General features: G+C 68.4%; 49 protein-coding genes and 1 tRNA gene (1 of these 50 only partly in view). 41 read left to right on the top strand and 9 right to left on the bottom strand.

The genetic code is table 11. From position 1 onward, the window contains the following. The first annotated feature begins 248 nt into the window (after nt 1–248). Nucleotides 249–1,304: a UDP-N-acetylmuramate dehydrogenase gene (locus ACZ56U_RS26255; protein ID WP_469086413.1), complete on the top strand. Its 1,056-nt coding sequence runs from the start codon at nt 249–251 to the stop codon at nt 1,302–1,304. An 18-nt stretch (nt 1,305–1,322) separates the two neighbouring features. Then, nucleotides 1,323–1,994 (top strand): hypothetical protein, encoded by a 672-nt coding sequence (locus tag ACZ56U_RS26250; RefSeq protein WP_469086412.1) that lies wholly within the window; start codon nt 1,323–1,325, stop codon nt 1,992–1,994. Here the strand turns inward: ACZ56U_RS26250 and ACZ56U_RS26245 are convergent. Further along, the gene (locus ACZ56U_RS26245) at nt 1,975–3,015 is read right to left on the bottom strand and encodes an adenosine deaminase (protein WP_469086411.1); all 1,041 of its coding nucleotides are present in this window, start codon (nt 3,013–3,015) and stop codon (nt 1,975–1,977) included. The genes ACZ56U_RS26250 and ACZ56U_RS26245 overlap by 20 nt on opposite strands. A 120-nt stretch (nt 3,016–3,135) precedes the next feature. Continuing rightward, complete coding sequence (locus ACZ56U_RS26240; protein WP_469086410.1) at nt 3,136–4,362, bottom strand: pyridoxal phosphate-dependent aminotransferase; 1,227 nt, start codon at nt 4,360–4,362, stop codon at nt 3,136–3,138. 273 nt (nt 4,363–4,635) lie between these two features. On the opposite strand from ACZ56U_RS26240, the gene ACZ56U_RS26235 reads away from it, so the two are divergent. From ACZ56U_RS26235 to ACZ56U_RS26180, 12 genes are all read left to right on the top strand, one after another. After that, nucleotides 4,636–4,708 (top strand) — tRNA-Trp (locus tag ACZ56U_RS26235). A gap of 106 nt (nt 4,709–4,814) precedes the next feature. Further along, a complete protein-coding gene (gene secE, locus ACZ56U_RS26230; RefSeq protein ID WP_391239701.1) occupies nt 4,815–5,093 on the top strand; it encodes a preprotein translocase subunit SecE in 279 nt (92 codons plus the stop codon). Between the two features lie 81 nt (nt 5,094–5,174). Continuing rightward, nucleotides 5,175–6,098, top strand: a complete 924-nt coding sequence (gene nusG, locus ACZ56U_RS26225) for a transcription termination/antitermination protein NusG (RefSeq protein WP_469086409.1) — start codon at nt 5,175–5,177, stop codon at nt 6,096–6,098. Between the two features lie 168 nt (nt 6,099–6,266). Beyond that, complete coding sequence (gene rplK / locus ACZ56U_RS26220) at nt 6,267–6,701, top strand: 50S ribosomal protein L11 (protein WP_079312374.1); 435 nt, start codon at nt 6,267–6,269, stop codon at nt 6,699–6,701. Between the two features lie 80 nt (nt 6,702–6,781). Then, on the top strand, nt 6,782–7,507 hold the full coding sequence (rplA, locus tag ACZ56U_RS26215) for a 50S ribosomal protein L1 (RefSeq protein WP_469086408.1): 726 nt from the start codon (nt 6,782–6,784) through the stop codon (nt 7,505–7,507). 123 nt (nt 7,508–7,630) lie between these two features. Continuing rightward, on the top strand, nt 7,631–8,488 hold the full coding sequence (locus tag ACZ56U_RS26210) for an SCO4651 family lipoprotein (protein WP_469086407.1): 858 nt from the start codon (nt 7,631–7,633) through the stop codon (nt 8,486–8,488). Between the two features lie 90 nt (nt 8,489–8,578). Beyond that, nucleotides 8,579–9,439, top strand: coding sequence for an SCO4651 family lipoprotein (locus ACZ56U_RS26205; protein ID WP_469086406.1), 861 nt, complete (start codon nt 8,579–8,581; stop codon nt 9,437–9,439). 285 nt (nt 9,440–9,724) lie between these two features. Next, a complete protein-coding gene (gene rplJ / locus ACZ56U_RS26200) occupies nt 9,725–10,255 on the top strand; it encodes a 50S ribosomal protein L10 (protein WP_469086405.1) in 531 nt (176 codons plus the stop codon). A gap of 115 nt (nt 10,256–10,370) precedes the next feature. Beyond that, nucleotides 10,371–10,754, top strand: coding sequence for a 50S ribosomal protein L7/L12 (gene rplL, locus ACZ56U_RS26195; RefSeq protein ID WP_391239683.1), 384 nt, complete (start codon nt 10,371–10,373; stop codon nt 10,752–10,754). A gap of 623 nt (nt 10,755–11,377) precedes the next feature. Next, the gene (rpoB, locus tag ACZ56U_RS26190; RefSeq protein ID WP_469086404.1) at nt 11,378–14,863 is read left to right on the top strand and encodes a DNA-directed RNA polymerase subunit beta; all 3,486 of its coding nucleotides are present in this window, start codon (nt 11,378–11,380) and stop codon (nt 14,861–14,863) included. Between the two features lie 94 nt (nt 14,864–14,957). Further along, nucleotides 14,958–18,857, top strand: a complete 3,900-nt coding sequence (locus tag ACZ56U_RS26185) for a DNA-directed RNA polymerase subunit beta' (protein WP_469086403.1) — start codon at nt 14,958–14,960, stop codon at nt 18,855–18,857. 149 nt (nt 18,858–19,006) lie between these two features. Further along, nucleotides 19,007–19,555 (top strand): DUF1707 and DUF4190 domain-containing protein, encoded by a 549-nt coding sequence (locus tag ACZ56U_RS26180; protein ID WP_469086402.1) that lies wholly within the window; start codon nt 19,007–19,009, stop codon nt 19,553–19,555. A 65-nt stretch (nt 19,556–19,620) separates the two neighbouring features. Here the strand turns inward: ACZ56U_RS26180 and ACZ56U_RS26175 are convergent, their stop codons facing one another. The 6 genes from ACZ56U_RS26175 to ACZ56U_RS26150 all read right to left on the bottom strand — a co-directional run bounded on the left by ACZ56U_RS26175 (nt 19,621) and on the right by ACZ56U_RS26150 (nt 26,913). Beyond that, a complete protein-coding gene (locus ACZ56U_RS26175) occupies nt 19,621–20,775 on the bottom strand; it encodes a M48 family metalloprotease (protein ID WP_469086401.1) in 1,155 nt (384 codons plus the stop codon). 42 nt (nt 20,776–20,817) lie between these two features. Then, nucleotides 20,818–21,357: a Pycsar system effector family protein gene (locus ACZ56U_RS26170; protein ID WP_469086400.1), complete on the bottom strand. Its 540-nt coding sequence runs from the start codon at nt 21,355–21,357 to the stop codon at nt 20,818–20,820. Next, nucleotides 21,354–22,844: a hypothetical protein gene (locus ACZ56U_RS26165; protein WP_469086399.1), complete on the bottom strand. Its 1,491-nt coding sequence runs from the start codon at nt 22,842–22,844 to the stop codon at nt 21,354–21,356. The genes ACZ56U_RS26170 and ACZ56U_RS26165 overlap by 4 nt, the downstream gene beginning before the upstream one ends. 38 nt (nt 22,845–22,882) lie before the next feature. Further along, nucleotides 22,883–25,066 carry a hypothetical protein gene (locus tag ACZ56U_RS26160; RefSeq protein ID WP_469086398.1) on the bottom strand — a complete coding sequence of 728 codons (2,184 nt, stop codon included), beginning with the start codon at nt 25,064–25,066 and terminating at the stop codon, nt 22,883–22,885. Next, nucleotides 25,063–25,917: a hypothetical protein gene (locus ACZ56U_RS26155; protein ID WP_469086397.1), complete on the bottom strand. Its 855-nt coding sequence runs from the start codon at nt 25,915–25,917 to the stop codon at nt 25,063–25,065. The genes ACZ56U_RS26160 and ACZ56U_RS26155 overlap by 4 nt, the downstream gene beginning before the upstream one ends. Before the next feature lie 240 nt (nt 25,918–26,157). Continuing rightward, a complete protein-coding gene (locus ACZ56U_RS26150; protein WP_469086396.1) occupies nt 26,158–26,913 on the bottom strand; it encodes a Crp/Fnr family transcriptional regulator in 756 nt (251 codons plus the stop codon). A 383-nt stretch (nt 26,914–27,296) separates the two neighbouring features. On the opposite strand from ACZ56U_RS26150, the gene rpsL reads away from it, so the two are divergent. From rpsL to ACZ56U_RS26125, 5 genes are all read left to right on the top strand, one after another. Beyond that, nucleotides 27,297–27,668: a 30S ribosomal protein S12 gene (gene rpsL / locus ACZ56U_RS26145; protein WP_003948652.1), complete on the top strand. Its 372-nt coding sequence runs from the start codon at nt 27,297–27,299 to the stop codon at nt 27,666–27,668. Between the two features lie 2 nt (nt 27,669–27,670). Next, a complete protein-coding gene (gene rpsG, locus ACZ56U_RS26140) occupies nt 27,671–28,141 on the top strand; it encodes a 30S ribosomal protein S7 (protein WP_003998848.1) in 471 nt (156 codons plus the stop codon). Between the two features lie 39 nt (nt 28,142–28,180). Next, complete coding sequence (fusA, locus tag ACZ56U_RS26135) at nt 28,181–30,307, top strand: elongation factor G (protein ID WP_109497757.1); 2,127 nt, start codon at nt 28,181–28,183, stop codon at nt 30,305–30,307. 170 nt (nt 30,308–30,477) lie between these two features. After that, nucleotides 30,478–31,671 (top strand): elongation factor Tu, encoded by a 1,194-nt coding sequence (gene tuf / locus ACZ56U_RS26130; protein ID WP_059192910.1) that lies wholly within the window; start codon nt 30,478–30,480, stop codon nt 31,669–31,671. A 193-nt stretch (nt 31,672–31,864) separates the two neighbouring features. Beyond that, nucleotides 31,865–32,080, top strand: coding sequence for a hypothetical protein (locus ACZ56U_RS26125; protein ID WP_469086395.1), 216 nt, complete (start codon nt 31,865–31,867; stop codon nt 32,078–32,080). Between the two features lie 22 nt (nt 32,081–32,102). Here the strand turns inward: ACZ56U_RS26125 and ACZ56U_RS26120 are convergent, their stop codons facing one another. Next, nucleotides 32,103–33,068, bottom strand: a complete 966-nt coding sequence (locus ACZ56U_RS26120) for a hypothetical protein (protein WP_469086394.1) — start codon at nt 33,066–33,068, stop codon at nt 32,103–32,105. Nucleotides 33,069–33,718: 650 nt separating this feature from the next. On the opposite strand from ACZ56U_RS26120, the gene rpsJ reads away from it, so the two are divergent. From rpsJ to secY, 22 genes are all read left to right on the top strand, one after another. Continuing rightward, nucleotides 33,719–34,027, top strand: coding sequence for a 30S ribosomal protein S10 (gene rpsJ / locus ACZ56U_RS26115; RefSeq protein WP_003948644.1), 309 nt, complete (start codon nt 33,719–33,721; stop codon nt 34,025–34,027). 17 nt (nt 34,028–34,044) lie between these two features. After that, nucleotides 34,045–34,689, top strand: coding sequence for a 50S ribosomal protein L3 (rplC, locus tag ACZ56U_RS26110; protein ID WP_005481233.1), 645 nt, complete (start codon nt 34,045–34,047; stop codon nt 34,687–34,689). Between the two features lie 7 nt (nt 34,690–34,696). Then, nucleotides 34,697–35,353, top strand: coding sequence for a 50S ribosomal protein L4 (gene rplD / locus ACZ56U_RS26105; protein WP_469086393.1), 657 nt, complete (start codon nt 34,697–34,699; stop codon nt 35,351–35,353). Then, nucleotides 35,353–35,772 carry a 50S ribosomal protein L23 gene (gene rplW, locus ACZ56U_RS26100; RefSeq protein WP_097267810.1) on the top strand — a complete coding sequence of 140 codons (420 nt, stop codon included), beginning with the start codon at nt 35,353–35,355 and terminating at the stop codon, nt 35,770–35,772. The genes rplD and rplW overlap by 1 nt, the downstream gene beginning before the upstream one ends. Before the next feature lie 40 nt (nt 35,773–35,812). Further along, nucleotides 35,813–36,649 (top strand): 50S ribosomal protein L2, encoded by an 837-nt coding sequence (gene rplB, locus ACZ56U_RS26095; RefSeq protein WP_030046376.1) that lies wholly within the window; start codon nt 35,813–35,815, stop codon nt 36,647–36,649. A 12-nt stretch (nt 36,650–36,661) separates the two neighbouring features. Continuing rightward, the gene (gene rpsS, locus ACZ56U_RS26090; RefSeq protein WP_007384069.1) at nt 36,662–36,943 is read left to right on the top strand and encodes a 30S ribosomal protein S19; all 282 of its coding nucleotides are present in this window, start codon (nt 36,662–36,664) and stop codon (nt 36,941–36,943) included. Nucleotides 36,944–36,987: 44 nt separating this feature from the next. Beyond that, on the top strand, nt 36,988–37,335 hold the full coding sequence (rplV, locus tag ACZ56U_RS26085) for a 50S ribosomal protein L22 (RefSeq protein ID WP_003974262.1): 348 nt from the start codon (nt 36,988–36,990) through the stop codon (nt 37,333–37,335). Beyond that, the gene (rpsC, locus tag ACZ56U_RS26080; RefSeq protein ID WP_401657116.1) at nt 37,335–38,159 is read left to right on the top strand and encodes a 30S ribosomal protein S3; all 825 of its coding nucleotides are present in this window, start codon (nt 37,335–37,337) and stop codon (nt 38,157–38,159) included. The genes rplV and rpsC overlap by 1 nt, the downstream gene beginning before the upstream one ends. Before the next feature lie 5 nt (nt 38,160–38,164). Next, nucleotides 38,165–38,584 carry a 50S ribosomal protein L16 gene (gene rplP / locus ACZ56U_RS26075; RefSeq protein WP_004927269.1) on the top strand — a complete coding sequence of 140 codons (420 nt, stop codon included), beginning with the start codon at nt 38,165–38,167 and terminating at the stop codon, nt 38,582–38,584. Further along, entirely contained in the window at nt 38,584–38,808 is a 225-nt protein-coding gene (gene rpmC / locus ACZ56U_RS26070; protein WP_005481220.1) for a 50S ribosomal protein L29, read from the top strand. The genes rplP and rpmC overlap by 1 nt, the downstream gene beginning before the upstream one ends. Beyond that, complete coding sequence (gene rpsQ / locus ACZ56U_RS26065) at nt 38,808–39,095, top strand: 30S ribosomal protein S17 (RefSeq protein WP_007384073.1); 288 nt, start codon at nt 38,808–38,810, stop codon at nt 39,093–39,095. The genes rpmC and rpsQ overlap by 1 nt, the downstream gene beginning before the upstream one ends. 98 nt (nt 39,096–39,193) lie before the next feature. Further along, on the top strand, nt 39,194–39,562 hold the full coding sequence (gene rplN, locus ACZ56U_RS26060; protein WP_003992364.1) for a 50S ribosomal protein L14: 369 nt from the start codon (nt 39,194–39,196) through the stop codon (nt 39,560–39,562). A gap of 2 nt (nt 39,563–39,564) precedes the next feature. Then, nucleotides 39,565–39,888: a 50S ribosomal protein L24 gene (gene rplX / locus ACZ56U_RS26055; protein WP_003992365.1), complete on the top strand. Its 324-nt coding sequence runs from the start codon at nt 39,565–39,567 to the stop codon at nt 39,886–39,888. Continuing rightward, on the top strand, nt 39,888–40,445 hold the full coding sequence (gene rplE / locus ACZ56U_RS26050; RefSeq protein WP_030619154.1) for a 50S ribosomal protein L5: 558 nt from the start codon (nt 39,888–39,890) through the stop codon (nt 40,443–40,445). Before rplX ends, rplE begins: the two co-directional genes overlap by 1 nt. Before the next feature lie 5 nt (nt 40,446–40,450). Further along, entirely contained in the window at nt 40,451–40,636 is a 186-nt protein-coding gene (locus tag ACZ56U_RS26045) for a type Z 30S ribosomal protein S14 (protein ID WP_003948630.1), read from the top strand. Nucleotides 40,637–40,846: 210 nt separating this feature from the next. After that, nucleotides 40,847–41,245 (top strand): 30S ribosomal protein S8, encoded by a 399-nt coding sequence (gene rpsH, locus ACZ56U_RS26040; RefSeq protein WP_007384075.1) that lies wholly within the window; start codon nt 40,847–40,849, stop codon nt 41,243–41,245. Between the two features lie 24 nt (nt 41,246–41,269). Further along, nucleotides 41,270–41,809, top strand: coding sequence for a 50S ribosomal protein L6 (gene rplF / locus ACZ56U_RS26035; protein WP_403655566.1), 540 nt, complete (start codon nt 41,270–41,272; stop codon nt 41,807–41,809). A gap of 3 nt (nt 41,810–41,812) precedes the next feature. Then, nucleotides 41,813–42,196 carry a 50S ribosomal protein L18 gene (gene rplR / locus ACZ56U_RS26030; protein ID WP_055632352.1) on the top strand — a complete coding sequence of 128 codons (384 nt, stop codon included), beginning with the start codon at nt 41,813–41,815 and terminating at the stop codon, nt 42,194–42,196. Between the two features lie 36 nt (nt 42,197–42,232). After that, complete coding sequence (gene rpsE / locus ACZ56U_RS26025; protein WP_013001409.1) at nt 42,233–42,841, top strand: 30S ribosomal protein S5; 609 nt, start codon at nt 42,233–42,235, stop codon at nt 42,839–42,841. Then, nucleotides 42,841–43,023 (top strand): 50S ribosomal protein L30, encoded by a 183-nt coding sequence (rpmD, locus tag ACZ56U_RS26020; RefSeq protein WP_005481207.1) that lies wholly within the window; start codon nt 42,841–42,843, stop codon nt 43,021–43,023. The genes rpsE and rpmD overlap by 1 nt, the downstream gene beginning before the upstream one ends. Before the next feature lie 2 nt (nt 43,024–43,025). Further along, the gene (gene rplO / locus ACZ56U_RS26015; RefSeq protein ID WP_469086392.1) at nt 43,026–43,481 is read left to right on the top strand and encodes a 50S ribosomal protein L15; all 456 of its coding nucleotides are present in this window, start codon (nt 43,026–43,028) and stop codon (nt 43,479–43,481) included. Between the two features lie 244 nt (nt 43,482–43,725). Next, on the top strand, nt 43,726–43,915 hold the 5' portion of the coding sequence (gene secY, locus ACZ56U_RS26010) for a preprotein translocase subunit SecY (RefSeq protein WP_469086391.1). It continues 1,124 nt past the right edge of the window; 190 of the gene's 1,314 nt are visible here — the first part of the coding sequence; its start codon is at nt 43,726–43,728; the stop codon falls past the right edge of the window.

The raw sequence follows: 43,915 nt of genomic DNA, 5'->3' as shown, positions 1-43,915 counted from the left end.
GTACCGGGGGGTGCCCGCCCGCAGTGTCGGGCGTCCGACCGACAGCACAGCTCGGTCCTACAGCACCGCCCGACCGAGGACGGACACCCCCCGGTACGGCCCCGACCCACAACGCACCGCGGCCCCACAACGCACCGCGGCCCCACAACTCACCGCGGACCCACAACGCACCGCGGACCCCCACGCACCGCGAAGGCGCACCCCGCACCCCCGCCGACGAGCCACAAGCGTCTCGTACCCTTGAGCCCGTGCAGGAACGACACCAAGCCCCCCTCGCCCCGCTCACCACCTTCCGCCTGGGCGGCCCCGCCGCGCGGTTGGTCACCGCGACCACGGACGCCGAGGTGATCGCGGCCGTGCGCGAGGCCGACGACAGCGGCACCCCCCTCCTGCTCATCGGCGGCGGCTCGAACCTCGTCATCGGTGACAAGGGATTCGACGGCACCGCCCTCGTCATCGCCACCAAGGGCGTCGAACTCGACGGCACCCGTCTAGAGCTCGCCGCCGGCGAGGTCTGGACCGACGCCGTCGCCCGCACCGTCGAGGCCGGACTCGCCGGCGTCGAATGCCTCGCCGGCATCCCCGGCTCCGCGGGGGCGACCCCCATCCAGAACGTCGGCGCGTACGGCCAGGAGGTCTCCTCCACGATCACCGAGGTGATCGCCTACGACCGCCGCACCCACGACACGGTCACGCTCTCCAACGCCGACTGCGCCTTCTCGTACCGCCACAGTCGCTTCAAGGCGGACCCCGACCGCTACGTCGTCCTCCGCGTCCGCTTCGAGCTGGAGGACGCCGACGGCCTCTCCGCCCCGATCAAGTACGCAGAGACCGCCCGCGCCCTCGGCGTGGAGCCCGGCGACCGCGTCCCCCTCGCCGCCGCCCGCGAGACCGTACTGAAGCTGCGTTCCGGCAAGGGCATGGTCCTGGACCCCGAGGACCACGACACCTGGTCGGCGGGCTCGTTCTTCACCAACCCGATCCTGACCGACGAGGAGTTCACCGCGTTCCACGCGCGCGTGAAGGCCCGCCTCGGCGAGGACACCGTGCCCCCCGCCTACCCGGCCGGTGACGGCAACACCAAGACCTCCGCCGCCTGGCTCATCGACAAGGCGGGCTTCACCAAGGGCTACGGCACCGGCCCCGCCCGGATCTCCACCAAGCACACCCTGGCCCTGACCAACCGGGGCGAGGCCACCACGGAGGACCTGCTCGCCCTCGCCCGAGAGGTCGTGGCGGGCGTCCACGAGACCTTCGGCATCACCCTCGTCAACGAACCGGTGACCGTCGGCGTGACCCTGTAGGCGAGCGGAGGAACCGGGATGCGGCTGAGGCTCACCGAGTACACCGCCCGCATCGGGCCGCACCAGCACCGTGTCGTCCGCCCCCGTACGCCCCTCCGCCACACCTCACTGAGCGCGCCGGAGCCGATCGGCCTGCTCCTCGGTGATCACGACGGGCTGAACCGGCTCGCCGGCCTGTTCTCCTTCGCCGCCTACTCGCGGCACACGATCGTCCACGTCCCGCTGCGGGACGGCGTCCCGCCCGACGAGGGATGGGGAGAGCGTGTGGACCTCGTCCTGGCCCAGCACAGCGCGGGTCTGCGCGCGAGCCGGTGGCCCGAGCTGCGCCGCAGACTCACCCGCGGCACCCCGCTGACCGTCCGCACCGACGAGGCCCGCACCGCGCGGGACGCCGAGGCCTGGCGCGCACGCCGGTCACACGCGGACGCCCGGGAGGAGCTGCGGCACGCCACTCACGCCCGGACGTTCTTCCTGTTCGGCACCAGGGACGTCTTCGCCGAGACGGCCACCGAATTCGCCTACGCGGCAGGCTGGGGGCCGCGGCAGAAGCGCGTCGCCGAGGGGTCCATGGCGTTCATGACGGCCTTCACCCTGGCCGAGCCGCCCGGGACCGGCGGGCACCCCTTGGAGGTGGACATCTGCTACAAGGCGTACCCGCCCTACGCGCACTTCAAGAAGCCGGGCGAGTGAGCCATTCGTCCACACCGGCCAGCAGCCGTGCCTTGACATCCTCCGGCGCCGCGGAGGCCCGTAGCGACTGCCGGGCCAGCTCCGCCAGCTCCTGGTCCGTGAAGGCGTGATGCCGGCGGGCGATCTCGTACTGCGCGGCCAGCCGGGAGCCGAACAGCAGCGGGTCGTCGGCGCCCAGGGCCAGCGGCACACCGGCCTCGAACAGCGTCCGCAGCGGTACGTCCTCGGGCTTCTCGTACACCCCCAGCGCCACGTTCGACGCCGGGCACACCTCGCACGTCACCCCCCGGTCCGCGAGCCGCTTCAGCAGCCGTGGGTCCTCGGCCGCGCGCACCCCGTGCCCGATCCGGTGCGCCTCCAGGTCGTCGAGGCAGTCCCGCACCGAGGACGGCCCGGCCAGCTCCCCGCCGTGCGGCGTCGACAGCAGCCCGCCCTCGCGCGCGATGGCGAACGCCCGGTCGAAGTCCCGCGCCATGCCGCGCCGCTCGTCGTTGGAGAGCCCGAACCCGACGACGCCCTGGTCCGCGTACCGCACGGCCAGCCGCGCCAGTGTCCGCGCGTCCAGGGGGTGCTTCATCCGGTTCGCGGCCACCAGCACCCGCATCCCGAGCCCGGTCTCGCGCGAGGTGGTCTCCACGGCGTCGAGGATGACCTCCAGCGCCGGGATCAGCCCGCCCAGGCGCGGGGCGTACGACGTCGGGTCGACCTGGATCTCCAGCCACCCCGAGCCGTCGCGCACATCCTCCTCCGCGGCCTCCCGCACCAGCCGCTGGATGTCCTCGGGCTGCCGCAGACAGGATCGCGCGGCGTCGTACAGCCGCTGGAAGCGGAACCAGCCCCGCTCGTCGGTGGCCCGCAGACTCGGCGGTTCCCCACTGGTCAGCGCCTCGCTCAACGCGTCGGGCAGCCGTACGCCGTACTTGTCGGCCAGCTCCAGGACGGTGCCGGGCCGCATGGACCCGGTGAAGTGCAGGTGCAGATGGGCTTTCGGCAGCTCAGAGACATCACGTACACGCTCCATTCCAGGATCCTGCCGTACGCCCCAGCAGTCCCGGTAGCTCTTTCCCCGAACGTGGTCTTGCTCGCACAAACGAAGGGGCCGCCCACCGACACCGGCGGGCGGCCCCTTGGGCGGCGGACGTCAGTCCGTGGCCTCCGCCAGCAGCTTCTGGATCCGGGAGACACCCTCGACGAGATCCTCGTCACCCAGGGCGTACGACAGCCGCAGATAGCCCGGCGTGCCGAACGCCTCACCCGGGACGACCGCGACCTCGGCCTCCTCCAGGATCAGCGCGGCCAGCTCCACGGTGTCCTGCGGACGCTTGCCGCGGATCTCCTTGCCGAGCAGGCCCTTGACCGACGGGTACGCGTAGAACGCGCCCTCGGGCTCGGGGCAGAGCACGCCGTCGATCTCGTTGAGCATCCGCACGATCGTCTTGCGGCGGCGGTCGAAGGCCTCCTTCATCTTCTCCACGGCCGACAGGTCGCCGGAGACGGCGGCCAGCGCGGCCACCTGGGCGACGTTGGAGACGTTGGACGTGGCGTGCGACTGCAGGTTCGTCGCGGCCTTGACCACGTCCTTCGGGCCGATGACCCAGCCCACCCGCCAGCCGGTCATGGCGTACGTCTTGGCGACGCCGTTGACCACGATGGTCTTGTCGGCGAGCTCGGGGACGACCACCGGCAGCGAGTGGAACTCCGCGTCGCCGTACACCAGGTGCTCGTAGATCTCGTCGGTCAGGACCCACAGGCCCTTCCCGGCGGCCCAGCGACCGATCTCCTCGATCTGCGCGCGGGTGTAGACGGCGCCGGTCGGGTTGGAGGGGGAGACGAACAGGAGGACCTTGGTGTTCGGCGTGAGGGCCGCCTCCAGCTGGTCCACGGAGACGCGGTAGCCGGTCGTCTCGTCCGCGACGACCTCGACCGGGACACCGCCGGCGAGGCGGATCGACTCCGGGTAGGTGGTCCAGTACGGGGCCGGGACGATGACCTCGTCGCCCGGGTCGAGGATCGCGGCGAAGGCCTCGTAGATGGCCTGCTTGCCGCCGTTGGTCACCAGGACCTGGGAGGCGTCGACCTCGTAGCCGGAGTCGCGCAGCGTCTTCGCGGCGATCGCGGCCTTCAGCTCGGGCAGACCGCCGGCGGGCGTGTAGCGGTGGTACTTCGGGTTCGAGCAGGCCTCGATGGCCGCCTGGACGATGTAGTCCGGCGTCGGGAAGTCGGGCTCACCGGCGCCGAAGCCGATCACCGGCCGCCCGGCGGCCTTGAGGGCCTTGGCCTTGGCGTCCACGGCGAGAGTGGCGGACTCGGAGATCGCGCCGACTCGGGCGGAGACCCGGCGCTCGGTGGGAGGGGTTGCAGCGCTCATGGGGCCATCGTTTCAGACCGGAAACGCCCCCGGCACACGGGTTTCACGGACTGAACACGGGCGGAACACGCGTCCGGATTCGCGCGGTGGCCTGGGTGATCTTCGGCCGACCCGCAGTCGATCTTCCGTCCGCACGGCCCGTACGGGCGCTTTCTGTTCGACGGAGGGCCCCGAAGCACGTACACTCTCACCTCGTTGGCCTCACAACGGCCGCACTCATCCGGTGCACACCGAGCACTCGGGCGGATGCGGTACGTTTGGGGAGAACCACAAAGGGTCGTAGCTCAATTGGTAGAGCACTGGTCTCCAAAACCAGCGGTTGGGGGTTCAAGTCCCTCCGGCCCTGCTACACACACCGCCAGGATGTGTGCGCATGTACGTACAGGTAATGCACCGCCGTGCGGCTCAGACCGGGCGCGGCACGGCCACGACCCGGGAACAGGTGAGGACGAATGGCGGACGCCGTGGGCTCCATCGACACGCCTGATGCCCAGGATGAGGCGCCGTCGAAGGCCCGCAAGGGTGGCAAGCGTGCCAAGAAGGGCCCGCTGAAGCGCCTTGCGCTCTTCTACCGGCAGATCGTCGCGGAGCTCCGCAAGGTCGTCTGGCCGACGCGCAGTCAGCTGACGACCTACACGACCGTGGTGATCGTCTTCGTGATCGTCATGATCGGCCTGGTCACCGTGATTGACTATGGGCTCGACCACGCCGCCAAGTACGTCTTCGGCTGAGCAAAATTGCGAAGGGCGCCGCGGTTACCGGCGCCCCTTTCGCATGTTCCACCCCTATGTATCCAGGAAGAAGCAGCCACCGTGTCTGACCAGAACCTGAACGACGCCATCGAGCCGGACGAGCCCGTGGAAGACGAGCTCGACATCGTCGAGGGCGCGGACGAGGACCTGGACGAGGTCGAGGCTGCCGATGAAGAGGCCGGCGAGCCCGCCGAGGAAGCCGCCCTCCACGTCGAGGACGCCGAGGACGAGGGCGCCGAGGACGAGTCCGGCGGCGACATCGAGTCCGGCGGCGACATCGAGTCCGGCGGTGACATCGAGTCCGGCGGTGACATCGAGTCCGTCGAGGACGAGGTGGCGGACGTCGAGGAGGAGCCGGCCGAGCCGGTCGACCCCGTCGTCGCCCTGCGCGAGGAACTGCGCACCCTCCCCGGCGAGTGGTACGTCATCCACACCTACGCCGGTTACGAGAACCGCGTGAAGACCAACCTCGAGCAGCGCGCCGTCTCGTTGAACGTCGAGGACTACATCTTCCAGGCCGAGGTGCCGCAGGAAGAGGTCGTCCAGATCAAGAACGGCGACCGCAAGACGATCCGTCAGAACAAGCTCCCCGGCTATGTGCTGGTGCGCATGGACCTGACGAACGAGTCCTGGGGCGTCGTCCGCAACACCCCCGGCGTCACCGGCTTCGTGGGCAACGCCTACGACCCGTACCCGCTGACCCTGGACGAGATCGTCAAGATGCTCGCCCCGGAGGCCGAGGAGAAGGCCGCCCGCGAGGCCGCCGAGGCCGAGGGCAAGCCGGCTCCGGCCCGCAAGGTCGAGGTCCAGGTGCTGGACTTCGAGGTCGGCGACTCGGTCACCGTCACCGACGGCCCGTTCGCCACGCTCCAGGCGACCATCAACGAGATCAACGCCGACTCGAAGAAGGTCAAGGGTCTGGTGGAGATCTTCGGTCGCGAGACCCCGGTCGAGCTGAGCTTCGACCAGATCCAGAAGAACTGAGGTTCTTCGGACCGCACGCTTCCGACCAGGTCAGACGGGCTGTCAAAGCTTGTCTGACCTGCTCGGTTTTTAGCCGCACACCTATACCCGCTATCGTTGTGCGGTATGCCTGCATCCGGGACGCGACCCGGGCGTGGGCACACCTCGATTGAAAGGACCCGGAGAGTAATGCCTCCCAAGAAGAAGAAGGTCACGGGGCTCATCAAGCTCCAGATCCAGGCCGGTGCCGCCAACCCGGCTCCGCCGGTCGGCCCCGCGCTGGGTCAGCACGGCGTCAACATCATGGAGTTCTGCAAGGCGTACAACGCCGCGACCGAGTCGCAGCGTGGCTGGGTGATCCCGGTGGAGATCACGGTCTACGAGGACCGTTCCTTCACCTTCATCACCAAGACGCCGCCGGCCGCGAAGATGATCCTCAAGGCCGCGGGCATCGAGAAGGGCTCCGGCGAGCCGCACAAGACCAAGGTCGCCAAGATCACCGAGGCGCAGGTCCGCGAGATCGCCACGACCAAGCTCCCCGACCTCAACGCCAACGACCTGGACGCCGCCGCGAAGATCATCGCCGGTACCGCGCGTTCCATGGGCGTTGTCGTCGAGGGCTGAGCCCCACCCCCGTACATCAGCAGAAGTGGTAGGGCCTGCTCGGCCCGGACCACGACTCCTATGACTCACCAGGAGAAGCAGTGAGCAAGCGCAGCAAGGCTCTCAAGGCTGCGGACGCCAAGATCGACCGGGAGAAGCTGTACGCCCCGCTCGAGGCCGTCCGTCTCGCCAAGGAGACCTCCACGACCAAGTTCGACGGCACCGTCGAGGTCGCCTTCCGTCTGGGTGTCGACCCGCGCAAGGCCGACCAGATGGTCCGTGGCACCGTGAACCTTCCGCACGGCACCGGTAAGACCGCCCGGGTCCTGGTCTTCGCGACCGGTGACCGTGCCGAGGCCGCGACTGCCGCGGGCGCCGACATCGTCGGCTCCGACGAGCTCATCGACGAGGTGGCGAAGGGCCGTCTGGACTTCGACGCCGTCGTCGCCACCCCGGACCTCATGGGCAAGGTCGGCCGCCTCGGCCGCGTGCTCGGTCCGCGTGGTCTGATGCCGAACCCGAAGACCGGCACCGTCACCCCCGACGTCGCCAAGGCCGTCACCGACATCAAGGGCGGCAAGATCGAGTTCCGCGTCGACAAGCACTCGAACCTGCACTTCATCATCGGCAAGACGTCCTTCGAGGACGACAAGCTGGTGGAGAACTACGGCGCCGCGCTGGAGGAGATCCTCCGTCTGAAGCCGTCCGCCGCCAAGGGTCGCTACATCAAGAAGGCCGCCATCAGCACCACGATGGGCCCCGGCATTCCGGTCGACTCGAACCGCACCCGCAACCTCCTCGTCGAGGAGGACCCGGCCGCGGTCTGAGCCTGAGCGCTCACCGAAGTCAGGTCACGGGCCCCGCACCTTCCGAGGTGCGGGGCCCGTTCCCGTGTGCGGCCGCCTTGCCCTGGGTTAGCGTGCGAGCAGGGCGATCGCACAGGGGGACGTATGAAGAGCACCACGGGACGCCGGACGGCCTGTTCGGTCGCCGCGATGGCCGCGCTGACGGGCCTGGCCGCCTGTACGTCGTCCGGTTCCTCCGGCGAGCCCGGGCAGCAGAGCCCGAGGGCGACCGGTCCGGCTTCCCTCGCCGCCCTGCGCGCCGCCGAGCGGTCCACCGAGAAGGCCGCGTCGGCCAGGGTGCGGTCGGTCACGGTGATGGGAACCCAGTTGTCCGTCACGGGGGACGGCGCCATCGGCTGGGGCGCCGGTCTCGAGGGGACCATGACGATCACGTACACCGGTGGCACGGTGGCGGACACCATGCGGGAGCTGGGCGTCATCTCGATGGAGGCGCGCTATCTCGCCGACGCCTACTACGCGCGCATGGGCGACACGTTCGCCGCGCGGCTCGGCGGCAAGCACTGGGTCCGGTACGCGTACGAGGACCTCAAGGCCGTCGGCGGCGGGGCGAACTTCGCCGACCAGATGCGCAGCACCACACCCGACCAGTCCGTGAAGCTGCTGCTGGACTCCGACGACGTACGCGAGGTCGGCGTGGAGCAGGTGGGCGGACAGGCCGCCACCCACTACTCGGGCACCGTGCGGGTGGGGGACGTCTCCGACGCGGAACTGAGAACACAGCTCGAACGGGCCGGCGTCACCACCGAGACCGTCGACATCTGGGTCGACGACAGGGACCTGCTGGTCAAGAAGGTCGAGAAGAGCCGTACCGCGACCGAGCAGGTGACCCAGACCGCCCACTACAGCGACTACGGCGTGCGGGTCTCCGTCACCAGGCCCCCGGCCTCGGACACCGAGGACTTCAAGACCCTCCTGAAGTCACAGGACGGCACCACCTCCTGAGCCCGGGGAATTCACGGGACCGCTTCCCTACCGATCAGTTAGGCTCGCGGCCCGGATGTGAATCGTCCATGTGTTCCTTGGGGGGAAACAATGGGATCTTCCGTACGACATTCCGCGCGCCGTCGCACGCTCGGTGCCGGACTGGCCGCCGTGGCGCTCGCCGCCGGTGCCGTGAGCTGTTCCAAGGGGGACTCCGAGAAGTCGCCGGAGATGACGCCGGCCGCGGCCGTGGCCAAGGCCGCGAAGAACGCGGACGACATCACCTCCCTGCACTATCGGATGACGGGTGAGTACCCGCAGCAGGGACGCGTCAAGGCCGAGGCCTCGATGCGGATCAAGCCCACCATCGCCATGAGCATGAAGATGACGGCGCTCGACCAGGGCAAGGACGGCTCCGCGGAGATCCGGCTCGTCGACAAGGCCATGTACATCGGGGGCAACCCCGAGATGGCCAAGGAGATGGACGGCAAGACCTGGATGAAGTTCGACATGTCCGCGCTCAGCGACGAGGAGCTCGGCGGGGGCGCGGCCGGAGCGGGCCAGGCCGAGCAGAACCCGGCGGCCGAGTCCACGTTCCTCACCGGCGCCAAGGACGTGAAGAAGGTCGGCACCGAGAAGGTCGACGGTGTCGAGACCACCCACTACACGGGCACCGTCACCCTCGACAGCCTTCGCGACTCCTTCAAGGACGAGGACAAGGCCACCCGCGAGAAGCGCGAGAAGAGCATTCAGCAGTACGAGAAGATGGGCGTCGACAAGCTCACGATGGACATGTGGGTCGACGGTGACGACAAGACCAAGCAGTTCCGCATGAAGGGCGAAGCCGACAAGGGCCCGCTCGACATGACCGTCACCTTCCTCGACTACAACAAGCCCGTGACGGTCACCGCGCCGCCCGCGAAGGACACCATGGACCTCGCGGAGATGATGAAGGGGCTCGACGAGAGCTGAGCCCCTGGGACCGGATTTGCCTGACGGCGATCCGGTCACGTACGCTCCTACAGAAGCCAAAGACCGCTGGTCGTTGCCGTGTGCTCACAAGAGGGCGCGGTGGCCGAAGGATCCGCTGAATATCGCGGACGACCCGCGCAGGTGAATGTGGATGTGCTCCCGGAGTTCGCTGCCCCGCAGCGTGCGAATGCCGGTCGAGCTACGCCCCGTGCGCCTGCGCCGGGGCGTTTCGTTTTCTCCGGCCCCTTGCGAGCGGTCCTCATCACCCGGAAGGAGGCCACGCTTATGGCAAGGCCCGACAAGGCTGCCGCGGTAGCCGAGCTCGCGGAGCAGTTCCGTAGCTCGAATGCCGCCGTGCTGACCGAGTACCGGGGTCTCACCGTGGCGCAGCTCAAGACGCTGCGTCGTTCGCTCGGTGAAGACGCCCAGTACGCCGTGGTGAAGAACACGCTGACCAAGATCGCGGCCAACGAGGCCGGGATCTCCACGCTCGACGACCTGTTCAACGGTCCGACGGCGGTCGCCTTCATCACCGGTGACCCGGTGACGTCGGCGAAGGGTCTTCGTGACTTCGCCAAGGACAACCCGAACCTCGTCATCAAGGGCGGTGTCCTTGACGGCAAGGCGATGTCCGCCGACGAGATCAAGAAGCTCGCGGACCTCGAGTCCCGCGAGGTTCTGCTCGCCAAGCTGGCGGGTGCCTTCAAGGGCAAGCAGACTCAGGCTGCTCAGGTCTTCCAGGCGCTCCCGTCGAAGCTCGTCCGCACCGTGGACGCGCTTCGTGCCAAGCAGGACGAGCAGGGCGGTGCCGAGTAACTCGGCTCGCGCATTGATCCGCGCCGCTTGAGGCGTGGGTCGTAGCGGGCCGTAAGTACGCCCGCCGTATCGATACATCCGGCACCTGCCGAAATTAGTGGAAGGATCGCCCATCATGGCGAAGCTGTCTCAGGACGACCTGCTCGCGCAGTTCGAGGAGATGACCCTCATCGAGCTCTCCGAGTTCGTGAAGGCGTTCGAGGAGAAGTTCGACGTCACCGCCGCCGCGGCCGTCGCCGTCGCGGGCCCGGCCCAGGGTGGCCCCGCCGCCCCGGTCGAGGAGGAGAAGGACGAGTTCGACGTCATCCTCACCGGCGCCGGCGAGAAGAAGATCCAGGTCATCAAGGTCGTGCGTGAGCTGACCTCCCTGGGTCTGAAGGAGGCCAAGGACCTCGTGGACGGCGCCCCGAAGCCCGTTCTCGAGAAGGTCGCCAAGGACGCCGCCGAGAAGGCCGCCGAGTCCCTCAAGGGCGCCGGCGCCTCCGTCGAGGTCAAGTAACACCTCGCGGGTCCGCACGGACTCGCTCTGCGCCGCAGGCCTCGTAAGAGGGCTGTAACGCTGACGCACCGAAGAGCGATCATCCATCCGGGTGGTCGCTCTTCGGCGTTCCCGAGGGCGTCGTGGCGGCTGCCTCGGGACCGTGGTGGTGGGGAGTATGGTGATCTTCGTCGTGCCCCTTGAGCGCCCCTGGTGGCTGGCCAGAGGCACACCGCAAGTGACGAGCGCGGCACCCGGTTTTGGGCAAGACAGGCCTTGACGAACCGCACGCAGCGCGCAATTCTCAGGACGCGTCGCCAGAACGGTCCGAATCCGAGGCATGGATCGGCGACGAAGAGGGCAGTATCAACGTGCGTTGAGGGCAGGCGTGCCGAAAGCGTTGAGGGTGACGAGGATCAAAGAAAATCGGGGCTGGACATCAGTGCGCCAAGTGGCTACACTGACCCTTTGCGCTGCCTGTTAGCTGCCCCCTGCCCGTCACCAGGGGTCTGCCCTCGCCTCAGCCATGACGATCAGTACTTCCCTGACGGCCGTAAATGCCGGATCAGGGGGAGCCTGTCTTTGTGCGCGGGAGAGGGACCGGTACGCGCGTAGTGAGTCCGAGCCCTCGGAAGGACCCCCTCTTGGCCGCCTCGCGCAACGCCTCGACCGCGAATACGAACAACGCTGCCAGCACTGCCCCGCTGCGCATCTCTTTTGCAAAGATCAAGGAGCCTCTCGAGGTTCCCAACCTGCTCGCGCTGCAGACCGAGAGCTTTGACTGGCTGCTCGGCAACACCGCTTGGCAGAGTCGGGTCGAGGAGGCTCTGGAATCCGGTCAGGACGTCCCCACCAAGTCCGGTCTGGAGGAGATCTTCGAGGAGATCTCCCCGATCGAGGACTTCTCCGGGTCGATGTCGCTGACCTTCCGGGACCACCGTTTCGAGCCGCCGAAGAACAGCATCGACGAGTGCAAGGACCGTGACTTCACGTACGCGGCCCCGCTCTTCGTGACGGCCGAGTTCACGAACAACGAGACCGGCGAGATCAAGTCCCAGACGGTCTTCATGGGTGATTTCCCGCTCATGACCCACAAGGGCACCTTCGTCATCAACGGCACCGAGCGTGTCGTGGTGTCGCAGCTGGTCCGTTCGCCGGGTGTCTACTTCGACTCCTCCATCGACAAGACGTCCGACAAGGACATCTTCTCGGCCAAGATCATCCCGTCCCGGGGTGCCTGGCTGGAGATGGAGATCGACAAGCGCGACATGGTCGGTGTCCGCATCGACCGCAAGCGCAAGCAGTCCGTGACCGTCCTCCTCAAGGCCCTCGGTTGGACCACCGAGCAGATCCTCGAGGAGTTCGGCGAGTACGAGTCCATGCGCGCCACCCTGGAGAAGGACCACACCCAGGGCCAGGACGACGCGCTGCTCGACATCTACCGCAAGCTGCGTCCGGGCGAGCCCCCCACGCGTGAGGCCGCGCAGACGCTGCTCGAGAACCTCTACTTCAACCCCAAGCGCTACGACCTCGCCAAGGTCGGCCGCTACAAGGTGAACAAGAAGCTGGGCGCGGACGCTCCGCTCGACGCCGGCATCCTGACCGTCGAGGACATCATCTCGACGATCAAGTACCTGGTGAAGCTGCACGCGGGCGAGACCGAGACGGTCGGCGACCGGGGTACGAGCATCGTCGTCGAGACCGACGACATCGACCACTTCGGCAACCGTCGTCTGCGCAGCGTCGGCGAGCTCATCCAGAACCAGGTCCGCACGGGTCTGGCTCGTATGGAGCGCGTCGTCCGTGAGCGCATGACGACCCAGGACGTCGAGGCGATCACGCCGCAGACCCTGATCAACATCCGGCCGGTCGTCGCCTCCATCAAGGAGTTCTTCGGCACCAGCCAGCTGTCGCAGTTCATGGACCAGAACAACCCGCTGTCGGGTCTCACCCACAAGCGCCGTCTGTCGGCTCTTGGCCCGGGTGGTCTCTCCCGTGAGCGGGCCGGCTTCGAGGTCCGTGACGTGCACCCGTCCCACTACGGCCGTATGTGCCCGATCGAGACGCCCGAAGGCCCGAACATCGGTCTGATCGGTTCGCTCGCCTCCTACGGCCGCGTCAACGCGTTCGGTTTCGTGGAGACGCCGTACCGCCGGGTCACCGACGGTGTCGTCACCGACGAGGTCGACTACCTGACGGCCGACGAGGAGGACCGCTTCGTCATCGCGCAGGCCAACGCCCTGCTCGACGACGACCTGCGCTTCACCGAGAACCGCGTCCTGGTCCGCCGTCGTGGCGGCGAGGTCGACTACGTCCCCGGTGACGACGTGGACTACATGGACGTCTCGCCGCGCCAGATGGTGTCGGTCGCGACCGCCATGATCCCGTTCCTCGAGCACGACGACGCCAACCGTGCCCTCATGGGCGCGAACATGATGCGTCAGGCCGTTCCGCTCATCAAGAGCGAGGCCCCGCTCGTCGGCACCGGCATGGAGTACCGCTCCGCGGTCGACGCCGGCGACGTGGTCAAGGCCGAGAAGGACGGTGTGGTCCAGGAGGTCTCCGCGGACTACATCACCACCGCCAACGACGACGGCACGTACATCACGTACCGCCTGGCCAAGTTCGCCCGCTCCAACCAGGGCACCTCGGTCAACCAGAAGGTCATCGTCAACGAGGGCGACCGCATCATCACGGGCCAGGTGCTCGCCGATGGTCCGGCCACCGAGAACGGCGAGATGGCCCTGGGCAAGAACCTGCTTGTGGCCTTCATGCCGTGGGAGGGTCACAACTACGAGGACGCGATCATCCTGTCGCAGCGCCTCGTGCAGGACGACGTCCTCTCCTCGATCCACATCGAGGAGCACGAGGTCGACGCCCGTGACACCAAGCTCGGCCCCGAGGAGATCACCCGGGACATCCCGAACGTCTCCGAGGAGGTCCTCGCGGACCTCGACGAGCGCGGCATCATCCGGATCGGTGCCGAGGTCGTCGCCGGCGACATCCTCGTCGGCAAGGTCACGCCCAAGGGTGAGACCGAGCTGACGCCGGAGGAGCGCCTGCTGCGCGCGATCTTCGGTGAGAAGGCCCGTGAGGTCCGTGACACCTCGCTGAAGGTCCCGCACGGCGAGATCGGCAAGGTCATCGGCGTCCGCGTCTTCGACCGCGAGGAGGGCGACGAGCTTCCCCCCGGTGTGAACCAGCTGGTGCGCGTGTACGTGGCGCAGAAGCGCAAGATCACCGACGGTGACAAGCTCGCCGGCCGTCACGGCAACAAGGGCGTCATCTCGAAGATCCTTCCGATCGAGGACATGCCGTTCCTCGAGGACGGAACTCCGGTCGACATCATCCTCAACCCGCTGGGTGTGCCGTCCCGAATGAACCCGGGACAGGTCCTGGAGATCCACCTCGGCTGGCTCGCCAGCCGCGGCTGGGACGTCTCCGGTCTCGGCGAGGACTGGGCCCAGCGCCTCCAGGTGATCGGTGCCGACTCCGTCGCCCCCGGCACCAACGTCGCGACCCCGGTCTTCGACGGTGCCCGTGAGGACGAGCTCGCGGGTCTGCTGAACCACACCATCCCGAACCGCGACGGCGAGCGCATGGTGCAGCCGACCGGTAAGGCGAGGCTGTTCGACGGCCGCTCCGGTGAGCCGTTCCCGGACCCGATCTCCATCGGGTACATGTACATCCTCAAGCTGCACCACCTGGTCGACGACAAGCTGCACGCGCGCTCGACCGGTCCGTACTCGATGATCACCCAGCAGCCGCTGGGTGGTAAGGCCCAGTTCGGTGGCCAGCGCTTCGGTGAGATGGAGGTGTGGGCGCTGGAGGCATACGGCGCCGCGTACGCCCTCCAGGAGCTGCTGACCATCAAGTCCGACGACGTCACCGGCCGCGTGAAGGTCTACGAGGCCATCGTCAAGGGCGAGAACATCCCCGAGCCCGGCATCCCCGAGTCCTTCAAGGTGCTCATCAAGGAGATGCAGTCCCTGTGCCTCAACGTGGAGGTGCTGTCCTCGGACGGCATGTCCATCGAGATGCGCGACACCGACGAGGACGTCTTCCGCGCTGCGGAGGAGCTTGGCATCGACCTGTCCCGGCGCGAGCCGAGCAGCGTCGAAGAGGTCTGACGGGAGTTCGGCGGCCTTCGCTCAGAAGGCCGCCGGCCCCAGGACCCCCGTATCAGACCCCATGACTTACAACCCTGAGAGGGATTGACGCATAGTGCTCGACGTCAACTTCTTCGACGAGCTCCGGATCGGTCTGGCCACCGCTGACGACATCCGTCAGTGGAGCCACGGCGAGGTCAAGAAGCCCGAGACGATCAACTACCGCACGCTCAAGCCCGAAAAGGACGGACTCTTCTGCGAGAAGATCTTCGGTCCGACCCGGGACTGGGAGTGCTACTGCGGCAAGTACAAGCGCGTCCGCTTCAAGGGCATCATCTGTGAGCGCTGTGGCGTGGAGGTCACGCGCGCCAAGGTGCGCCGTGAGCGGATGGGCCACATCGAGCTCGCCGCGCCCGTCACGCACATCTGGTACTTCAAGGGCGTTCCGTCGCGGCTGGGCTACCTGCTCGACCTCGCCCCGAAGGACCTCGAGAAGGTCATCTACTTCGCCGCGTACATGATCACGTACGTCGACGATGAGCGCCGTACCCGTGACCTGCCCTCGCTGGAGGCGCACGTCTCCGTCGAGCGTCAGCAGATCGAGAACCGCCGCGACTCCGACCTGGAGGCCCGCGCCAAGAAGCTCGAGACCGACCTGGCCGAGCTGGAGGCCGAGGGCGCCAAGGCCGACGTGCGCCGCAAGGTGCGCGAAGGCGCCGAGCGGGAGATGAAGCAGCTGCGTGACCGTGCGCAGCGCGAGATCGACCGCCTCGACGAGGTGTGGACCCGCTTCAAGAACCTCAAGGTCCAGGACCTGGAGGGCGACGAGCTGCTCTACCGCGAGCTGCGGGACCGCTTCGGCACGTACTTCGACGGTTCGATGGGTGCCGCGGCGCTGCAGAAGCGCCTGGAGTCCTTCGACCTCGACGAGGAGGCCGAGCGCCTCCGCGAGATCATCCGTACCGGCAAGGGCCAGAAGAAGACCCGTGCGCTCAAGCGCCTCAAGGTCGTCTCCGCGTTCCTGCAGACCAGCAACAGCCCCAAGGGCATGGTGCTGGACTGCGTGCCGGTCATCCCGCCGGACCTTCGCCCGATGGTGCAGCTGGACGGTGGCCGCTTCGCGACCTCCGACCTGAACGACCTGTACCGCCGTGTGATCAACCGGAACAACCGACTGAAGCGCCTTCTCGACCTCGGTGCGCCCGAGATCATCGTGAACAACGAGAAGCGCATGCTCCAGGAGGCCGTCGACGCCCTCTTCGACAACGGTCGTCGTGGTCGCCCGGTCACCGGTCCCGGTAACCGCCCGCTGAAGTCCCTCAGCGACATGCTGAAGGGCAAGCAGGGTCGATTCCGTCAGAACCTGCTCGGCAAGCGTGTGGACTACTCCGCGCGTTCCGTGATCGTCGTCGGTCCGCAGCTGAAGCTGCACCAGTGCGGTCTGCCGAAGGCGATGGCGCTGGAGCTGTTCAAGCCGTTCGTGATGAAGCGCCTGGTGGACCTGAACCACGCGCAGAACATCAAGAGCGCCAAGCGCATGGTGGAGCGCGGCCGCACGGTCGTGTACGACGTCCTCGAAGAGGTCATCGCCGAGCACCCGGTGCTGCTGAACCGTGCTCCCACCCTGCACCGCCTCGGCATCCAGGCCTTCGAGCCGCAGCTGGTCGAGGGCAAGGCCATCCAGATCCACCCGCTCGTCTGCACCGCGTTCAACGCGGACTTCGACGGTGACCAGATGGCCGTCCACCTGCCGCTCTCCGCGGAGGCGCAGGCCGAGGCCCGCATCCTGATGCTGTCCTCGAACAACATCCTCAAGCCCGCCGACGGCCGTCCGGTGACGATGCCGACCCAGGACATGGTCCTCGGTCTGTTCTTCCTCACCACCGACGGCGAGCTGCGTGACACCAAGGGCGAGGGCCGCGCGTTCGGCTCCACGGCCGAGGCGATCATGGCGTTCGACGCGGGCGAGCTGGCGCTGCAGTCGCCGATCGACATCCGCTTCCCGGTGGGCACCATCCCGCCGCGTGGCTGGACGCCGCCGGTGCGCGAGGAGGGTGAGCCGGAGTGGCAGAACGGTGACTCGTTCCGTCTGCGGACCACCCTGGGCCGCGCGCTCTTCAACGAGCTGCTGCCCGAGGACTACCCGTTCGTCGACTACTCGGTGGGCAAGAAGCAGCTCTCCGAGATCGTCAACGACCTCGCCGAGCGCTACCCCAAGGTCATCGTGGCGGCGACGCTCGACAACCTGAAGGCGTCCGGCTTCTACTGGGCGACCCGTTCCGGTGTCACCGTCGCCATCTCCGACGTCGTCGTTCCCGAGGCGAAGAAGGAGATCGTCCGCGGCTACGAGGCGCAGGACGAGAAGGTCCAGAAGCAGTACGAGCGCGGTCTGATCACCAAGGAAGAGCGCACTCAGGAGCTCATCGCGATCTGGACCAAGGCGACCAACGAGGTCGCCGAGGCGATGAACGAGAACTTCCCCAAGACGAACCCCATCTTCATGATGGTTGACTCGGGTGCCCGAGGAAACATGATGCAGATGCGGCAGATCGCCGGTATGCGTGGTCTGGTGTCGAACGCCAAGAACGAGACCATCCCGCGTCCCATCAAGGCGTCCTTCCGTGAGGGCCTGTCCGTGCTGGAGTACTTCATCTCCACGCACGGTGCCCGTAAGGGTCTGGCGGACACCGCCCTGCGTACCGCCGACTCGGGTTACCTGACCCGTCGTCTGGTGGACGTCTCGCAGGACGTCATCATCCGCGAGGAGGACTGTGGCACCGAGCGCGGTCTGAAGCTGCGGATCGCCTCGAAGAACGCCGCCGGTGTCCTGGTCAAGGCGGACGACGTCGAGACCAGCGTCTACGCCCGCATGCTCGCCGAGGACGTCGTCATCGACGGCAAGGTGATCGCGCCGGCCAACGTGGACCTCGGTGACGTGCTCATCGACCAGCTCGTGCACCACGGTGTCGAGGAGGTCAAGACCCGCTCGATCCTGACCTGTGAGTCCCAGGTCGGCACCTGCGCCATGTGCTACGGCCGCTCGCTGGCCACCGGCAAGCTGGTCGACATCGGTGAGGCGGTCGGCATCATCGCCGCCCAGTCCATCGGTGAGCCCGGTACCCAGCTGACGATGCGTACCTTCCACACCGGTGGTGTGGCCGGTGACGACATCACCCAGGGTCTGCCGCGTGTCGTCGAGCTCTTCGAGGCCCGTACCCCGAAGGGTGTCGCCCCGATCTCCGAGGCCTCCGGCCGCGTCCGGATCGAGGAGACCGAGAAGACCAAGAAGATCGTCGTCACCCCGGACGACGGCAGCGACGAGACGGCGTACCCGATCTCGAAGCGTGCCCGACTCCTGGTCAGCGAGGGCGAGCACGTCGAGGTGGGCCAGAAGCTCACCGTGGGTGCCACCAACCCGCACGACGTGCTGCGCATCCTGGGCCAGCGTGCCGTCCAGGTCCACCTGGTCGGCGAGGTCCAGAAGGTCTACAACTCGCAGGGTGTGTCGATCCACGACAAGCACATCGAGATCATCATCCGGCAGATGCTGCGCCGCGTGACGATCATCGAGTCGGGCGACGCCGAGCTGCTGCCCGGCGAGCTGGTCGAGCGCTCGAAGTTCGAGGTCGAGAACCGTCGTGTGGTCCAGGAAGGCGGTCACCCGGCCTCGGGCCGTCCGCAGCTGATGGGTATCACCAAGGCCTCGCTGGCGACGGAGTCCTGGCTGTCGGCCGCCTCCTTCCAGGAGACGACCCGAGTGCTGACGGACGCGGCGATCAACGCCAAGTCCGACAGCCTCATCGGCCTCAAGGAGAACGTCATCATCGGTAAGCTCATCCCGGCCGGTACGGGTCTGTCCCGCTACCGCAACATCCGGGTCGAGCCGACCGAGGAGGCCAAGGCCGCGATGTACTCGGCCGTCGGCTACGACGACATCGACTACTCGCCGTTCGGCACGGGCTCCGGCCAGGCCGTTCCGCTGGAGGACTACGACTACGGTCCGTACAACCAGTAGGAGCCAGCCGGCTAGGTGGTTCTGAAGGGCGGTCGCCCCGTTTCGACGGGGTGGCCGCCCTTCGGCGTTCCCGCGGGTGACGCGGTCTGTGCCGCAAATGCCGGTTCGGCGCATCATGGAGGGAGCTCGGGGGGTAGGGGAGGTACGCCGTGTCGAATCCTTCGTGGCAGCCCTGGCAGGGGGCGCCGCAGCCCTGGCAGCCGCACGCTGTGCCGTCGTCGGGCATGCTCGCCTCCCACGCCGACCGGGAACGCGCCGTGGACGTGCTCAGGGCGGGGTACGGGGAGGGGCGCCTGGAGAAGGCGGAGTTCGACCGGCGGGTGGCCCGTGCCTACGCCGCCCGGACCGTCGGGGAGCTGGCGCTGCTGGTCGGGGATCTGCCGCAGGGGCCGCTGGCGCAGCCGCTCATGGCGCAGCCGGTCATGGCGGTGCCGCGGACCTTCGTGGCGCTGCCGCGGCCGCGGACCAACGGCAAGGCCGTGGGGGCCGCCGTGTGCGGGGTGCTGTGTCTGCCGAGCTTCGGGCTCACCGGGGTCCCGGCGGTCGTGCTCGGGCACGCGGCGCGCTCGGAGATCCAGCGCACCGGTGAGACCGGCGACGCGCTGGCGCTGCTCGGGCTGGTCCTGGGGTGGATGTCGGTCGCGGCCTGGACGGTGTTCCTGACCCTGCTGCTCGCGCTGGCCATCGGGAGCGGCTGAACGCGCCTCCTGGAGGGCGGTCTCCTGAACGGGGGCCGCCCTTCGGTGGGTCCGGGCCGCCCGGCTCAGTACGGCCGCTGCGGCTGGAGGTACGGCTGGAGGTGGTGCAGCCGGGTGTGGTGGTCGGGGTGCGAGGACAGCAACCGGTTGAGGGCGCTCTCCTGGACCGGGACACCGCCGTTCAGGGCCGTGAGCGCGGCCCGCTCGTACTGCTCCTGCTGGTGCAGTTTGTCGAGGACCGCGGCCAGCATCGGCGCGAAGCCGAGGGCGGCGGCGTGCTGGTCCGCGCGGAGTTCGGAGCGCCGGCCGACCGCGGCGAGGGCGTACGGCACCCCGAGGATCAGCAGCGGAAGCCCGTACAGGGTGCTGACGGTCGCGAGGGCCAGCCCCCCGACGAGCAGGACGACGAAGCCGACGCCGAGGCAGCCGAAGGCCTTCGAGACGTGGAAGGCGATCGTGGAGAGGACCTTCAGCACGCGCCAGGCGATCCGGCCGGGCAGGGCGTACCAGTGACCGAGGAGACCGGACCACGCGTGGCCGCCGACGTGGTGGCCCAGCTCATGGGCCATGACGGCGGCGAGTTCACCGTTGGGAAGCTGGTTCATGGCGAAGCGGGTGACGCCGACGATGTGACCGGCGGCGGCGACCGCGTTCAGGCCGTCGCTGTCCTCGACCCACAGTTCGTAGTTCCGGCCCTCGACTCCGGCGCGGGCGGTCACCTCACGCCAGACCGGTTCGAGTTTGGCTCGTTCTTGCGGCGTGGGGTAGCGCAGCCGGAGCAGATGGCGCGCGAGGGCGCTTTCGGTGGGGCGATGGAAGACGAGTGCGCCGCTGGCGATCCAGAGCAGGATCACGACGACGGCGAGGTCGCCGAAGAGCGCGGAGACCAGGCCGACGACGAAGAGGCTGCACAGGAAGTTCGGCAGGTGCAGGAGGAGGCTCCCGACGGTGGTGGCGTCGGTGCGGCGCTGCTGGTGGGAGAGGTGGATCCGGCGGGCGTCGGTGCTGATGTGGTGGGGGTGGACCGGACCGGCGGGGGCGACCGGGGGAGGAGCGCTGGGCGGCGCGGCCTGGGGGTACTGCGGCGGTATCTGGGCGGTGGGGTAGGCGGGCGGGGTCTGCGCGGACGGGTACTGCGGGGGAGGCGGCTGGTGCGGATACGTCGGTGCCGGCTGGGGGTACTGGGGCTGCTGCCCGGGGTACCGGGGTGGCTGGGTCATGTCGGTTCCTTCACGGGAGCGGTGGCCGGTCGGCGGTGTGTGTCAGCCGAGCAGCAGTGCGGCGGGGAGCAGGACGGTGCCGACGCAGAACGCGATCAGGCCGGTGCGGATCCACTGGTGCTTGCGTACGGCGATGCGGCTCATCTCGGTGAGAGCGCTGGTCAGCGCGGCCACGGGGGCGCGCCGGGTCGCGGCCAGCGCGGTCTCCAACTGCCCGTGCCGGACGGCCTGTCGGATGTCGCCGAAGTAGGACAGCGGGCGCCCCGGCGCCCAGGACGGGGAGTGGAAGCGGGGCAGGACCGCCAGCAGCAGGGCGGACAGCGACAGGACGAGCGCGGCCGCCCCCGCCCACCACAGCACGGTGCCCGGGGTGGTCAGCGCGGCCGGTGTCCAGTCCCGGCCGGCCAGCAGCCCGCTGAGGACCCCGGCGGTCATCCCGAGGGCGGCGACCAGCACGGATGCCTTGGTGTCGGCCCGGGCGACCTCGGTCCGCAGCTCGCCCAGCAGACGCTCGCAGAGCGGGACGAGGGCCGGGTCGGCCGCGGGCGGATCCGCGGCCGGGGCGGGGGCCGGGGTGGTCATACGGGGTTCTCCTGCGGACCGTCGGGCGCGGTGGGCGCGCTCGGGGGCGGCGGGCCGTCCGGGGCGACCGCGTCGGGGAGCGTGGGGGTGCGGCCGTAGCCGGGCGGGGGCTGCCAGCCGGGGGCGGGGGCGGGCGGGACCGAGGGCGGCGGCATCGCGGAGTAGGGGCTCTGGGGGAACGGCGGGGGCGGCGGGGCGTACGCGGTGGGGGGCTGGGTGCCGTACGGGCCAGGGGTGGCGTACGGGCCGGGGGTGCCGTACGGAGAGCCGGGTGCAGGGGGTCCGGGGTACGGGGTCGGGGTCGGTGCGGCCGGTGTGGGGTCCGACTCCGCCTCGGGTACGGCCTCCCCGTGCGGCCGGTCCTCGGTCGCGTCCGGCATCGCCTGACCGGGGGCGGCGGGCCCCGGTGCCCCCGGCGGGCCGCCGCCCTCCGGCAGGGTCGGCTGGGCCACTCCCGGCAGGCGCTGGTTGAGGATGTCGTGGACGGTGCGCAGGGCGAGCTGCTTGGGCCCCTCCAGTTCCCAGTTCTCCGCGGCCTCGCTGCCCAGGAGCTGTTTCACCAGGTCCATCTGGGCCTGGATCATGCGGAGTTGGTCCTCGCGCATGCTCTGCATCACCAGGCGGGAGTCCTCGGGGTGCTGGGCGAGATGGAGGGCCCACTGGTGGACGCCGCCCTGCTGGAGGTGCCACTGGTAGAAGTCGACCTTCTCGGCCTCCAGTCGCTGGAGTTCCAGCGTCTGCCGGCTGTGGAGCATCGCCTGTTCGTGCTGCCAGCGCTGCTGCTGGAGCAGGAGTTCCTGCTGCCGGCCGCCGTGGGCCATGGCCCGGTCCACCTGGAGCGCGTCGATGTCGATGCCGCGCCGGGCGACCCGGATCTGCTCCTCGGCGGAGTGGTCGATGGCCTGGAGTCGGCGCTGGTGGTCGATGTTCTCCTGGTCGCGGCGCAGTCGCAGGGTCCAGGTGACCTGGAGGCCCGCGGGGGCGCCCAGCGGGCCGAGCAGGTTCATCGCGTCCAGCAGTTCCCGCTCGGCCGGGGCGCTGTCGGCGATGGCGAAGCGGCGGGTGACCGGACGGGCCGCCTGCTGGAGTTCGCCCAGGAGGAGTCCGGGCACGTCCCGGTGGCCGGAGGCGACGAACCGGGCCGGGTCCAGCACCTGCCAGGACAGGTCGACCTGGGCCGTGAACTCGAAGGCGTCGTTGTCGCTGGGCAGCGGCAGCTCGGCGGTGTGCGGGTGGACACCCATGTCGACCTCGTACACGGCCGTGTACCGGTTGGTCGCTACCTCGCCGCGGGTCGGCCGGCGCGGCGGCAGATAGGGCTCGTAGCCGCCCTTCGCCGTGGCGAAGACCAGGGCGTGGTCGATCCGGACGTACGACCTGAGGTTGAACTCGAAGCGGGAGAGCTGGCGCACGGTCAGGACCGGGTCGATCAGCTCGGTGTGCCGGTCGGCGTCCTGCTGCCACTCGGGCTGGCGGAAGGTGGGCATGGGGTGGGTTCTCCTCGGCGGTGCCGACCCGGGGCGGGTCAGCGGTTGGGCAGCGTGGTCAGCAGGCGGGCGGCGACCGGGGGCGGCGGGTTGCCGTCCTCGCCGGGCATGGTCCGCAGCAGGTGGCTCAGCCGCAGGTGTTCCTCGGGCGTGGTGACGAGGGCCGGCAGCAGCGCGGCGAGCGCCCACTCGGTGGCCGTGGACCGTTCGGCGATCAGCACCCAGTCGTGCAGTACGGCGAGCGCGTGCCGGGTGCAGCGGGCGTCGGCCAGCGCGGCCCGCCACAGCAACGGCAGGTCGTGCGCCGCGCTCCCGGTGCCCTGGGTCGCCGCGCGGGCGTACCAGCCGAGGACGAGCGGGGTGCCGTACGGCTCGCCGTCGTCGGTGCGACCGCAGGCGGCGACGAAACCGGCGAGGGTCAGGTCGTGCACCGCGCGGTCGTCGCCCAGGTGGGTCCGCAGCTCCGCGAGGACCTCCTCGCCCGCGGGGGAGAGCAGCAACAGCTCGACCGCTTCGGCGAGTTCACCCGCCACGGCCTCGTCCAGGTCGTCGGGGCCGTCGGCGTACAGCCTGCGGGTGGCCTTGCGCAGCGCGGCCAGCGCCTGTGCGGGGCGCTCCGGGCCCAGCAGCCCGTACGCCCGTACCGCCACCCAGCGCAGCCGGGCGTCGTCGGCCTCGCACCAGGCGTCGAGGATGCGCGGGATGTTGGGGGTGTCGATGAGGTGGGCGAAGGTGAGCGCGTTGACCGCGACCAGGCGCTGGCGGAACCGCTTGGAGGTGGCCCAGGGTTCGAGGATCAGCGCCATCGCCGAGGGCAGGTCGGTGCGGGCGAGGACGGCGACGGTGGAGGCGGCCCGGGTGCGCACCAGCGGGCGGCCGTCGTCGGCGAGGCGGCGCAGCCATTCGATGAGCGCTGGGCGGGCGGAGGGGTGCCCCGTCCAGACCTCGCGCAGCAGCACAAGCGAGGCGCGCTCGTCTCGGAAGGCCGCCTTGCGCTGGGTGACCGGGCCCCACTCGGTGTGCTCGTCGTCCTCGTACTCCTCGGCGCGGGCGAGCTGGAGCCGCTTGCCGATGTGGGTGCCGAAGACGGGGACCTCGGGCGGGCGGCCGGGGTTCTCGGTCTTCTGGAGGAAGCGGTGGAGCAGGTCGCTGAGCTCGGCGGTGAGGGCGTAGGGGCCGCCGTCGAACGCCGCCAGCGCCACCAGGAACGCCTTGTCGCGCAGCGGGATCGCGCTCTCGTCCTCCTCGAACCACTCCTGCACCTGGGCCTCCAGCGTGGCCAGGGAGAACTGCGCGACCATGGCCTCGGCCACCTCCCCGGCCGCGTACCGGGCGAGCAGCCCGGCGAACGCGGCGACCTCGCGGAGCTGATGGCTGCGGGTGAGGAACTCGGTCACGTCCGGGAGTTCGAGCAGCTTGGCGGCGGTCCCGTCGTCGGTGCGGGCGCGCAGGTGGGCCGCGAGGACGTCGGCGGCGAGCGGCGGCCGCCACTCGACGGGTACGACGTCCTCCAGCACGGCGGTGGGGCCGACGGTGACGACCAGGTACGCGTCCTGCTCCACGAGCCGGTCCCTCGCGGCCAGCAGATGCGGCTCGCGCAACGGGCGGTCGCGGCGCGTGCCGAGGTCACTCAGGAGGTAACCGCGGGCACCGTCCTCCGCGCCGAACGCCTCGGGCAGGCTGCCCGGCGGGGTGTCCCGTTCCAGTGCGCGTACGGGCAGCGCGTCCAGTCCGCGCAGCAGCATCAGCGCGGCCGCACGGCGGCCGGTGAAGCGGGGTCCGGACAGGACGAGGACACGGTCTCGCCGCAGCCGTTCGGTGAGTTCGGCCATGACCCGCTCGTCGGCGACGAAGCTCTCGGCGAGCCGGTCCAGGGCGGCACGCGGCACCTCGCCGGAAGCCGCGCCGGGGGAGGTGAGCCCGGGTATCGCGACGTGGACCTCCGTCTTGCTGCCCATGATCACGTCACCGGTGACCTGGCCGCCGCTGACCCCGCCGTACTGGTCGCCGCCGACCATGCCCCCGCCGAAGCGGGTCCGGTCGCCCAGGCGCATGGTGCGCGGGCTGTGGTCGATGAGGTCCCGCCGGGCCTCCCAGGCATCCTGCGGCTGGTCGTGCTCCTCGGCCTGCTCGTCGGTGCCGCCGCCCTTGCCGGGCTCCTCGGGGGCGGACTGCTCGCCCTGGACGGCCGCTCCCGGGCTGTCCTCCTGCGGGGTGCTCACGCGGGCTCACCCCGCTCCCGGGCGCCCGGGTGGACGTCACCGGTGACCTGGCCGCCGCTGACCCCGCCGTACTGGTTCCCGGCGACGAAGGCGCCGCCGAAGCTCACCGACCCGCCGCCGAAGCTGACGGCGGGGCCCGGCGCCGGGGCTCCCCTGGTTCCGTCCGGCGCCGGGCGGTCCTGGCGTGGGCCGCCCTGTTCGGGCACCCGCGGCGCCGGGCGGTCCCCCGATCCGCCCGGCGCCTGCTCCCGCTCCCGGTGGTCCCGACCGGCCGCCGCCCCGGGGACCGGGCCGTGCAGCCACGCCGTCAGCGGGCCGTTCTTGCTGTCCACGGTGACCTCGTGGAAGCCGTCGGCGGGGATGCCCGGGTGGTCGTGCCGTACGACCCCGGCGTACAGCGGGTCCGAGACGCACAGGGCGAAGTCGTCGGCGCGCTCGCGCAGGGCGGTGCGCAGGACGTCGGCGTCGAGCAGCCGGCAGGCGTGGTTCAGGTCGGAGCCGACCCAGCCGTCGTGCTCGTCCACGGCGACCCAGCCGGTGGCGACGACGGCCCGCAGCCGGATCTGCGCCGACCGCGAGGCCATCCGGTTGACCGCCCTCAACTGCGCCGGCACCTCCCCGAGCAGCGCCCGCAGCAGCGCCGTGACCGGGGCGCTCGCGTCGATGAGCTCCATCACCGAGTCCCCGCGGTCGGCCCGCAGCCGGCGGGTCTCGTCGATGCCGGCGCTCCGCAGGGCGCGGTCGGTGATGTCGTAGAGCATGCGCCGCAGATAGGCCTGTTCGACGTCGTCCCGGTCGCTGTACCGCTCGATGTCCAGCAGCAGGATCGTGCGGCTCACGGGGTCGCTCATGGTCGCCTCTCGAAGGGGTGGGGCGTGCAGACGAGAAGCGTGCGGGAGGGAGGGGTGGGACGTGGAGGGCGGATGACGCAGTCGGAATGTGACCGTGTGCACAGTGCGGGAGGGGCCGTGGGGTGCCGCTCGGCGTCTCGCTGCCGGGTGCGGGCGCGTCGTGGCTGGTCGCGCGGTTCCCCGCGCCCCTGACAGCGGCTGCGCCGCATCAGGGGCACCCGAATGCGCCCGTGGCCGGGGTCAGACCTCGTGTGGTCGTTGTGGGGAGGGGATGCCCGTTGCCGGGTCTGTCGCGGCTATGCGGCGCAGTACGTCCGGGCGCATGATCAGCATGGCGCGCCTGCCCGTGGCGACCACGTTCTTGTCGCGCAGTTCCTTCAGCAGGCGCTGGACCATCTCGCGGGAGGCGCCCACCGAGCCCGCCAGTTCCTGCTTGCTGAGCGGGACGGCGAGCTCCACGCCCTCCGGGGTGCGGCGGCCGTGGGTGCGGGCCAGGTCCAGGAGCAGCACGGCGAAGCGCTCGCGCACGCTCATCGACGCGAACTCCAGTCGGCGCCGGTCGGCCGCGCGCGTGCGGTCCGCGGTGAGGCCGAGGAGGACGAAGGAGGCCGCGGGGGAGCCGTGCAGGAAGCCCCGGAAGCGCTCCCGGTCGACGGCGACCGCCCGGACCGGCTCCAGGGCGGTCACCGTGGCCCCGCGCGGGCGGCCGGTCAGCGCCGCGGACTCACCGACCACGTCGCCGGGGCCGCGCAGGGCGAGGAGTGCCTCGTACCCGCTGGCGGCGGCCGCGGTGACCTTGGTCCAGCCGTCGACGAGGAACAGGACGTGCGCCGACGGCTCCTCCTGGCGCAGCAGGACCGTGCGCGGCGGGAAGTCCAGGGAGCGGCCGAGCGCCAGTAGGGTGGAGCGGTCCTCGCTCTCCAGGCGCGCCAGGAACGGCACCCGGTCGTCCAGGCCCCCGTCGTCCGGCGAGTACGCCGGCGTCCACGTCGTCATGCCACATCCCCCGAATCCCCTTGCGGGCCCCGCTGCGAAGACGGGTCAACGTACTGAAAGCCCAAGATCGCGGGGGCCGGAAGAGCGCGATTCGGCCAGTGGCGGGCACGAGACCCCTTGACAGGCGAACGTCCGGCGTGTCGGATCCCACTCCATTTGTTTTGACCGAAGTCCGTGCGGTAGGTACGCTCAGACCTTGTGCCTGGGGTGTGCCCTGGCTCTCGTGCGTGTCCATCAACCGCACGGCGAGCCTGATTCGGCCACCGAAATCTGCGCCCTTCTCGCCTTCGGGTGGAAGTCCGCGGGTTCGACACACCCGACCGCGTGGGTCGGAGATGTTCCAGGTTAGCTTCACCATTCGGCACACAGAAACCGGAGAAGTAGTGCCTACGATCCAGCAGCTGGTCCGGAAGGGCCGGCAGGACAAGGTCGAGAAGAACAAGACGCCCGCACTCGAGGGTTCGCCCCAGCGTCGCGGCGTCTGCACGCGTGTGTTCACGACCACCCCGAAGAAGCCGAACTCGGCCCTGCGTAAGGTCGCGCGTGTGCGTCTGACCAGCGGGATCGAGGTCACCGCTTACATTCCGGGTGAGGGACACAACCTGCAGGAGCACTCCATCGTGCTCGTGCGTGGTGGCCGTGTGAAGGACCTGCCGGGTGTTCGCTACAAGATCATCCGCGGTTCCCTCGACACCCAGGGTGTCAAGAACCGCAAGCAGGCCCGCAGCCGCTACGGCGCCAAGAAGGAGAAGTAAGAATGCCTCGTAAGGGCCCCGCCCCGAAGCGCCCGGTCATCATCGACCCGGTCTACGGTTCTCCTCTGGTGACCTCCCTCATCAACAAGGTGCTGCTGAACGGCAAGCGCTCCACCGCCGAGCGCATCGTCTACGGCGCCATGGAGGGTCTGCGCGAGAAGACCGGCAACGACCCGGTCATCACGCTGAAGCGCGCTCTCGAGAACATCAAGCCGACCCTCGAGGTCAAGTCCCGCCGTGTCGGTGGCGCCACCTACCAGGTGCCGGTCGAGGTCAAGCCCGGCCGCGCCAACACCCTGGCGCTGCGCTGGCTCGTCGGTTACTCCCGCGCCCGTCGCGAGAAGACCATGACCGAGCGTCTGCTCAACGAGCTTCTCGACGCCTCGAACGGCCTCGGTGCGGCCGTGAAGAAGCGCGAGGACACGCACAAGATGGCCGAGTCCAACAAGGCCTTCGCGCACTACCGCTGGTAGTCGCAGACCCCATCGAGACCGAGAGAAGACTGAAGCCTTATGGCTACCACTTCGCTTGACCTGGCCAGGGTCCGCAACATCGGGATCATGGCCCACATCGACGCGGGCAAGACGACCACCACCGAGCGGATCCTGTTCTACACCGGCGTTTCGTACAAGATCGGTGAGGTCCACGACGGCGCCGCCACCATGGACTGGATGGAGCAGGAGCAGGAGCGTGGCATCACGATCACCTCTGCTGCCACCACCTGTCACTGGCCGCTTGAGGGCGTCGACCACACCATCAACATCATCGACACGCCGGGTCACGTCGACTTCACCGTCGAGGTGGAGCGTTCGCTCCGCGTACTCGACGGTGCCGTGACGGTGTTCGACGGCGTCGCCGGTGTGGAGCCGCAGTCCGAGACGGTGTGGCGTCAGGCCGACCGTTACGGCGTGCCGCGCATCTGCTTCGTCAACAAGCTGGACCGTACCGGCGCCGAGTTCCACCGCTGCGTGGACATGATCTCGGACCGCCTGGGCGCCCAGCCGCTCGTCATGCAGCTGCCGATCGGCGCCGAGGCCGACTTCAAGGGTGTCGTCGACCTCGTCACCATGAAGGCGCTCGTCTGGTCCGCCGAGGCCGCCAAGGGCGAGATGTACGACGTCGTCGACATCCCGGCCACGCACACCGAGGCTGCCGAGGAGTACCGCGGCAAGCTCATCGAGGCCGTCGCCGAGAACGACGAAGAGATCATGGAGCTGTACCTGGAGGGCGAGGAGCCTTCCGTGGAGCAGCTGTACGCCGCGATCCGTCGCATCACCATCGCGTCCGGCAAGTCCAAGGACACCACGGTCACCCCGGTGTTCTGTGGCACCGCGTTCAAGAACAAGGGCGTCCAGCCCCTGCTCGACGCGGTCGTGCGCTACCTCCCGACCCCGCTTGACGTCGAGGCCATCGAGGGCCACGACGTGAAGGACCCCGAGGTCGTGATCAAGCGCAAGCCGTCCGACGAGGAGCCGCTGTCGGCGCTCGCGTTCAAGATCATGAGCGACCCGCACCTCGGCAAGCTCACCTTCGTCCGGATCTACTCCGGTCGCCTGGAGTCCGGCACCGCCGTGCTGAACTCCGTCAAGGGCAAGAAGGAGCGCATCGGCAAGATCTACCGCATGCACGCGAACAAGCGTGAGGAGATCGAGTCGGTGGGCGCCGGCGACATCGTCGCCGTCATGGGCCTCAAGCAGACCACCACCGGTGAGACGCTGAGCGACGACAAGCAGCCGGTGATCCTGGAGTCCATGGACTTCCCGGCGCCGGTCATCCAGGTCGCCATCGAGCCCAAGTCGAAGGGCGACCAGGAGAAGCTGGGCGTCGCGATCCAGCGCCTGGCCGAGGAGGACCCGTCGTTCCAGGTCCACTCGGACGAGGAGACGGGCCAGACCATCATCGGTGGTATGGGCGAGCTGCACCTTGAGGTGCTGGTCGACCGTATGCGCCGTGAGTTCAAGGTCGAGGCCAACGTTGGTAAGCCGCAGGTCGCTTACCGTGAGACGATCCGCAAGGCCGTCGAGCGCGTGGACTACACCCACAAGAAGCAGACCGGTGGTACCGGTCAGTTCGCCAAGGTGCAGATCGCGATCGAGCCGATCGAGGGCGGCGACGCCTCGTACGAGTTCGTGAACAAGGTGACCGGTGGCCGTATCCCGAAGGAGTACATCCCTTCGGTGGACGCCGGTGCGCAGGAGGCCATGCAGTTCGGCATCCTCGCCGGGTACGAGATGACGGGCGTCCGCGTCACGCTTCTCGACGGTGCCTACCACGAGGTCGACTCCTCCGAGCTCGCGTTCAAGATCGCCGGCTCGCAGGCCTTCAAGGAGGCCGCCCGCAAGGCCAGCCCCGTGCTGCTCGAGCCGATGATGGCCGTCGAGGTCACCACGCCCGAGGACTACATGGGTGAGGTCATCGGCGACATCAACTCCCGCCGTGGTCAGATCCAGGCCATGGAGGAGCGGGCCGGTGCCCGCGTCGTGAAGGGCCTCGTGCCCCTCTCGGAGATGTTCGGCTACGTCGGAGACCTCCGCAGCAAGACGTCGGGTCGCGCAAGCTACTCGATGCAGTTCGACTCCTACGCCGAGGTTCCGCGGAACGTCGCCGAGGAGATCATCGCGAAGGCCAAGGGCGAGTAACGCACCTGCGTTCCACGCACCGCGTTCACACGCCTTAGGCTTGACCCCGGAGCCTCACGGGTCGTTCCGCCACCATCGTGGCGAAACGACCCCGGGCCCGGGATTTGACAGCAAAGATCACCTGGCGCCGATGAAGCAGGCGTACCAGAACCACTCCCAGGAGGACCCCCGTGGCGAAGGCGAAGTTCGAGCGGACTAAGCCGCACGTCAACATCGGCACCATCGGTCACATCGACCACGGTAAGACGACCCTCACGGCCGCCATTACCAAGGTGCTGCACGACGCGTTCCCGGACCTGAACGAGGCCTCGGCGTTCGACCAGATCGACAAGGCGCCCGAGGAGCGCCAGCGCGGTATCACCATCTCGATCGCGCACGTCGAGTACCAGACGGAGACCCGTCACTACGCCCACGTCGACTGCCCCGGTCACGCGGACTACATCAAGAACATGATCACGGGTGCGGCGCAGATGGACGGCGCCATCCTCGTGGTCGCCGCCACCGACGGCCCGATGCCGCAGACCAAGGAGCACGTGCTCCTGGCCCGCCAGGTCGGCGTTCCGTACATCGTCGTCGCCCTGAACAAGGCCGACATGGTGGACGACGAGGAGATCCTGGAGCTCGTCGAGCTCGAGGTCCGTGAGCTCCTCTCCGAGTACGAGTTCCCGGGCGACGACCTGCCGGTCGTCAAGGTGTCCGCTCTGAAGGCCCTTGAGGGCGACAAGGAGTGGGGCCAGACCGTCCTCGACCTGATGAAGGCCGTCGACGAGTCGATCCCGGAGCCCGAGCGCGACGTCGACAAGCCGTTCCTGATGCCGATCGAGGACGTCTTCACGATCACCGGTCGTGGCACCGTCGTCACCGGTCGTATCGAGCGTGGTGTCCTCAAGGTCAACGAGACCGTCGACATCATCGGCATCAAGACCGAGAAGACCACCACCACGGTCACCGGCATCGAGATGTTCCGCAAGCTGCTCGACGAGGGCCAGGCCGGTGAGAACGTCGGTCTGCTCCTCCGTGGCATCAAGCGCGAGGACGTCGAGCGCGGCCAGGTCATCATCAAGCCCGGTTCGGTCACGCCGCACACCGAGTTCGAGGCCCAGGCCTACATCCTGTCCAAGGACGAGGGCGGCCGCCACACGCCGTTCTTCAACAACTACCGTCCGCAGTTCTACTTCCGTACGACGGACGTGACCGGCGTCGTGACCCTCCCCGAGGGCACCGAGATGGTCATGCCGGGTGACAACACCGAGATGAAGGTGGAGCTCATCCAGCCCGTCGCCATGGAAGAGGGCCTGAAGTTCGCCATCCGTGAGGGTGGCCGGACCGTGGGCGCCGGCCAGGTCACCAAGATCAACAAGTAAGTCTTGTTGGCTTGACAGCCTGGTAGCTCCAGCGAGCACCTGAAGGGGCCCGTACGACTTCGGTCGTGCGGGCCCTTTCGCATGCGCGCGGCGGGCCCGGGGGCGGCGGGATCGAGTCGGGCACTAGGCGCGGTGCGTACCGTACATGTCGCTCATGGCCGGGACGCGTTCGCGCACGGGGAGGACTCGCCTGATGATGCTGACGATCGATGTGGCGGTGCTGCTGGCCGTCGTCATCGGCCTGCGACTGCGTCGCACGGTGCACGCCCGGAGCCGGTCCGACCAGGGCGTGACGGTGGCGCTCGCGCTGGTCTTCGGGCTGCTGATCGCCCCGACATCACTCGGTCGGGGGATCCTCGACGTGGTCGGTCAACTCGCGGAGGGCGTCTCCGAGACGGGGAGCCCCTGAGCCGGCGGCCGGTGCGGCCGGGTCACTGGACGTTCCGCAGGTGCGGGTGGTCGTACGACACCGTGCAGACGTAGAGCTGGAGGGCGTGGTCCCGGCCGATGGCGAGGCGGGTGGGGGTGGCCGGCCCTGAGTCCTCGTACGGCCGCCAGCTGCGGCTGCCGCCGTCGTACTCGTAGCCGTCGACGGTGAGCAGCGGGCGTACGGCCGCGCCGCACTCGGGGCAGGCCATGGGGAAGGGGTCGGTGGAGCTCCAGGGGGCGTGGCCGCCGACCTTGCAGCCGGGGGCGACGGCGAGGTCGTACTGGTAGACCGCGCCCTGGCTCTCCGCCCAGTCCTCGACCCGGTCGGCGAGTTCCTCGGGGAGCTCGTGCGGGGCCGGGTACTCGGTGACGGGCTCCGGGTGCAGGACGCACGGTTCGGGCAGGAAGCGGTCCCTGCCGACGACGGACGGCTCGGGCGCCGCGGCCGCCGGGTCGGTGACCTCCGCGGAGGTCCGCCAGCGCAGCTCGGTGCGGGGCACGTGGTCCTCGTGGGCGAAGGGGCACCACAGCAGCTGGAGGAGGTCGGTGCCGTCCGGCCGGGGCAGCGCGGGGATGTCGCGGGCGTAGAGCTGGGCGACCGGGATCAGCGGGACGGGGCCGTCCTGGGGGATCTGACGCTCCTCCGAGGCCCGGTCGTAGAGCTCCCGCTCCCGGGGGCTCAGGAAGTCGGCGCCCGCGGCCCGGGGGCGGCTCCAGGCCTCGGCGAGGATACGGCGGCGCAGGCGCACGTCGTCGGGGGAGTGCCCGAGGTGTGTGGGGCCGTCGTGCTGCGGACAGGTGGGCCAGGGCTCGTCCGCCGGCCACCTCAGGGGCCCGCCGATGGAACTGTCGGCCGGGGTGGGGTCGCCGGGCGTGGGGTGCAGCCGTACGGCTGTGCGGGCCAGCGGCGCCAACTCGGGGAAGCGGGCGGCGACGTCCAGCGGGCGGGGTGGGGTGGTGCGGGGCATGGGGGTGAGGGTACGGGGTGAACGGCCGCTGGGCGTCGGGGAGTTGCGGCCGCTGACGGACTGCTGACGGACTGCTGACGGACTGGGGGCGTGTGGGTGACGGGAGCTTCGCGGAACGCCGGAGAGTCGGTGGTCGCGAGCTCGCGCACCCGGGTCCCCCGGTCCGGGTGAGGTCGCCGTCGGCCTGACCGGGCCCGGTGATCTGCCCTCCCGGGGCACATGCGCCGCGCGGCCGATGGTTTGACGTTCGTCACCTTCGGGGTATTGTCTCCGGCTCGATTGGCGAAGGTGCTGCCCCATATGGCAGACTGTCCGAGTTGCTCGGTCGAGTGTTGATGCTGCGCGCCTCCCGCCGGGAGGACCGGAAGCGAGTCCCACAGTACTCGTCGCCCTAACTGCCTCACGGCAGCGCTGGGGCGGACGTACGGGAATCTTTCGGGAAGCAAGGTGCGGCACAGACCAGGCACCCGGTGGGCCTTCCGCCCCCGGCCCGCGGTTCGCAAGGGCCGTGTTCCCAGGCAAGGGATGCTCGAACAAGGGGCATCTGTGTCAGCGGGAGCGCGACACGCCCGACCTCGGGGGTCGGAGGACGGGAACCAGGAACACCGGGTTCCAGAGCGTTAAACGAGACAAAGGACTACTGAGTAGCCATGGCGGGACAGAAGATCCGCATCCGGCTCAAGGCCTACGACCACGAGGTCATCGACAGCTCGGCGAAGAAGATCGTCGAGACGGTGACGCGTACTGGTGCGTCGGTCGCGGGCCCGGTGCCGCTGCCCACTGAGAAGAACGTGTACTGCGTCATCAAGTCGCCGCACAAGTACAAGGACTCGCGCGAGCACTTCGAGATGCGCACGCACAAGCGCCTGATCGACATCCTCGACCCGACGCCCAAGACCGTTGACTCTCTGATGCGACTCGACCTCCCGGCCGGTGTCGACATCGAGATCAAGCTCTAAGGGTCGGTGATCTGAGAATGGCTAAGCAGATCAAGGGCATCCTGGGCGAGAAGCTCGGCATGACGCAGGTGTGGGACGAGAACAACCGTGTTGTTCCGGTCACCGTCGTCAAGGCCGGCCCGAACGTCGTCACCCAGGTCCGCACGAACGATGTCGACGGCTACGAGTCGGTCCAGATCGCCTTCGGCGAGATCGACCCGCGCAAGGTGAACAAGCCCCTCAAGGGTCACTTCGCCAAGGCCGACGTCACCCCCCGCCGTCACCTCGTCGAGATCCGCACCGCGGATGCCTCCGAGTACACCCTCGGCCAGGAGATCTCCGCCGAGGTCTTCGAGGCGGGCGTGAAGGTCGACGTCACCGGCAAGAGCAAGGGCAAGGGCTTCGCCGGTGTCATGAAGCGTCACAACTTCAAGGGCCTCGGCGCCGGTCACGGCACCCAGCGCAAGCACCGCTCTCCCGGCTCCATCGGTGGCTGCGCCACCCCGGGCCGTGTGTTCAAGGGCCTCCGCATGGCGGGTCGCATGGGCAACGAGCGCGTCACCACCCAGAACCTGACCGTCCACGCCGTTGACGCGGAGAAGGGTCTGCTGCTCATCAAGGGCGCGGTTCCCGGTCCGAACGGCGGCCTCGTCCTGGTCCGCACCGCGGCCAAGGGGGCCTGAGGTACCGATGAGCACTGTTGACATCCTTTCGCCTGCCGGCGAGAAGACCGGAAGCGTCGAACTCCCCGCGGAGATCTTCGGCGTGGAGAAGATCAGCATCCCGCTGATCCACCAGGTCGTCGTCGCGCAGAACGCGGCTGCCCGTCAGGGCACCCACAAGACCAAGACCCGCGGCGAGGTTCGTGGTGGCGGTAAGAAGCCTTACCGTCAGAAGGGCACCGGCCGTGCGCGCCAGGGCTCTACCCGTGCCCCGCAGTTCGCCGGTGGTGGCGTCGTGCACGGTCCCGTGCCGCGTGACTACTCGCAGCGGACCCCGAAGAAGATGAAGGCTGCCGCGCTGCGTCACGCCCTCACCGACCGGGCCCGCAACAACCGCATCCACGTCGTCACCGGCGTGATCGAGGGCGAGGCTCCTTCCACGAAGGCCGCTCGCACGCTGCTCGGCAAGATCTCGGAGCGCAAGAACCTGCTCCTGGTCGTCGAGCGCGCCGACGAGGCCGCGTGGCTGTCCGCCCGCAACCTGCCCCAGGTCCACATCCTGGAGCCGGGCCAGCTGAACACGTACGACGTGATCGTCTCGGACGACGTGGTCTTCACCCAGGCCGCTCTCGAGTCCTTCGTCGCCGGCCCGAAGGCCAACGACACCGAAGGGACTGAGGTCTGATGGCCATCCGTCACCCCTCTATCGCCTCCAAGGCGGCCAAGGCCGCCAAGGCCGCGCGCGTCGCCAAGGCGCGTCGTCACGCCGCCGAGGGCAAGAACACCGTCGAGACGCCGCTCAGCAAGTCGTACACGGACCCCCGTGACGTGCTGCTGAAGCCGGTCGTGTCGGAGAAGAGCTACGCGCTCCTCGACGAGAACAAGTACACGTTCATCGTCGACCCCAACGCCAACAAGACCCAGATCAAGCAGGCCGTCCAGGCGGTCTTCTCGGTCAAGGTCACCGGGGTCAACACGATCAACCGCCAGGGCAAGCGCAAGCGGACCCGCACCGGTTTCGGCCAGCGTGCCGGCACCAAGCGCGCGATCGTGACCCTTGCTGAGGGCGACCGTATCGACATCTTCGGCGGTCCGACCGCCTAAGGGCGGTCTGGATCGTCCGATATCGGACGAGGACTGAGAAATGGGAATCCGCAAGTACAAGCCGACTACGCCGGGCCGTCGTGGCTCCAGCGTCGCCGACTTCGTCGAGGTCACGCGGTCCACGCCGGAGAAGTCGCTGGTTCGCCCCCTGCACAGCAAGGGCGGCCGTAACAATTCCGGTCGTGTGACCGTTCGCCACCAGGGTGGCGGACACAAGCGCGCCTACCGAGTGATCGACTTCCGTCGTCACGACAAGGACGGCGTGCCGGCGAAGGTCGCGCACATCGAGTACGACCCCAACCGCACCGCGCGCATCGCGCTGCTGCACTACGCGGACGGCGAGAAGCGCTACATCCTCGCCCCGCGCAACCTGCAGCAGGGTGACCGCGTCGAGAACGGTCCCGGGGCCGACATCAAGCCGGGCAACAACCTGGCGCTCCGCAACATCCCGGTCGGTACCACGATCCACGCGATCGAGCTCCGTCCCGGTGGCGGCGCCAAGTTCGCCCGCTCCGCCGGTGCCTCCGTGCAGCTGCTCGCGAAGGAGGGCCAGATGGCCCACCTCCGTATGCCTTCCGGTGAGATCCGCCTGGTCGACGTGCGCTGCCGCGCCACCGTCGGCGAGGTCGGCAACGCCGAGCAGAGCAACATCAACTGGGGCAAGGCCGGCCGTAAGCGCTGGCTGGGCGTTCGCCCGACCGTCCGTGGTGTCGCGATGAACCCGGTCGACCACCCGCACGGTGGTGGTGAGGGCAAGACCTCCGGTGGTCGCCACCCGGTCTCCCCGTGGGGTCAGAAGGAGGGTCGTACTCGTTCGCCGAAGAAGGCTTCGAACAAGTACATCGTCCGCCGCCGCAAGACGAACAAGAAGCGCTAGGAGCGGGTTTAGATGCCGCGTAGTCTCAAGAAGGGGCCCTTCGTCGACGACCACCTGATCAAGAAGGTGGACGCCCAGAACGAAGCGGGCTCTAAGAACGTCATCAAGACCTGGTCCCGTCGCTCGATGATCGTCCCGGCCATGCTCGGCCACACGATCGCGGTGCACAACGGCAAGACCCACATCCCGGTGTTCGTCACCGAGTCGATGGTCGGCCACAAGCTCGGCGAGTTCTCGCCGACGCGCACCTTCCGGGGTCACGTCAAGGACGACCGGAAGTCGAAGCGCCGCTAAACGCGGATCGCATTCAGACACGTAAGTAACTGAGAGGGACAACCATGGAAGCCAGGGCCCAGGCGCGGTACATCCGCGTTACGCCCATGAAGGCCCGCCGCGTGGTGGACCTTATCCGTGGCATGGATGCCACGGAGGCTCAGGCTGTTCTGCGATTCGCTCCGCAGGCAGCCTCAGTGCCCGTCGGCAAGGTGCTGGACAGCGCCATCGCCAACGCCGCGCACAACTACGACCACACCGACGCCGACAGCCTCTTCATCTCCGAGGCGTACGTCGACGAGGGCCCGACCCTGAAGCGGTTCCGGCCGCGCGCCCAGGGCCGTGCCTACCGGATCCGCAAGCGGACCAGCCACATCACCGTGGTCGTCAGCAGCAAGGAAGGAACCCGGTAATGGGCCAGAAGGTTAACCCGCATGGGTTCCGGCTCGGTGTCACCACGGACTTCAAGTCCCGGTGGTACGCCGACAAGCTGTACAAGGACTACGTCAAGGAAGACGTCGCCATCCGTCGGATGATGACGTCCGGCATGGAGCGCGCCGGTATCTCGAAGGTGGAGATCGAGCGCACCCGTGACCGTGTGCGTGTGGACATCCACACCGCGCGTCCCGGCATCGTCATCGGCCGCCGTGGCGCCGAGGCCGACCGCATCCGCGGTGACCTCGAGAAGCTCACGGGCAAGCAGGTCCAGCTGAACATCCTCGAGGTCAAGAACCCCGAGACGGACGCTCAGCTGGTTGCTCAGGCCGTTGCCGAGCAGCTCTCCTCCCGTGTCTCCTTCCGTCGCGCCATGCGTAAGAGCATGCAGTCGGCGATGAAGGCGGGCGCCAAGGGCATCAAGATCCAGTGCGGTGGCCGCCTCGGTGGCGCCGAGATGTCCCGCTCGGAGTTCTACCGCGAGGGCCGTGTGCCCCTGCACACGCTCCGCGCGAACGTGGACTACGGCTTCTTCGAGGCCAAGACGACCTTCGGCCGCATCGGTGTGAAGGTCTGGATCTACAAGGGCGACGTCAAGAACATCGCCGAGGTCCGCGCCGAGAACGCTGCCGCCCGTGCGGGTAACCGCCCGGCTCGCGGTGGCGGCAACGACCGCCCGGCCCGTGGTGGCCGTGGTGGCGAGCGGCGCGGTCGTAAGCCGCAGCAGGCTGCCGGCGCCGAGGCCCCCAAGGCCGAGGCTCCCGCCGCCGCTCCGGCTGAGAGCACCGGAACGGAGGCCTGACCGACATGCTGATCCCCCGTAGGGTCAAGCACCGCAAGCAGCACCACCCGAAGCGCCGTGGTCAGGCCAAGGGCGGTACGACGGTCGCGTTCGGCGAGTACGGCATCCAGGCCCTCACGCCCGCGTACGTGACCAACCGCCAGATCGAGGCGGCCCGTATCGCGATGACCCGCCACATCAAGCGTGGCGGCAAGGTCTGGATCAACATCTACCCGGACCGCCCGCTCACGAAGAAGCCTGCCGAGACCCGCATGGGTTCCGGTAAGGGTTCTCCCGAGTGGTGGATCGCGAACGTGCACCCGGGCCGGGTCATGTTCGAACTGTCCTACCCCAACGAGAAGATCGCCCGTGAGGCCCTGACTCGCGCCGCTCACAAGCTGCCGATGAAGTGCCGGATCGTCAAGCGCGAGGCAGGTGAAGCGTGATGTCGGCCGGTACCAAGGCGTCCGAGCTGCGCGAACTGGGTGACGAGGAGCTGCTGAACAAGCTCCGCGAAGCCAAGGAAGAGCTGTTCAACCTCCGCTTCCAGGCGGCGACGGGTCAGCTCGAGAACCACGGTCGGCTCAAGGCCGTCCGTAAGGACATCGCGCGGATCTACACCCTGATGCGTGAGCGCGAGCTGGGCATCGAGACGGTGGAGAGCGCCTGATGAGTGAGAGCAACGTGACTGAGCAGACTGCAGAGGCCCGCGGCTTCCGCAAGACCCGTGAGGGTCTCGTCGTCAGCGACAAGATGGACAAGACCGTCGTCGTCGCCGTCGAGGACCGCGTCAAGCACGCGCTGTACGGCAAGGTCATCCGCCGTACGAACAAGCTCAAGGCGCACGACGAGCAGAACGCTGCCGGCGTCGGCGACCGGGTCCTCCTCGCGGAGACCCGCCCGCTGTCGGCGACCAAGCGCTGGCGCGTCGTCGAGATCCTCGAGAAGGCCAAGTAATTCCTGCGGCCAACCCCGCAGGTCAGTTCCGCCAGGCTCGGCAGGGGTCCTCGTACTGAGGCCCCTGCCGGGAACCGGCAGACAAACAGGAGATAGACGTGATCCAGCAGGAGTCGCGACTGCGTGTCGCCGACAACACTGGTGCGAAGGAAATCCTTTGCATCCGTGTGCTCGGTGGCTCCGGTCGCCGCTACGCGGGCATCGGTGACGTCATCGTCGCCACCGTCAAGGACGCGATCCCCGGTGGCAACGTGAAGAAGGGTGACGTCATCAAGGCGGTCATCGTTCGCACCGTCAAGGAGCGCCGCCGTCCGGACGGCTCGTACATCCGCTTCGACGAGAACGCCGCTGTCATTCTCAAGAACGACGGCGACCCTCGTGGCACCCGTATCTTCGGCCCGGTGGGCCGGGAGCTGCGCGAGAAGAAGTTTATGAAGATCATCTCGCTCGCGCCGGAGGTGCTGTAAGCATGAAGATCAAGAAGGGCGACCTGGTCCAGGTCATCACCGGTAAGGACAAGGGCAAGCAGGGCAAGGTCATCGCGGCCTTCCCCCGCGAGGACCGTGTCCTGGTCGAGGGTGTCAACCGGGTCAAGAAGCACACCAAGGCCGGCCCGACCGCTCGCGGTTCGCAGGCCGGTGGCATCGTCACGACCGAGGCGCCGATCCACGTCTCCAACGTCCAGCTGGTCGTTGAGAAGGACGGCAACAAGGTCGTCACGCGTGTCGGTTACCGCTTCGACGACGAGGGCAACAAGATCCGCGTTGCCAAGCGGACGGGTGAGGACATCTGATGGCTACCACCACCACTCCGCGTCTCAAGACGAAGTACCGCGAGGAGATCGCGGGCAAGCTGCGTGAGGAGTTCTCCTACGAGAACGTCATGCAGATCCCCGGCCTCGTCAAGATCGTGGTCAACATGGGTGTGGGCGACGCCGCCCGCGACTCCAAGCTGATCGACGGCGCGATTCGCGACCTCACCACGATCACCGGTCAGAAGCCGGCCGTCACCAAGGCCCGTAAGTCCATCGCGCAGTTCAAGCTGCGTGAGGGCCAGCCGATCGGTGCCCACGTCACGCTTCGTGGCGACCGCATGTGGGAGTTCCTGGACCGCACCCTGTCGCTCGCGCTGCCGCGCATCCGCGACTTCCGTGGTCTGTCCCCCAAGCAGTTCGACGGCCGTGGCAACTACACCTTCGGTCTCACCGAGCAGGTCATGTTCCACGAGATCGACCAGGACAAGATCGACCGTACCCGGGGCATGGACATCACCGTGGTGACCACGGCGACCAACGACGCTGAGGGCCGCGCGCTCCTTCGTCACCTCGGCTTCCCCTTCAAGGAGGCGTGAGCGAGATGGCGAAGAAGGCTCTGATTGCCAAGGCTGCTCGTAAGCCCAAGTTCGGTGTACGCGGCTACACGCGCTGCCAGCGCTGCGGCCGTCCGCACTCCGTGTACCGCAAGTTCGGCCTGTGCCGCGTGTGCCTTCGTGAGATGGCTCACCGTGGCGAGCTGCCGGGCGTGACCAAGAGCTCCTGGTAGTCCCGTACTTCGGGACTGCAGGAACTCTCGGTAAGTAAAGGGCAGTGTCAGGTGCCCACCCCTCCATGGCTTAGGCTAGGAGGGTTGGGCGCCTGGACGCCCATACGACTTACTACGCCGTAGGTCCACCGCACCGCACCCGCCTCGTCTCGGATCGAGGAGAGGGATGGGCACCTGGAAACCCCGGCGAGAGAGGCCGAAGGCCAATTCATGACCATGACTGATCCGATCGCAGACATGCTTACGCGTCTGCGGAACGCGAACTCGGCGTACCACGACTCCGTGACGATGCCGGCGTCCAAGATCAAGTCTCACATCGCGGAGATCCTCCAGCAGGAGGGCTTCATCACGGGCTGGAAGGTCGAGGACGCCGAGGTTGGCAAGAACCTCGTTCTCGAGCTGAAGTTCGGCCCGAACCGTGAGCGCTCCATCGCGGGCATCAAGCGGATCTCCAAGCCCGGTCTGCGGGTTTACGCGAAGTCCACCAACCTGCCGAAGGTGCTGGGCGGCCTGGGCGTGGCGATCATCTCCACGTCGCACGGGCTCCTCACCGACAAGCAGGCCGGCAAGAAGGGCGTGGGTGGGGAAGTCCTCGCCTACGTCTGGTAGCGGAAGGGAACGGAGGAAACAGCTATGTCGCGTATTGGCAAGCTCCCCATCACGGTTCCCGCCGGCGTGGACGTCACCATCGACGGCCAGACGGTCTCGGTCAAGGGCCCCAAGGGCGAGTTGACTCACACCGTCGTGGCGCCGATCGAGATCGCCAAGGGTGAGGACGGCGTTCTGAACGTCACCCGCCCCAACGACGAGCGTCAGAGCAAGGCCCTGCACGGCCTGTCCCGCACGCTGGTGGCGAACATGATCACCGGCGTGACCCAGGGTTACGTGAAGAAGCTCGAGATCAGCGGTGTCGGTTACCGCGTGCAGGCCAAGGGTTCGAACCTCGAGTTCGCGCTCGGCTACAGTCACCCGATCACCGTCGAGGCGCCCGAGGGAATCACCTTCAAGGTGGAGACCCCGACCCGCTTCCAGGTCGAGGGCATCGACAAGCAGAAGGTCGGCGAGGTTGCGGCCAACATCCGCAAGCTGCGCAAGCCTGACCCGTACAAGGCCAAGGGCGTCAAGTACGAGGGCGAAGTCATCCGCCGCAAGGTCGGAAAGGCGGGTAAGTAAGCCATGGCATACGGACAGAAGATCCTGAAGGGCGACGCCTACAAGCGCGCCGCGATCAAGCGCCGTCACATCCGGATCCGCAAGCGGATCTCCGGTACGGCGGAGCGTCCCCGTCTGGTCGTTACCCGCTCCAACCGCCACATCGTGGCCCAGGTGATCGACGACATCAAGGGTCACACCCTGGCGTCGGCGTCCACCCTGGACACGTCGGTCCGCGGTGGCGAGGGCGACAAGTCCGCGCAGGCCAAGCAGGTCGGCGCCCTGGTCGCCGAGCGCGCCAAGGCTGCCGGTGTCGAGGCCGTCGTATTCGACCGTGGTGGCAACCAGTACGCCGGGCGCATCGCTGCCCTGGCGGACGCCGCCCGCGAAGCCGGGCTCAAGTTCTGAGCCGCTCGAAGCTAGCGGAAAGAGAGAGGTAATCCAATGGCTGGACCCCAGCGCCGCGGTGGCGGTGCCGGTGGCGGCGAGCGGCGGGACCGTAAGGGTCGTGACGGTGGCGCAGCTGCCGCCGAGAAGACTGCTTACGTTGAGCGTGTCGTCGCGATCAACCGTGTCGCCAAGGTTGTGAAGGGTGGTCGTCGCTTCAGCTTCACTGCGCTCGTCGTAGTGGGCGATGGCGATGGCACCGTCGGTGTCGGTTACGGCAAGGCCAAGGAGGTGCCGGCCGCCATCGCCAAGGGTGTTGAGGAGGCCAAGAAGCACTTCTTCAAGGTCCCCCGTATCCAGGGCACCATCCCGCACCCGATCACGGGTGAGAAGGCGGCGGGCGTCGTCCTGCTCAAGCCGGCGTCCCCCGGTACCGGCGTTATCGCCGGTGGCCCGGTGCGTGCCGTGCTCGAGTGCGCCGGCGTTCACGACATCCTGTCGAAGTCGCTCGGCTCGTCGAACGCGATCAACATCGTGCACGCGACCGTGGAGGCCCTGAAGGGCCTGCAGCGTCCCGAGGAGATCGCGGCTCGCCGTGGTCTGCCCCTCGAGGACGTCGCTCCCGCGGCTCTGCTGCGTGCGCGTGCCGGGGCTGGTGCTGCGTAATGGCTCAGCTCAAGATCACGCAGACGAAGTCGTACATCGGCAGCAAGCAGAACCACCGTGACACCCTGCGTTCCCTTGGTCTCAAGGGCATCAACACGCAGGTCGTCAAGGAGGATCGTCCCGAGTTCCGCGGCATGGTGCACACCGTCCGCCACCTCGTGACGGTCGAGGAGGTCGACTGATCATGGCGGAGAACAACCCGCTCAAGATCCACAACCTCCGTCCCGCCCCGGGCGCCAAGACCGCCAAGACCCGTGTGGGTCGTGGTGAGGCGTCGAAGGGTAAGACGGCCGGTCGTGGTACCAAGGGCACGAAGGCCCGTTACCAGGTTCCGGAGCGCTTCGAGGGTGGGCAGATGCCCCTCCACATGCGTCTTCCGAAGCTCAAGGGCTTCAAGAACCCCTTCAAGGTCGAGTTCCAGGTCGTGAACCTCGACAAGCTGGCCGCCCTCTACCCCGAGGGTGGCGAGGTCACCGTCGAGGGTCTGGTGGCCAAGGGCGCTGTTCGCAAGAACAGCCTCGTCAAGGTCCTCGGTCAGGGTGAGCTCACCGTGGCGCTGCAGGTGACGGTCGACGCCGTCTCCGGCTCCGCCAAGGAGAAGATCACCGCGGCCGGCGGCACCGTCACCGAGCTCGTCTGAACACCTCAGGCGTCTCGATGACTTGAGCGATCCCGACCGGGGATACCCCACAAAAGGGGTATCCCCGGTTGGTCGTTCCTAGGGTGGCAGTCTCGCCGGTAAGGTGGCCTGCACTGCCAACTTTCACAGGGTGCTGAACCTGGGGCACCTTGAGCGACAGTTGGCCGTTACGTATTCGTCTGTATCCGTCGAACCTCAAGACCGTCACCCTTGACGCAGTAGCGCGGGGGTCGCAGGAGGCACCGTGCTCACCGCGTTCGCCCGGGCGTTCAAGACGCCCGACCTGCGCAAGAAGCTGCTCTTCACGCTGGGCATCATCGTGTTGTACCGAGTCGGTACGCACGTTCCGATCCCGGGCGTCGACTACAAGTCCGTCCAGCAGTGCGTCGACGAGGCGTCCGCGAACCAGGGCCTGTTCGGTCTGGTCAACATGT

The organism is Streptomyces sp. NPDC034103, from assembly GCF_055575395.1.
Note: the sequence above shows the minus strand (reverse complement) of the source record. Positions and strands in the feature narration are given on the sequence as shown.

Coding starts and splice junctions, on each gene's coding strand:
- rpmC (WP_005481220.1), top strand. CDS start 38,584: ATGTCGGCCGGTACCAAGGCGTCCGAGCTGCGCGAACTGGGTGACGAG.
- rplK (WP_079312374.1), top strand. CDS start 6,267: ATGCCTCCCAAGAAGAAGAAGGTCACGGGGCTCATCAAGCTCCAGATC.
- rpsQ (WP_007384073.1), top strand. CDS start 38,808: ATGAGTGAGAGCAACGTGACTGAGCAGACTGCAGAGGCCCGCGGCTTC.
- rpsC (WP_401657116.1), top strand. CDS start 37,335: ATGGGCCAGAAGGTTAACCCGCATGGGTTCCGGCTCGGTGTCACCACG.
- rpsH (WP_007384075.1), top strand. CDS start 40,847: ATGACCATGACTGATCCGATCGCAGACATGCTTACGCGTCTGCGGAAC.
- ACZ56U_RS26210 (WP_469086407.1), top strand. CDS start 7,631: ATGAAGAGCACCACGGGACGCCGGACGGCCTGTTCGGTCGCCGCGATG.
- ACZ56U_RS26245 (WP_469086411.1), bottom strand. CDS start 3,015: ATGGAGCGTGTACGTGATGTCTCTGAGCTGCCGAAAGCCCATCTGCAC.
- rplE (WP_030619154.1), top strand. CDS start 39,888: ATGGCTACCACCACCACTCCGCGTCTCAAGACGAAGTACCGCGAGGAG.
- ACZ56U_RS26170 (WP_469086400.1), bottom strand. CDS start 21,357: ATGACCACCCCGGCCCCCGCCCCGGCCGCGGATCCGCCCGCGGCCGAC.
- rplX (WP_003992365.1), top strand. CDS start 39,565: ATGAAGATCAAGAAGGGCGACCTGGTCCAGGTCATCACCGGTAAGGAC.
- rplD (WP_469086393.1), top strand. CDS start 34,697: ATGAGCACTGTTGACATCCTTTCGCCTGCCGGCGAGAAGACCGGAAGC.
- secE (WP_391239701.1), top strand. CDS start 4,815: ATGGCGGACGCCGTGGGCTCCATCGACACGCCTGATGCCCAGGATGAG.
- rpsJ (WP_003948644.1), top strand. CDS start 33,719: ATGGCGGGACAGAAGATCCGCATCCGGCTCAAGGCCTACGACCACGAG.
- ACZ56U_RS26045 (WP_003948630.1), top strand. CDS start 40,451: ATGGCGAAGAAGGCTCTGATTGCCAAGGCTGCTCGTAAGCCCAAGTTC.
- ACZ56U_RS26165 (WP_469086399.1), bottom strand. CDS start 22,844: ATGCCCACCTTCCGCCAGCCCGAGTGGCAGCAGGACGCCGACCGGCAC.
- ACZ56U_RS26205 (WP_469086406.1), top strand. CDS start 8,579: ATGGGATCTTCCGTACGACATTCCGCGCGCCGTCGCACGCTCGGTGCC.
- rplF (WP_403655566.1), top strand. CDS start 41,270: ATGTCGCGTATTGGCAAGCTCCCCATCACGGTTCCCGCCGGCGTGGAC.
- rplC (WP_005481233.1), top strand. CDS start 34,045: ATGGCTAAGCAGATCAAGGGCATCCTGGGCGAGAAGCTCGGCATGACG.
- fusA (WP_109497757.1), top strand. CDS start 28,181: ATGGCTACCACTTCGCTTGACCTGGCCAGGGTCCGCAACATCGGGATC.
- rplJ (WP_469086405.1), top strand. CDS start 9,725: ATGGCAAGGCCCGACAAGGCTGCCGCGGTAGCCGAGCTCGCGGAGCAG.
- rpmD (WP_005481207.1), top strand. CDS start 42,841: ATGGCTCAGCTCAAGATCACGCAGACGAAGTCGTACATCGGCAGCAAG.
- rplP (WP_004927269.1), top strand. CDS start 38,165: ATGCTGATCCCCCGTAGGGTCAAGCACCGCAAGCAGCACCACCCGAAG.
- rplW (WP_097267810.1), top strand. CDS start 35,353: ATGGCCATCCGTCACCCCTCTATCGCCTCCAAGGCGGCCAAGGCCGCC.
- rplV (WP_003974262.1), top strand. CDS start 36,988: ATGGAAGCCAGGGCCCAGGCGCGGTACATCCGCGTTACGCCCATGAAG.
- rplL (WP_391239683.1), top strand. CDS start 10,371: ATGGCGAAGCTGTCTCAGGACGACCTGCTCGCGCAGTTCGAGGAGATG.
- ACZ56U_RS26120 (WP_469086394.1), bottom strand. CDS start 33,068: ATGCCCCGCACCACCCCACCCCGCCCGCTGGACGTCGCCGCCCGCTTC.
- rplB (WP_030046376.1), top strand. CDS start 35,813: ATGGGAATCCGCAAGTACAAGCCGACTACGCCGGGCCGTCGTGGCTCC.
- rpsG (WP_003998848.1), top strand. CDS start 27,671: ATGCCTCGTAAGGGCCCCGCCCCGAAGCGCCCGGTCATCATCGACCCG.
- rplO (WP_469086392.1), top strand. CDS start 43,026: ATGGCGGAGAACAACCCGCTCAAGATCCACAACCTCCGTCCCGCCCCG.
- ACZ56U_RS26155 (WP_469086397.1), bottom strand. CDS start 25,917: ATGAGCGACCCCGTGAGCCGCACGATCCTGCTGCTGGACATCGAGCGG.
- rpsS (WP_007384069.1), top strand. CDS start 36,662: ATGCCGCGTAGTCTCAAGAAGGGGCCCTTCGTCGACGACCACCTGATC.
- ACZ56U_RS26175 (WP_469086401.1), bottom strand. CDS start 20,775: ATGACCCAGCCACCCCGGTACCCCGGGCAGCAGCCCCAGTACCCCCAG.
- ACZ56U_RS26250 (WP_469086412.1), top strand. CDS start 1,323: ATGCGGCTGAGGCTCACCGAGTACACCGCCCGCATCGGGCCGCACCAG.
- ACZ56U_RS26240 (WP_469086410.1), bottom strand. CDS start 4,362: ATGAGCGCTGCAACCCCTCCCACCGAGCGCCGGGTCTCCGCCCGAGTC.
- ACZ56U_RS26125 (WP_469086395.1), top strand. CDS start 31,865: ATGATGCTGACGATCGATGTGGCGGTGCTGCTGGCCGTCGTCATCGGC.
- rpsE (WP_013001409.1), top strand. CDS start 42,233: ATGGCTGGACCCCAGCGCCGCGGTGGCGGTGCCGGTGGCGGCGAGCGG.
- rplR (WP_055632352.1), top strand. CDS start 41,813: ATGGCATACGGACAGAAGATCCTGAAGGGCGACGCCTACAAGCGCGCC.
- ACZ56U_RS26150 (WP_469086396.1), bottom strand. CDS start 26,913: ATGACGACGTGGACGCCGGCGTACTCGCCGGACGACGGGGGCCTGGAC.